Raw genomic sequence first — 57,190 nt, 5'->3', positions numbered from 1 at the left:
GGAAACAAAATTCCGCAGGGGATGCAGGGGGGATGCAGGCCAGCAGCAAGACAGCAAGCAGCTGCCGCCCGCGCCAATACGACGGGCGACAGCTGCAGGGAGAAAGCAGACAGCTGCAGGGCGGCTGCGGACAGCAGCCGCAAAGCAAACTGGGCTAGGCGCGGATGCTGGCTCCGTAGCGTTCGGCGGCCACTGCGGCACCGGCTTCTTTCGCCTCGGTGGCTTCGGCAGCGGTCAGAGTGCGGTCGTTCGCGCGGAACCGCAGCGCGAAGGTCACCGACTTCGTGCCGGGCTCGAGCCCCTCACCGCGGTAGTCAGCGACGAGCCGGATGTCTTCGAGCAGCTCACCGGCGCCCTCAACCACCGCATCCCGCAGCTCACCGGCCGCAACCTCTTCGCGCACCACGAGCGACAGGTCTTGGGTGGCTGCCGGCACGCCCGCGATCACCACCGCTGAAACATGCCGGTCGGTGCCCGCGAGCAGCGCATCCACGTCAATTTCAACGGCGCCCACCACTCGCGGCAGGTCGCGCTCGGCAGCAATTTCGGGATGCAGCTCACCCGCGTAGCCGATCACCCGCTCATCACCAGCGGTGTTGCGCACCGACACTTCGGCGCAGCGTCCGGGGTGGAAGGCAATGTGCCGCCCCTGGCGCACCACGATCTCGGCACCCACTGCCGCACCAACGCGGTGCACCAGTTCAAGCGCATCCTGCCATCCGAATTTCACGGCCCGCACACCCGGCTGCGCCGACGTGCGTTCCCCCACAAGCAGTGCACCAAGATAGTGCGGTTGCGGCGGCAGCCCGTCGTTCAGCTGGGCAAGCACCTCGTCGCTCGGGCGCTCACCCACCGGCGGCAGCGAGTCGACACCGTACCGCTTACCAGCCTCGGGACGGAACACGCGGCCAAGTTCAAACACTGCAATATCGGTGAGTCCGCGCGAAACATTGCGGTGCGCCACCCCGATCAGCCCCGGCAGCGTGCTTGTGCGCAGATAGGGCACAGTCGCATCCATCGCATTCGCAAGCTTCATCGCCGGCTGCGTGTCAGCCTCAGGCGCACCAAACGTCGCCACGTCGTCGGCGCTCACGAACGGGTAGCTCATCACCTCGGTGCAACCGGTGGCGGCAAGCACATCCGCAAGCTGGCGACGAAGACGCTGTTCGCGAGTGAATCCGCGGCCCGCCGGCGCAATGGGCAGCTCAGCGGGGATGCGATCGAAGTCAAGCAGTCGCGCAACTTCTTCAACCAGGTTGACGTCGCTCGTGAGGTCGGGGCGCCAGCTGGCCGGGCGTGCATAAATCGTGTCGCCGTCCACTCGCACCTCGCAGCCAACGGCGCGTAGTGCATCCAGCACTTCATCGGCACCGTAGTCGACACCCATCAGGGTTGCGGGTAGGGATGCGGGCATTGCGATCTCGTCGCGCGACACCACCGAGCCGATGATTTGACCGACCGGTTCGACCTTGCCGCCGGCGAGTTCCACCAGCAGTTCGGCCACGCGCGCCGCCGCCGCGGGTGCGACCGCCGGGTCGACTCCTCGTTCAAAACGACGGGATGCTTCGCTCGGCAGCTTGTGCCGGCGGGCAGTGCGGGCGATCGAGATTGGCGCGAAATTTGCCGCTTCGATGAACACGTTCACCGTGTCGTCGGTGAGTTCGGTTTCTTCACCGCCCATCGTGCCGGCGAGGCCGATCGGGCCGCGGTCGTCGGTGATCAGGATGTCTTCGGGCGACAGTTCGCGGTCTTTGCTGTCGAGGGTGGTGAGCCGCTCGCCAGCTTTGGCGCGACGCACGTGGATGCCGCCGCGCAGCTTGTCGAGATCGTATCCGTGGATCGGCTGGCCGAGTTCGAGCATCACATAGTTGGTGATGTCGATCAGCAGTCCGAGTGAACGGATCCCCGCCAGGCGTAGCCGCTGCGCCATCCAAGCCGGGGTCGGACGGTGTCCGTCGACGCCGGTGACCACCAGCCCGGCAAACACCGGCGCCAGCTGCTGGTCGCGCACCCCGAGTTCGTCGCTGATCGACAGCGGCACTCGCACATCGGCAGCGTCGGCCGCCACGCCGGCGGCAAGAATCTGCTGCAGCTCGTCGCGCTCGGCGGGGTCGGCGAGCGCCGCACCGGTCGAGTTCGCGTATTCACGAGCGAGCCCGCGCATCGACATGGCATAGCCGCGGTCGGGAGTGACGTTCACCTCAACCGCAACATCGTCGAGCCCCAGTAACGGCAGCGCGAGAGCTCCGACCTCGGCCTCAATGCCGAAGTCTGCCAGCACGATGATGCCGTCGTGGTCGTCACCGATGCCGAGTTCGCGCACCGAAGCCATCATCCCGTCAGACACGTGGCCGTAGGTTTTGCGTGCCGAGATGCGGAAGTCGCCGGGCAGCACCGCTCCGGGCAGGGTGACCACCACCTGGTCGCCGACCTTGAAGTTGTGGGCGCCACAGACGATGCCGCGCACGGCCTCGCCGCCGTCGGCCGCACTGGCGCCATCGGGCGCAACCCGCACCTGACACCAGTTAATGGTTTTGCCGTTCTTCTGCGGTTCGGGAACGAATTCGAGCACCTCACCCACGACGATGGGGCCGGATGCTTCGGTGGCGTGAATCGCTTCGTCTTCAAGACCCACGCGCACGAATGCGTCAAGCACCTCACGCGGGGTTGCTTCGGCGGGAATCTCGACGTATTCGCGGATCCAAGAAAGAGGTACACGCATGACTAGATCACCATCCCGAACTGCTGGCTGAAACGGACGTCGCCCTCAACAATGTCGTGCATATCGCTGAGATCGTTACGGAACATGAGCGTGCGCTCGACACCCATCCCAAAGGCAAAACCGCGGTATTCTTCCGGGTCGACGCCTGCGGCACGCAGCACATTCGGATGCACCATGCCGCAACCGCCCCATTCGACCCAGCGCGGGCCGCCCTTGGCGCCGGGGTGCCACACGTCGAGTTCCGCGCTCGGTTCGGTGAATGGGAAATAGTTGTTCCGCAACCGGATGCGGGCATCCTCGCCAAACATGCTGCGGGCAAAGTGTTCAAGGGTGCCGCGCAGGTGCGCCATTGAGAGGTGCTTATCGATCGCGATGCCCTCAAACTGCATGAACACCGGTGTGTGTGTCGCGTCGAGTTCGTCGGTGCGGTAGGTGCGTCCGGGGGCGAGCACATACAGCGGCACACCGCGCTCGAGCATTGAGCGCATCTGCACCGGTGAGGTGTGGGTGCGCATCAACATGTGGCGCTCAACCGGTTCAACAAAGAAGGTGTCTTGCAGCGCGCGTGCGGGGTGGTCGGCATCGAAATTGAGCGAGTCGAAGTTGTACCACTCGCTTTCAAGTTCGGGGCCGTCGGCAATCTCCCAACCCATCCCAACAAAGATGTCGCAGACCCGATCGCGCAGCATGGTGAGCGGGTGCCGGGCACCGACACGTTCACGCAGTGGTGCGGCGGTGACATCGACCCGTTCAGCTTCAAGCTGTGCGGCAGCTTCGGCGGCAGCAATTTCTGCTTCGCGTGCGGCAAACGCCTGGTTGACTCGCCCTCGAGCCCCGCCGATCAGTTTGCCGGCTTCTTTTTTCAGCTCTTTCGGCACCGCGCGCATCTTGCTGTTGAGCTCGGCGAGCGGGGATGCTTCGGCAAGGTGGTCACTTCGCACCTGCTTGAGCTCGACGGTGCTCATAGCCGCGGCGATGGCAGCCAGCGCGGCCTGTTCTGCCGCTTCGACCGCCGCCGGGGTAATCGGGTTCTCTGGCGAATTTAGGTCTGACACAAGGGTTAAGTCTAGTGACATCGTGAGCGGGACGCGCGCTGCATCCCGCCCACGGCCACCGATTAGCGTGACCGACCGCCGCTTTGTTCGGTGCGACCGGTCATACCTTCTGCTTTACCGATCGAGAGCAGCGAGGTATCGGTGCCGATCTGACCGCGCGGCGGCGTCGACGCGTCTCCCCCGCGGCGGGTACGACGTCGGGTCGCGCCCACAGCCCGCGGCCCTGAACGGCGCGCGATCCACCTCGCGAACGCGCTGAGCGAGAGGTTCACGAGGAGGTAGATCGCGAGCGTCACAAAGAAGATCGAGAACGAGTAGTTGCCCGATCCGTAGTAGTCCTTGAGCTGGTTTGATACCCGCAGCAGCTCGGGATACGACACGATGTAAGCCAGTGAAGTGTCTTTCAGCAGCACCACGGTCTGCGCCACAATGATTGGCAGCATCTGCCGGAAAGCCTGTGGCAGCTCAATCAAAAAGCGGGTCTGCATCCGGGTCATTCCCAGCGATAGTGCCGCTTCTTGCTGCCCGCGTGGCAGCGAGGTAATACCAGCGCGCAGTGCTTCACCGATGATGGCGCCGTTGTACAGCGCAAGCGCGCCAACCACGGCCCAGTAGTCACCCACTTTGAGGCCGAGCAGGATGAACAGCATCATCAGTAGCACGGGCATACCGCGGAAGAATTCGAGCACAATAGTGACCGGGATGCGTATCCAGCGGCTGCGTGCCAGTCGCCCGAGCGCAAACAAAACGCCGAGCACAATCGCGAACACGGCCGCGAGCGCCGCCGCACGCAGCGTACCCATCACGAGTCCACGCCACAGCAACCCCTCCCAGACTCGCGAGTCGGTGAAAATATCCCAGCGGTCGGGGTGCCATAGCCCGGTAAGTTCGGCTCCCGTGGCAGCGGTTCGTGGCTGGCCGAGCTCGAAGATGAACCAGCCCAATAGCACCACGATGACGGCGGTGGCCACGGCCGAAATGATGCGTGACTGTCGCCGCGCCTTGGGGCCGGGCGCGTCATAGAGAACTGATGCGCTCATCGAAGCACCGCCACCTTTCGTTCGATGCGTGCCGCGATGAGACCGAGCGGCACGGTGATGATCAGGTAGAAGAGTGCGATGCCGAACAGCATCGGGACGACCTGGTCACCGTTTGCGTTGGCCAAGATTTTTGATTGCGCAACCAGTTCGACGACGTAGAAGCCTGATGCCACCGAAGTGTTTTTGGTGAGTGCGATGAACACGTTGATGAGCGGCGGCACCACCATGCGCATGGCCTGGGGGAAGATCACGTGCCGGATCGTCTGATTGAAATTGAGCCCCAGTGATCGAGCCGCCTCAGCCTGCCCCATGGGCACCCCGTTGACGCCCGAGCGGAGCGCTTCGGCAATGAATGGTGAGGTGTAGATCGACAGCGCGAGAAATGCGCCGGCCATTGAGTCGAGCCCCAGGTTGAGCACTGGCAGCACGACGATCACGAGAAAAAATACGAGCGTCAGTGGCGTGTTCCGCACCAGCTCGGTGTAGACGGTGGCGATCATCCGCAGCGCGGGAATCGGTGAAATTCGTAGCAGTGCCACGAATGTGCCGATGAGGGATGCGCCGACGCCGCCCACGGCGAGCAGGAGCAACGTGTTGAGGAACGCCGCCCACACCTGGTCAATGTTCTCAAAGAGTGCCTGCATCCTGATGTTTCCTGTGGTGGTGAGCTGCGTGACACCGGCGCAGCGGTTGCGAGTCGGTGCCACGCAGCTCGGGATGAATGTCGTCCCCGGGCGCAAGTTCAGCTGGCGCCCGAGCCGAAACGGTCAGTTTGCTTCGAGCCGGCCTAGTAGCGGTCGACGGCGGGCGGGTCGGGAAGCTCGAGGTTGTCGCCAACGGTTGACTTCCAGGCTTCTTCCCAGCGGCCATCCTCGTAGGCGGCCTCGACGGTGTCGTTGATGAAGTTCCGGAACTCGTCATCACCCTTCTTCAAGCCGATACCGTAGGGCTCCTCGGTGAAGGTGCCGCTGACCACTTCGAACTCGCCCTTGTTCTGGTCGGCGAGCCCCGCGAGGATCACGTTGTCGGTGGTGAGCGCGTCGGCCTGCCCCGAACGCATCGGTTCGATGCAGTCGCTGTACTTGTCGACGGTCATGACCTTGTCGGTGTACTCGCGAACGTTCTCTTCCGAGGTTGAACCGACCACGGTGCAGACGGTCTTGTCTTTGAGCGAGTCGGCGATCTTGCCCTCTTCGGTGGTGATGCCGCCGGGGTTGCCGGTGGGCACCAGGAACGACTGGCCAGCGACGTAGTAGGGGCCGCCGAAGTCGATTACTTCTTTGCGCTTGTCGTTGATGGTGTAGGTGGCGATCACAATGTCGACAGTGCCGTTTTGAACGAAGGCCTCGCGGTTTTGCGATACCGTCTCGACCCACTTGATCTTGTCGGGTGCGATGCCGAGGTCGGCCGCAATGAGCTTGCCGATTTCGACGTCGAAGCCCTCGGGCGTGCCGTCGGGGCCCGAAAGACCGAATAGCGGCTGGTCAAACTTGGTGCCGATGGTGATGGTGCCGGCGTCGGCGAGCTTCGCCATGGTGGTACCGTCGGCGAACTCGGGGTTTTCAGCAACCTCAGGTTCGCTGCCCGAGCCCGAGCAGCCGGTGAGTGCGAGACAGGTAGCGGCAACAATAGCCAGGCCGGAAAGTAGGCCGCGTTTTTTGTTCACTGTGACTCCTTTGTCGTTGGGGTTTGGGGAATTCAGAATTAACGTTCGAGGATCTTCGAGAGGAATTCTTTGGCTCGGCTACTGCTCGGGTGAGAAAAGAACTGTTCGGGGTCGGCTTCTTCTACCACTGCCCCGTCGGCCATGAACACAACTCGGTCGGCGGCCTTGCGAGCAAAGCCCATTTCGTGGGTGACTACCACCATGGTCATACCGCCGTGCGCCAGTTCGACCATTACGTCCAGCACCTCATTAATCATTTCGGGGTCGAGTGCCGAGGTGGGTTCATCAAGCAGGATGAGCTTGGGATCCATTGCTAGCGAGCGAGCGATCGCCACGCGCTGCTGCTGCCCACCCGAAAGTTGCGCGGGCATCTTGTGCGCGTGTGCTCCGACGCCGACCCGTTCAAGCAGCTGCATTGCGCGCTTTTCGGCTTCTTGTTTGTTCATCTTGCGCACCTTCACTGGTGCCAGCGTGACGTTTTCCAGAACAGTCTTGTGCTGGAAGAGGTTGAACGATTGAAACACCATGCCCACATCGCTGCGCAGTTTGGCGAGGTCTGCTCCCTCTTCGGGGAGCTTCACGCCATCGATGAGAATCTCGCCCTGATCAATGGTTTCTAGGCGGTTAATCGACCGACAAAGTGTTGATTTGCCAGACCCGGACGGGCCGATGACCACAACCGTTTCGCCTCGGTTAACGGTGAGGTTAATGTCTTTCAGTACATGGTTCTCCCCGTACCACTTATTAACGCCGTTGATTTCTACAAGTGGCCGCGTCGACTCAACATCATTGTTCGAGTTCATAGGTGACATATAACCACACAACGCAACGGTTCATGGAAACAAGAAGTAACGAACCACTCGACCGCCGGGAAAATAGCGTGGTGGCCGGCGGAAAACACCGTGGTGACCGCCGCATCCGCGACGGCCACCACCAGCAAAAACTATGCCGAACGCTGCGCGAACGCCGACTCGTACAGGCACACGCTTGCCGCAGTGGCGAGGTTCATCGATTCGGCACGCCCGTAGTTGGGTACCGCGATCGTGGCATCACACTGCGCGATGATGTCGTCGGGCAGGCCACGAGCCTCGTTTCCGAACACCCAGGCGGCTGGCTGCGCGAGGTCGCCCGCGTTTCGGGCCGCCAGCAGATCGTCGCCGTCAATATCGGCGGCGACCAGTCGCATCCCGGCCGTCTTGGCGCGCACACTCGCGTCAAGGAAATCGCCATCCACTGCAATCGGCACGTGAAAAAGCGAACCGGTTGTGGCACGCACCACCTTCGGGTTGTAAAGGTCGACCGAGCGGCCGGTGAGGATGACCGCATCCGCACCCGCGGCATCGGCCACCCGGATGATGGTGCCGAGATTACCGGGGTCACGTACCTCTTCGAGAATCACCACCAGCTGCGGCGACTCATCAAAGAGACGCTTAATCGCCACCGGAAACTGCCGCGCGACGGCCACCACACCCTGCGGGGTGCGGGTATCGCACATCGCATCGACGACCTCTTCGGTGGCCCAAACGACCTCGATTCCGGCTGCGTCGGCAAGTTCGGCGAGGTCGTGGTGCCGTTCCATTGCGGTGGGGGTGGCAAATAGTTCGGTAATTAGATCAGGGCGGTCGTGCAGGGCCTCGCGGACGGCCTGCGGCCCCTCGAGCACAAACAGACCGCGCTCGGTGCGCTCAGCTTTTTGCGCGAGCTTACGCACATCACGCACTCGGGAATTGCGTACCGACTCAATCATGGGTGGGTCCTTTCATTCGCACTGCTCGGGATGCAAGAAGGCGGCCGGCCGGAAGCTCTCCGGCTGGCCGCCCACTCATACGGGCCGTTACGCGGCGTTCTTCGGTGCCGAGGTGTCCTCGGGAAGAGCAGCCTTCGCGGTCTCAACAATTGCGGCGAATGCGGCCGGCTCGTTCACTGCGAGCTCGGCGAGCATGCGGCGGTCAACCTCAACGCCGGCCAGATTCAGGCCCTGGATGAGGCGGTTGTAGGTGAGGCCGTTTGCGCGCGATGCAGCGTTGATGCGCTGGATCCACAGGCGGCGGAAGTCACCCTTGCGGTCTTTACGGTGTGCATAGTTGTACACATACGAGTGGGTGACCTGTTCTTTCGCCTTACGGTAGAGGCGCGAACGCTGACCGCGGTAGCCCGAGGCTTCATCAAGAATGACGCGGCGCTTCTTCTTCGCGTTAACTGAACGCTTCACACGTGCCATAGCAGTGTTCTCCTAGTAATTTCAGTGCCGGGATGCTCCGGCAAAACTTTTGTTGGCTGCGGACTAGCGACCGAGCAGCTTTTTGATGACCTTGGCGTCCTGAGGAGCAGCGATCTTGTCGTTGTTCAGGCGTGCCTTACGGCCGGGGGCCTTGACCTCGAGGTTGTGGCGCATGCCGGCCTGCTGCTTCTTGATCTTGCCGGTGCCGGTGACCTTGAAGCGCTTCTTCGTACCCGAGTGGGTCTTCTGCTTCGGCATCAGTTCTCCTTGGTAGTTGCCGGGGCATCGGCGTTTTCGGCGCCTGCCTTGCCGGCTTGCTTGGCGGCACGAGCCGCTTCTTTTTGCTGGTTACGTCGGGCGTTCTGCTCGGCCTTCGCCTCGGACTTGTTGCGAATCGGTGCGACGATCATGACCATGTTGCGACCGTCGAGCTTCGGTCGATTTTCGGCCGTGCCGTATTCGGCGACATCCTCAGCAAACTTTTGCAGCAGCTTCAGACCGAGTTCGGGACGCGACTGCTCGCGGCCACGGAACTGGATCATCGCCTTGACCTTGTCACCCAACGAAAGGAACCCAACGGCTCGCTTGAGTTTCGTCTCGTAGTCGTGATCGTCGATCTTCAGGCGGAAACGGACCTCTTTGAGCACCGTGTTGGCCTGGTTGCGACGGGCTTCTTTCGCCTTCTGTGCTGCCTCGTACTTGAACTTGCCGTAGTCCATGATCTTTGCCACGGGAGGACGGCTGTTCGGTGACACCTCGACGAGATCAAGGTCGGCTTCCTGGGCGAGGCGCAGAGCGACCTCGAGTTTTACGACGCCGACCTGCTCTCCACTGGGCCCGACGAGGCGTACCTCGTGGGCGCGGATTCGGTCGTTGGTGCGTGGTTCGCTGATGGTGGCTCCTCTTCTAGCACGTGAATCGCTTCACCGGTTTCGGATCCCCCACCGGCAACGACAGTTCGCAGCACGTGCAGCCACCCACTATCCAAGAGCTGGATCACTCAACACCGTAGATACAGCGTTAAGGGAGCGGTTTACCCGGTAACCTTGAGCGGTAGTCGCGGGTGGGACGAGTCCTCTTGACTAGGCCGCCTGAACTGACCGCTGCCGAAGCAGCAAACAGTGCAGACACCGCCCAATAGACTAACAGAATCTTCTCGTGAAAGGAACCCTGTGGCCGAGAACACTCCAGCCGATGCTGGCACCAACCAGTTTGCCTTCAATAACGAACAGGTGGATGCGCAGCTTCGCGACATCGCCGAGGTGCCCGCCGTCGAATTGATCTCGACCGTTGCGGTTCATCTCATGAGTGCCGCCGCAGTGCACCTGGGTCTGGCCGAAGGCGACACCGAACCCGATCTCGATGAGGCGCGCAAGTGCATCAGCGCGCTTGCCGGCCTGATCCAGGGCGCCACCCCCTACCTCGGCGACCACCACGGCCGTCCGCTGCGCGACGGGCTGCGCTCACTGCAGCTCGCTTTCCGTGAGGCCTCCACTATCCCCGACCCGATCGGTAAGGGACCGGGCGAAGAGTTCACCGGCCCGGTGTTCGGATAGCCCCAGCGCCAGCACCAAGCCAGCACAGCGCCAGCACGAGCATCTCGGCGTCACAGCACCTAGCTAAACCAAAACGCAGCGGGGCGAGTCAAATGGATCGACTCGCCCCGCTGTAGTTTCCCGTCGTTCACCGGCGACGCTGCTTGCCGGCGCGCCGCTCGTGACGTTGGCGGCGCCGCCCCGGTTCGTCACCGTGGCGCTGCCCCGGGATCAACCGAGTCAGTCGCTCACGGCGATCGTGGATGTGCTGCAGCGATTGCTCTACCTCGGCACCCAGCGCGCCGGCCCGCCAGCGGCCGTGCAGCTCAAGCAGCCCGATCGCGGCAAGACAGGTAATCGCCAGCGCGATCCAGAGTTCGTTCGTGGGCCATTCAAGTTGCAAGAACCACCGCCCGAACGGGATCGCGAGAATCAGCAGGAATGCCGCAATACATCCCGCAAAAACGGCAGCCAGTAGTGGCTTGAATGGGCGGCACACGAGGCTCAAAATCCACAGACCCGCAACCGCGAGGAATAGCGACGCGGTTGTCTGCTGTTGCGGAACGCTCGCATCCGTGAATCGTCCCACCGCGGTAATCGCGAACACGCCGAGCAACACCACCGCACCGGCGGGCAGCGCGAATTGCAGCGCGCGCCGGAAGAACCCGCTCACATAGCGGCGCGAGTTGGGAAGCAGCGCGAGCACAAATGCCGGCCAGCCGATCGTCACACCGTCAAGAATCGACAACTGTCGCGGCAAGAACGGATACGGCCAGAGGATCAGGCCGAACACAACCGCAAACATCACCGCGTAGGCCGTCTTCGACAGGTACAGCATTGAAACGCGCTCGACGTTTGCGATTGCCTGTCGACCTTCGAGCACCACATTCGGCAGCGCCTCAAACTGGTTGTTGAGCAGCGTCAATCGTGAAACCGCCCTGGCAGCTGCCGAGCCGTGCCCCATCGCGATACCGAGGTCGGCGTCTTTCAGTGCCAGCACATCGTTCACACCGTCCCCGGTCATGGCAACCACGTGGCCGCGCTTGCGCAGAGCGAGCACCATATCGCGTTTTTGTGTGGGGGTCACCCGGCCAAACACGCGCTGCTGCTCGAGCACCTCGGCCATCTCATCAATATCGTCGGGCAGCTTGCGCGCATCGAATCCGGATGCATCCGGTTCAATCAGTCCCACCTCGCGCGCCACGGCCGCAACCGTGCGCGGGTCGTCACCCGAGATGACGCGCAGGTCGACGCCTTCTTCACGGAAGTAGCGCACCGTATCGGCAGCATCGGGACGGATGCGTTCGCGCAGCGATACGAGCACCACGCCCTGACAATTCTGCGGCGCGGCCTCATCGGCCACCTGCTGCTCGGTGAGTAGCTCTGGCGAATAGCACAGCGCCAGCACGCGGCGACCCATATTGCTGAGCTCGGCCACTTCGGCGAGCAGCTCCTGGTCTCGTTCGGGTGAGAGCACAATATCTGGGGCACCCAGCTGCCAGGTACCGCGGGCTCGCTCATCTTCGATGACCAGCGCCGACCACTTTCGCTGTGACGAAAACTGGATTTCGCGCGCGACCGGCAGAGCGAGGTCGGCGCCATACTGCTCGGCCAGACAGGCCGCCGAGTCGTTTGCGTTTTTATCGGCGCCAATAGTTGCGAGCACCTGCTCCCAGCCCGGCTGCGGCGCCGGGCCCTCGTGCGTGCCCCAATAGGCCATACCGCCCTCGGTGAGCGTTCCGGTTTTGTCGAAGCAGAGCATGTCCACGCGCGCCAGCCCCTCAACGGCGTGCAGCTCTTGCACCAGTACCTTCCGGCGCCCCAGCTTCACCGCACCTGCGGCGAACGCCACCGAGGTCATCAGCAGCAGCCCGAGCGGCACCATCGCAATTGCAGCGGCAACGGCACCAACGGCCGCATCCACCCACTTGCCGGAATCGATCGCGTGCTGCCAACCACCAAAGGCCTGCATCTGACCATTAATGACGATGAGCATCACCGGCGCCAGCAGCCAGGCGACCAGCCGCAGCACCCGGTTGAGCCCGTCACGAATTTCAGAGTTCACCAGTGAAAAACGCTTCGCTTCGGCGGTGAGTTTTGCCGCAAACGATTCAGCACCCACGCCCGTAACCACCGCGGTGCCGTGGCCGGCAACCACGATCGAACCCGACAGCAGCGCCAAATCGGCTTGCTTGTCGACGGCATCTTCTTCACCCGTGAGAAGCGACTCATCCACCTGCAGCCCGGATGCGCTCAGCACCATCGCGTCGGCCGGCACCTGGTCGCCGGAACGAACCTGAATAATGTCGCCGAGCACCAGATCTTCACGGTCAAGTTCAATGACCTCACCATCACGAAGCGCACGCGCGTGCGGGGCGTGCAGCACCCGAAGGTTATCGAGCTGACGCTTCGCGGAATATTCCTGCCAGACACCGATGATCGAGTTGGCGACCGCCGAAAACCCGAAAATCGCATCCTGCCAGCGGCCGAGCACCGCCAGCAGCGTAAAACACGCCAGCACAATCAGGTTGAACAGCGTGAACACATTGGCCCGCAAAATCGCCCACATTGAGCGGCTCGTGGTGCTGGGCAGCTTGTTGTCACCAAACTCTTGACGAGACTGCTCAATCTCGGCCGAGGTCATCCCGATCTCGGAATCCTGCGGCCGAACCCGAACACTAGTTGGATCGATCGCGACGCTGGTTTTTTCCATGGTCGCTGTTTTCGGAGTTGTCTGGTTGGCCATTCCTCGAGCCTATCGTCGCTTACGTCGCCAAAAACCGAATCGTCGGGTGGGTTGTGCTGCTTCTGAAGTCGGATTTTTCCCGATACCTTCGGAGGGGGCCACCTGCGCGGCGGCAATTCGCAGCGAGTCGATCCGCTGCACAAGCTCGGTGTCGGCGCCGATCCGCTGCTGAATTTCGTGCAGCACTGCCTGCCGATGTTCCCGGTCGGTTTCGGTGAGTTCAACGACCAGCTGCACCTCGGGGCCGGCGAACCGCGCCTGTGCATCGCCCGGAAGCACGTTGATACTCGTCACCACCGGGTCGATCTCTAACAGCGGTTGGATGCGCTGCAGCACCTGTGGGTCGACCCAGGGCTCGACATATTCGTGCCCCTGCGCGATCGCCCACACTGCCGGACGCCGCACCACAAACTCAGTGTCGGGGTTGGCGGCATCGATGATGAGCACGTCACTGCCGGCCTCTACCGCAGCCAGCGCTGCCCGCCGCGCATCCACCGGAACGGGCCGGGCATCAGCGTCCCAGGCTTTCATTGCCGCAACCGATGAGAACACCGGGACGACCCCACGGCCATCCGGCGCTGCCACGGTCACGATCGAGAGATCTGCCGACTTATCGACGGTCTGTCCCTGTTCGTTGACACCGGCTTCACCCAGCTCGGCAACCAGTGGAATCAGCAGCCGCGAGTCGCGCAGGGTATCGACGACCGCGCTGCCGGGTGCTTCTCCGGCTCGGAAGGCGCGGAGTGCGGCCAGCAGTTCGGGTGGTGCTTCGCCGCGGTCATCCTGCCAGGGGTTTTCGGTGAAGTTGCGCCCTGCCCAGGGTTGTCCGGCCGAGTCGGTGAGGTGGCCGCGCAGGTGTTCGGGAATTTCGACCATTGTGGCTAGTTGCCCGCGACGTCGAGTGCCTCACGCAGCGTGAATGCGCCGCTGTAAAGCGCCTTACCGATGATCGCGCCTTCAAGACCCAGCGGCACCAGATCGCGCAATTCGGCAACGTCATCGAGGCTCGAAACCCCACCGGATGCAATCACGGGGCGGTCGGTGCGTTCCATTACCGATTTCAGCAGCTCGATGTTCGGGCCCTTGAGGGTGCCGTCCTTGTTGACATCGGTGACCACGTAGCGTGAACAGTTGGCTTCTTCGAGGCGTTCGAGCACCGTCCACAGGTCTCCGCCTTCGCGGGTCCAGCCGCGCGCGGCGAGCGTGGTGCCGCGCACGTCGAGCCCCACCGCAATGAGCTCGCCATAGCGGCTGATCGCCGCGGCAGCCCACTCGGGATTTTCGAGTGCGGCGGTGCCGAGGTTGATACGTTTTACCCCCATCTCAACGGCGCGCTCGAGCGATTCGTCATCGCGAATACCGCCCGATAGCTCTACGCTCAGCCGGCCCCGCATGGCACGAATCACGCGGCGAATCACGGCCCGGTTTTCACCGCGACCGAAGGCGGCGTCGAGGTCGACCAGGTGAATCCACTCTGCTCCCTGCTCGGCCCAGTCGCTGGCAGCGTCAACGGGATCGCCGTATGAGGTTGCGCTGTCGGCTTCCCCCTGAACGAGTCGCACTGCCTTCCCATCGGCAATATCGACCGCGGGGAACAGCGTGAGGGTCGGCGAGGTATTGAATTCGCTCACTTCGTTGACGTCCTTTGAGTCTGGAATGGAGTGGAAATAAACAGGTGTTCTGCGGTGTTATGACAGCGTTTACCGCTGCCGCGCGACCGCTGGGCCGGCTCACAAACGCGCTGCGCAAACGGCCCGCATCGTTCAGCCTAACGAATCGACCCAGTTTCGCAGCAGGGCGATACCTGCCTCACCCGATTTTTCGGGATGGAACTGGGTGGCACTCAGCGGCCCGTTTTCGGCCGCGGCGAGGAAGCGCTCTCCGTAGTTGGCGAAGGTTTTTTTGATGGGCTCGACATACGGCAGCATCTCGTCCACCTCAATATCGGTGGCCGCGTAGCTGTGGACGAAGTAAAAACGTTCGGTTTCAATGCCCGCAAATAGCCGTGAGTCTGCTGCGGCCTCGACCGTGTTCCAGCCCATATGCGGCAGCACGTCTGCTCGCAGACGACGCACCTCGCCATCCCACTGGTCAAGGCCCGCCACCCCGCCACCTGGCGCGCTGGACGCGTGTTCCTGCGACCAGAAGTCGTCGGCGTTTTGCGCGTGTGCGTGCCGCTGCGGATCGGGCGTGATTTCGGGGCGCTCTGCTGACGGCTGCCCCTCCAGCCCGTGCGAAAACATCACCTGCATTCCCACACAGATGCCCAGCACGGGACGTCCGCCCGCCAGTCGCCGGTCGATAATCTGCGGGCCGTCAGCGGCGTTGAGTGCCGACATCACTGCCGAAAAACTTCCGACTCCCGGCACGAGCAGCCCGTCGGCGTTCAGCGCTCGCTCTCGAGAGCCGGTCAGCTCGACTTGTGCGCCAGCTGCTTCAAGGGCTTTTACCGCCGAGTGCACATTGCCCGAGCCGTAGTCGAGGACGACAACGTCGGGACGATTTGCCATTAGAGCGCTCCCTTGGTTGAGGGCACACCGTCGACTTCGGGGTCGAGACGTTTGGCGGCGCGGAATGCGCGCGCGAAGGCTTTGAATTCGGCCTCGGCAATGTGGTGCGGGTCGCGCCCTGCGACCACGTTGAGGTGCACGGTAAGCCCGGCGTGGAAGCTGATCGCTTCAAACACGTGGCGCACCATCGAGCCGGTGAAGTGCCCGCCGATGCGGTGGAATTCGAACCCTTCGGGCTCTCCCCCGTGCACCAGGAACGGGCGGCCGGAAATATCCACCACGCACTGTGCGAGTGCTTCGTCGAGTGGCACGAGCGCATCGCCGTATCGCGCGATGCCGTGCTTGTCACCGAGTGCCACACGGATGGCTTGGCCGAGCACGATGGCGGTGTCTTCGATGGTGTGGTGTTCATCAATGTGCACGTCACCGACAGCTTTTACGGTGAGGTCGCTGAGCGAGTGTTTGGCAAACGCGGTGAGCATGTGATCGTAGAACGGCACCCCGGTGTCGATGTCGCTTTTGCCGGTGCCGTCAAGATTGATGGTCAATTGGATGCGCGACTCGCTGGTTTCGCGGCTCATCGTTGCCTGACGCGTGGTGGTCATGGTTCCTCCGGGGGTGCGGCGCGGCTCACTCTGTTCCGCGCGATGGTGTGTGGTGTGGTCGCCGAAATTGGCAACCCAAAATTGCGGCCTAGGCGCCGGCAGTCTCGGTGCCGGCAGTCTCGGTGCCGGCGCGCAGTTCGGGATGCTCGCGCACAATTTCGGCGAGCGCGTCAAGGAACTGCGTGGTTTCGGCTTCGGTGCCGGCGGTGACTCGCAGGCTACCGGGAAGGCCGTTGTTACGAATCAGGATCGAGCGCCGATAAAATTCTTCAAACATTGCCTGCGGGTCGGTAATCCCGTGGAAGGTGACGAAGTTTGCGGTCGATCGATACACGGGGAAACCGAGCTTGGGAATTTCGGTGAGCAGCCGGTCGCGCTGCACGCGAATCGCGTCGACCTGACCGAGCATGATGTCAGTGCAGTCGAGCGCGCCGATTGCGGCGGCCTGCGTGATTGCCGACAGGTGGTATGGCAGGCGCACCAGTCGCAGTGCGTCGCACAGTGCGGGGTCGGCAGCGAGATAGCCGAGTCGGGCGCCAGCGTAGGCAAATGCTTTTGACATCGTGCGGCTGACCACCAGGCGTTCACGGCCTGGCAGCAGCTCGAGCGCCGACGGGGTGCCATCAGGTTGAAACTCGGCGTAGGCCTCGTCAACGATGACGATTCCATGCGTTTGTTCGTAGGCGGCCCTGATGATCTCGAGATCGACCGGGGTGCCCGTGGGGTTGTTTGGGGCGCAAAAAATCACCACATCGGGCCGATGCGTTTCGATGGCTGCCACTGCTGTTGCGACACTGAGTTCGTAGTCTGCGTCGCGTTCGGCGGCGATCCACTCGCTTCCCACACCCGCGGTGAGTAGCGGATACATCGAGTAGGTGGGCGCAAACCCCAGCACCGAGCGTCCCGGGCCCGCGAAGGTTTGCAGCAGGTGCTGCAGCACCTCGTTCGATCCGTTTGCCGCCCAAATTTGGTCGGCGCTCAGCCCGTGGCCGAGGTACTCGGCGAGTTTCTTGCGCAGGTCCACAAATTCGCGGTCGGGATACCGGTTGAGCCCGGGTAGTGCGGCTCGCACCCGGTTCAGCACCCGCTCGACAACCTCGGCCGGCACGTCATACGGGTTTTCGTTCACATTGATCGAAACACGCACGGGTTCCTGCGGTGCCCCGTATGCGGTGCGGCCACGCAGGTCGTCTCGAATGGGAAGGTCGTCGATAACAGTCACCGCTCCATTCTAGGTCGAGGCTGCAGAACCGGGCGCCGCAGCGTTCCGCTGAGTCGGCGCCCGCCGCTGCTCACCGGGCTAGCTCCACCTGAAGTTGGGCGGCACCAGTTGAGGCTGCCGATGCCAGCTGAAACTGCCCGGCGCTAGCTGAAGTTGGGTAGCGCCAGCTGCTGTCCCGCCTGCACGTTGGCGCTCGTCAGGTTGTTGAGCCGCATGATCTCTTGCACCACATCGCGCACATCACGATCGCCACCGATCTGTTCGGCGATCGTCCACAGCGTCTCGCCGCCCGTCACGGTGTGGGTGTTGAACTGTTCATACGCGGCCACATCCTGCCGTTCATGTCCGGCCATTGCGGTGGGGATCTGCGCAATACCGGCGCCGACACCCAGCGCAGCGGGGATAAGCAGCGCCCCGGCCAATGCTCGACGCCCACGCGCAGTCAAGCGCAGCCGAGCACCCCGGTTTACCCGTTGAGGCAGTGCGTTGATCGTCATGGTGGTTCCTTCTCGATTGAGCGGATCGCGCGCACTCGCACGCTTTCGAACATTTGTTCCAAACATACATTCGAACAGTGCCGATTTCAAGCAGGTGTTCGAATGTTTTTCGACAACACGCTCGAAAATGTGTTTGAGAACAGTGCTGGCCTCGACTAGCGTCAAAACCAACACGAACCACCAGACCATGAGCCTCCGACATTTTCGGCGCGCCGGCCGAGCTCAGCAGGTCGAAGCCCGAGGAGCCACCGTGCCAGCAGCCCGCAAACCCCTCACCGAAGTACAGGAACGCATCCTGTCGTTCATCGCTGAACACCTGCATCGAAACGGCTTCGCACCCTCAATGCGCGAGATCGGTGACGCCATCGGCATGACCTCATCGTCTTCGGTGTCGTATCAGCTCGACCGGCTCGAAAAACTCGGCTACCTGCGCCGCAATACCAACCGGGCTCGCACCATCGAGCTGCTCATCGACATCAACGAGTCAGATTCCGCGAGCGCTCCGGATATTTCAGCAACCGCCGTGGTGCCACTGGTGGGAAGTATTGCCGCGGGCATCCCGATCACAGCCGAGCAACAGGTCGAAGAATATTTGCCACTCCCCCGCAGCCTCGTCGGTGAGGGCGACCTGTTTTTGCTGAACGTTGTGGGTGACTCGATGATTGACGCGGCAATCTGCGATGGCGACTGGGTGGTTGTGCGCCAGCAGCGCACCGCGGTCAATGGCGAAATTGTTGCCGCGATGATCGACGGCGAGGCAACCGTGAAGACTTTTAAACAGCGTGACGGGCACACCTGGCTGCTCCCCCGCAATAGCGCGTTCGAACCAATCCTGGGCGATCACGCCGAGGTGCTCGGCAAAGTTGTTGCAGTGCTGCGGTCGGTCTAGGCCGTCACCGCCGCACCCCTACTGCTAATCGTTGCGCGGTAGGTCGAGCACCCGCTCGGCTGGCGCATCCTCACTGCGGCGCGGACGCTGTTTGAGCGTCGGGCGCTCACGCTCGGGCGCGTGCTTGCCGTCCACCCGATAGGGCTCAACCAACCCCAGCTGATCGGGATGCACGCGCGCCACCAAGTGCGTACCGTCGGCCTCATAACGTTCGGTGAGCACGCCACCGCGCTCGTGCAGCATCGACACGAGATCGCCGCGATCAAAGGGCACCACGAGTTCGACATCAACATCGTGGTTTGGCAGCATCTCGGCGATGCGCTCGAGTAGCTCGTCGACTCCTTCACCGGTGCGTGCCGAAACAAACACGCAATTTGATTCCAGGCCGCGCAATTCGATGCGCTTGGCATCGTCAATCAGATCGCATTTGTTGAACGCGATGATTTCCGGAATATCCCGGCTGTCGATCTCACCAATCACCTCACGCACGGTCTGAATCTGACCGGCGGGGTCGGGATGCGCCGCATCCACCACGTGCACGATGAGATCCGAGTCGGCAACCTCCTCGAGCGTCGACCGGAACGCCTCAACCAGCTGGTGCGGCAGATTTCGCACAAAACCGACCGTGTCAGCCATCGTGTAAGGGCGACCATCGGGGGTGGCACAGCGCCGCACGGTGGCATCAAGCGTGGCGAACAGCTGGTTTTCAACCAGCACCCCGGCCCGGGTAACGCGGTTGAGCAGCGATGATTTGCCGGCGTTCGTGTAACCGGCAATCGATACCGCCGGCAACATATTGCGGGCACGGCGAGCGCGTTTAGTGTCGCGAGCCGTTTTCATGTGGGCGATCTCGCGGCGCAGTTTCGCCATCCGAATGTGGATGCGGCGACGGTCAAGTTCGAGCTTGGTTTCACCCGGACCGCGCGAGCCCATACCGGCACCGCCGGACACCTGGCCACCGGCCTGTCGCGACATCGACTGACCCCAACCGCGCAGTCGAGGCAGCAGGTATTCGAGCTGCGCGAGTTCGACCTGCGCTTTACCCTCACGGCTTTTTGCGTGCTGGCTAAAAATATCGAGGATCACCGCGGTGCGATCGATCACCTTCACCTTCACGGCATCCTCGAGCGCGCGGCGCTGGCTGGGCGCCAATTCGGTATCGGCAACAACGGTGTCGGCGCCGGTGGCGACAACAATCTCGCGCAGCTCCTCGGTTTTGCCGCGACCAAGATAGGTGGCAGGATCGGGATGCGGCCGCCGCTGCAAGACGCCATCGAGCACCACCGCGCCGGCGGTTTCACACAGTGCCGCAAGTTCTTGCATAGAGTTTTCGGCATCGCGCTGGCTTCCGGCCGAATAGACGCCGATGAGCACCACCTTTTCGAGCCGCACCTGGCGGTACTCGACCTCGGTGACATCTTCGAGTTCGGTCGACAGGCCATCGACGCGCTGCAGCGAATGGCGCGCCTCCCGGTCGAGTTGCAGGCCGTCAATATCGTCATTGTGAGCCGTATCGGCGTCGTCCATGAGCGCCTCGGCAGCACGAAATACCGCGGTGTGGTCGCGGTTGGTTTCGCTGCGAGACAGGATGCGGTCGATCACGCTATCGGCGTCGTTGCCGGCGAATCGGTCAGATGGGTCAAGATTCATATTCTGATCAAGTCTACGCGGCTGCGGCAAGCGAGTACTGTCATTGCTATGACCTCGCACTATTTTGATGCCGACCCCGCCACTGATGAGCGTCGCCGCGAAATCGAGGTGGAGTTGCGCGGCGCCCCAGTGCGGGTAAGCACGGCGGCATCGGTATTCAGTGGCGACCGGCTCGACAAGGCCACGAACATCCTGCTGCACGAGGTGCCCGATCCCCCACTGCGCGGCAATGCGCTCGATTTGGGTTGTGGTTGGGGCCCTATCGCACTGTCGCTGGCGCTGGCGTCGCCCGAGCTCGAGGTGTGGGCGCTGGATGTGAACGCACGCGCGCTCGAGCTGACCGCCGAGAACGCTGCGCGCCACAATCTCGAGCGGGTGCGTGCGGTCACTGCCGCTGAAATTCCCGACGGCGTGATGTTTGATGTGATCTGGTCAAACCCGCCGATCCGCATCGGCAAACAGGCGCTGGATGAACTCATGCTCACCTGGAACCGGCGGCTGGCACCTGGAGGTGTCGGTTGGTATGTGGTCGGTAAAAACCTCGGCGCCGATTCGCTGCAACGACGAGTGGCGGATGCGCTGGGTGACGGTTTTGACGTTTCCCGCGCATCCACCAGCGGCGGTTTTCGGGTGCTGCGAGTTGAGCGGCTGGGCTAGCTCGGCCAGCTCAGCCGCACTCGCCGCATCCTTACTATCCGGCCATCGTCTTGACGATATCGGTCGTCGATTCGCCCGATCGACGCAGCACGATCGCGACAATTGCAAGTGCCGCGAGGGTGAGCACGATCATCACTGTCGACATCGCGGCAAGTTCTGGCCGCATCCCCGTTTTGAGGGTCGACAGGATGTACACGGGCCACGGGGTCGATCCCGACACCTGCACGAACGATGAAATCACCGTGTTGTCGAGCGAGAGCGTGAACGCCAGCAGCCCGCCCGAGAGCACCGCGGGCATTGCCAGCGGCAGCGTCACGCGACGGAACACCACCGCCGGTGGCGCAAAGAGGTCGGCGGCGGCCTCTTCGAGCCGTTCATCCAGGCCGGCAAATCGTGCCCGCACGATGAACGTCACCACCGCGGTGGCGAATAGCGAATTACCGATCACCAGACGAACGATGCCGTTATTAAAAATCCCGAGGTGCAGGTCTTGCCCGAGCGTGACCAACCACGGTAGCAGCGAGACCGCATCCACAATTTCTGGGGTGACGGTCACAAGGCCCAGACCGAGCACCAGCCACGGCGCCCACTTGGCGCCGCGTCGCGCGAGTGCCAGCCCTGCGAGCGTGCCGAGCAGCGTGGCCAGCAGCGCCGACCAGGCCGCGCTTTGCAGTGTCACCACCACTGAACTCGTGATCCGTTCGTTCGCGAAGGCCGACTCATAAGCACCGAAACCGGGCTCGGTGAATGACACCAGCAGGCGCCCCTGGTTAAACGAGTAGATGACGATAACGACGATCGGCAGGAACAGGAAGATAAAAATCAGCACCGCCCAGATATTGAGCAGCCGCGTGCTTCCCGATGTGCGGTTCATGAGTTCATCTCCTCAAGCGAAACGCGCCAGCGGCGCTGGAATGGCAGTGCGATGAGTTTGGTGAGCAGCCAGATTCCGGCGGCCAAAAGCAGGACGACAACGACCAGCAGCACCGCCATGGCTGAGCCAAGCGCCCAGTTTTGGGCAGTCTGGAACTGGCTGGCGACCAGCTGACCGATCATCGAGCCCTGCGCACCACCGAGCACTGTCGGGGTGATGTAGTCACCCATGAGCGGAATAAACACCAGCAGGATGGCCACCAGGATGCCCGGCCAGGCAATCGGGAGCGTCACGCGGGTGAAGGTTGCCACGCGGCCGGCACCAAGATCAGCGCTTGCTTCGCGCAGATTACCGGCCACTCGATCGAAGGCCACATACAGCGGCAGGATCATCATGGGCAAATAGTTGTAGACCACACCGATCAACACGGCTTCTCGAGTGTTAAGCAGCCCCAGCGGCTCGGCCCGCAGCCCCGCGCCCATGAGCCACTGCGAAAGCCACCCCTCGGGTGCCAGGATGATTTGCCAGCCGATCGTGCGCACCAGCAGGTTGGTCCAAAACGGCACCAGCACCAGTGCGAGATACAGCCCGCGCCGTTTCGGGTGGGCCTTGGTGGCGAGCCAGTAGGCGAATGGCATGGCCACTGCCAGGCACAGGAAAGTACCTACCAGGCCAATCCAGATGCTGTTGAGCAAGATCCCGAGGTTCGATCCGGTGAGCGCCTCCAAATACCGCTGGAAGGTGAAAACCTCGTTTGAGTGAGTCTCAAAAATATCGGGCTTTTCACCGAAGCTGTAGAACAGCACCAGCGATACCGGGATGAAAAAGAACACGAGCAGCCAACCGGCCGCGGGAAGCGCGAGCAGTCCCCCGCGTTGGCGGCGCTTGGTTACAGTTGCTGTCGAGGTCAATTTGCTGCCCTCCCCTTCACTGCGTTCCAAATATCAACGAAGCGCTGCTGACTCTCGGTGAGCAGCATAACCTTGAAACTCTGCACCTGATCGGCGTCGAAAAAGACCATTTCGGGTAGTTCCATCCCCTCTTGTTCGGCGCGTTCGCGCAGGCCCTGAACGCCCACATCCGACCCGATGTAGTCGACTTCGCGATAGGCAACGTCGGGCTCAAGAACAAAATTGAGGAAGGCGTGGGCGGCCTTGGGGTGCTGGGCACCGGCGGCGATGCACCAGTTATCCATCCACAGTTCACTGTGCGGCGCACCGACCACCCAACGCCAGCGGTCGGGGTCGGGCGATTCGAGAATTCCCAGCCGCGCGTCGCTATTCCAGCTCTGAAAAAGCCACTGCGTTCCCTGCGGAATCGCACCCGAGCCCGGATAGGAATCGAAGGCCGAAATATGCGGGGCGAGCTTATTGACGAGGAAGTCTTCCGCCTCATCAAAATGCGCAGCATTGTCGTCGTTGGTGCTGTATTTGTTCGCCCAAAAATAGGTCCCCACCAGGCTCTGCGGGTCGTCAATCATTGACACCTTGCCCGATGCTTCGTTCATCGCGCAGTCAAAAAAGTCATTCCAATCTTTCAACTCGCGCTTGATCTTGGTGGTGTCGTACACGAACCCGGTGGTGCCCCACGATTTCAAAATCGAATATTTGTTTTCGGGATCCCAGGGCTGGCTCATGAGCTCGGGTAGCACATGTTTCATATTCGGGATGAGCGAATGATCAAGCGGCTCGATGAGCCCGTGTTCGGCCATCGCACCAATGTAGCCGCCCGTGGGCACCACAATGTCGTAGCCGCTGGTACCCCGAGCCCCGACGAGCTTTGAAATGAGCTCTTCGTTCGAACCGAAAGCGTCGATGATGAAGTTGGTGTTGAAGGTCTCGCGAAACTCATCGAGCACCTCCGGGTCGTCATATTCGCCCCACGTGTACATCAAGAGCTTGTCTTCAATGGGCTCACCGTCAACGCCGGCTCGGGTTTCGCGTGCCGGCCCAGCACAGGCCGCCAGGGCACCGGATGCGGCAAAGGCACCGAACGTGGCGAGAAACGATCGGCGGGTGAGATCGGCGCGGATGCGCGGCGCCGAGAGGGCGTTTGCGAGAATGCGAATGGGTTGGCGCTCTGTCATCGTCCCGTTCCCATCGCCGCGATCGTCTGGGTGGAGAGATTGGCGTCGATCTGCCCGCGCACCTTCTCGTGGTCGGGATCGGCCGCAAAAATACGCACGTGTTCGGGTTCCCAGCTCAGCCGCACCCGTTCGCCGAGTTCGAGGTCGCCGCGTGCTGCCACCGGTTGCCGTGCGAGCACGGTGCTGCCGTCGTTTGCCTGGAAGAGGTACTGCATCGTCTCGCCCTGGTGGGCGAAACCGCTGACGCTGGCTTCGAGGGTGTTCACCGCGGCTGGTTCGCCGGTGGAGCGCGCGAACCGCACAAATTCGGGACGCACTGCGCCACGCACTTCGGCACCCGGCTTGAGGTCGCCCGCTGCCGAGGGCTGGCTGGCTGCGAGCCGCACGAGCCCCGAGGTCATTTCGGTGGCCGAGTCGAGCGTGCCGTCAAAGAAGTTCTGTTGCCCCACGAATGCGGCCACATAGGCGCTTGCGGGCCGGTCATAAATGTCTTGGCTGGTGCCGAGCTGCTCGATACTGCCAGCCCTCATAATGGCGATGCGGTCACTCATTGAGAGCGCTTCGGCCTGGTCGTGGGTGACGAACACGAAGGTGGTACCGAGCCGGCGCTGCAGCAGCTTCAGCTCGAGCTGCATTTCTTCGCGCAGCTTGCGGTCGAGAGCACCGAGGGGTTCGTCGAGTAGCAGCACCGCCGGGCGGTTGACGAGCGCTCGCGCCACTGCAACGCGCTGCTGCTGCCCACCCGAGAGCATGGTGGGTTTGCGGTCGGCGAACTTGCGCATCTGCACCATGTCGAGCGCTTCGGCCACCCGCTCGGCAATTTCTGCCCGCGGTGTCTTGCGCTGCTGCAAACCGAACGCGACGTTTTCAGCGACCGACAGGTGCGGGAAAAGCGCGTACTGCTGAAAAACGGTGTTGACCTCACGCTTGTGCGGCGGCACGCCAACCACATTGCGCCCGCCGAGCTCGATGCTTCCCGAATCGGGATGCTCAAATCCGGCAATCATGCGCAGGGTCGTGGTTTTTCCGCATCCCGATGGCCCGAGAAGGGATAAAAACTCGCCCGCTTCAATATCGAGCGAGATATTGTCAACCGCGACGTGGTCGCCGTAGACCTTGGTGATTGACTCGAGCCGAACGGCGATATCACCGTTTGGTTGCTGGTTGTCTCCTGCGGTACGCATCGTCGGTACCCCCTCCTACACCGTCGTAAGAACTGCTGAGTTTCAGCAAGGTGTAGTCACTATACCAACTAGACGGTATATGTCGACGAGATGCGCCCGTTTCGCACCGGTCGGCAAGCTCGGCCAGTTGCCAGTTACGCGCAGCACTCCCCCGTAAACACGCGCCTCGCGCTGCCTGTCACGCTTACTGTTTCACCCTGCTCGGTGAGTTCGATCGACACGCCATTGGCACCAAAATTGCCGCGCACATCCCACTGCCGTGGCGCACCGCTGCCGGCCCAGTAGCGCACCGCGAGCGCCGCCGCACCCGCCGCCACGGCACCTCCTGGCACTTCGCCGAGCATCCGGTCATACACGCGCGCCGCCAGGCAACCTCGACCGCCCTGGATGAGCGGATCACCGGGCACCACAAACACCACGGTCGCATCATCAAAGGGGGCCGGGTCAAGCTCGGGCCGAGCGCGCAAATCCAGCTGCTCGAGTTCTTCGGAGCTCGAGAGCGCCACCACCACATGCGGTGTGCACAGCTCAATGCCGAGCCCGGGGCGCGGCACATCGAGCCGTCTTGCTTCAACGAGCGGCTCACCACCGGCGAGCCGCCAGCGACCGAGCGCAACCCGGGTTTGGTCACCACTGCGGGTGATTTCGAGTTCACCAGCACGGGATGAAATCACTGTCGGAACATCGTTGTTTGCGGCCAAGTATTCGACGGCGGCAATCACCTCGTCCCCGCGGAGTTCAGCCACCGTGCCGTCGGCATTGCGCGCGTCGACGAGCCACTGCGGGGCGTCGCCGTGCAGCGGTTCGGTTTTTGACAGCCGCACAAGGCCCGTCGCCCCAATGCCCCGATGCCGATCACAGATCGCCGCGATCTGCTCGGAGTCAAGTTCCAGTTCGTACCGTTCGTCGAGCAGCACAATATAGTCGTTGCCGTTCGATTCGATTTTGGTGAATGGCCGGGGCAGAATCATGCCCTCAATCATCCCAGAGTCGTGCTTGTCGCCCGCTGGCGATAACGGTCGCGCCAGTTATTCGCGGGTCCCATCGCCGGCCGCAAACCCAGCAAACTCAACCACCCGCTGCGCACCCCACGCATCGCCGGCCGGCAGCCGCAGCGCGCTCTCATAGCGGCGGAACCACGACACCTGCCGGCGAGCGTATTTGCGAGTCAACAGCTGTGATTCGGCAATCGCCTCATCCTCGGTGAGTTCGCCCCGCAGCTGCCGTGCCGCCTGGGCATAGCCGATCGCTTTGCCCGCGGTCGAGTTCGCAACGAGCCCCGCATCCAGCAGCCGCTGAGTTTCATCAAGCAGCCCCGCACGCCACATTTCCACCACGCGTGCATCCAGTGCCGCAACGAGTTCGGCACGGTCGCGTTCCACCAGCACGACGCTCGTTGGCCGCCACCAATTGTCCTGTTCGGGTAGCTGCGCCGAAAATTTTTCGCCGGTGATGCGAATCACCTCGAGCGCGCGGATCACCCGACGGGCATTGCGCGGGTCGATACGCTCGGCAGCCTCGGGATCAAACTCCGCCAACCGCCGGTAGAGCATCCCCGGCCCCCACTGCTCAAGTTCACGCTCAAGATCGGCCCGCACCTGCGGATCGCGCGCCGGGAAGTTCAGCTCAAACACCACCGCGGCAATGTAGAGCCCCGAGCCGCCAACCAAAATCGGCACCGCGCCGCGGCCGATGATCTCGTCAAGACGGGCGCGCGCCTCGCGCTGATACCAGGCCACAGTCGACGGCTCGGTAACGTCAAGCACATCAAACAGGTGATGCGGGATGCCGCGCCGCTGCACAGCTGGCAGCTTCGCGGTGCCAATATCCATGCCGCGATACAGCTGCATCGCATCCGCGTTGACGATCTCGGCGGGCCGACCCAGCGCTTGCAACCGCTCGGCAACATCGAGCGAGAGCGCGGTTTTGCCGGTGCCGGTGGCGCCGCCAATAACAATCAATTCGCTGGTCACGGCCGGCCGGGCGCCCCAATTCGCAGCGTTGGCAGGCCGAGGTTCACCGCGCGCCCACCCGTATCATTACCACCCGAGGTGCCGCACGACTCTGCCTGAGCCGCGTCCCACGCGTCCCCGGCGCGGGTGCGAATCACCGGCACCACCCCACTGCCGTCAGCGACCAGATAGCTCGGAGCGCCGCGGGTGATTTCCACCTCGACAAAATCACCGGGGCGAGGCGTCTCATTACCCTCCGGGAGCGAAAAGTGCACGAGGCGCCCGTCTTCGGCTCGGCCGGTGAGCCGGTGCGTAGCGTCATCTTTTTTGCCCTCGTCCACCGACACCAGCAGCTTTTGCCGAGTACCGACGAGCGCTTCATTTTCTTCGAGCGAGATGCGGTGCTGCAGCTCAATCAGTCGGTCGAAGCGCTCCTGCACCACTTCTTTCGGCACCTGATTCGGCATCGTCGCTGCCGGGGTACCCTCACGGATCGAATACTGGAAGGTGAACGCATTCGCAAACCGAGACTGTTCAACCACCCGCATCGTGTCGGCAAAGTCTTCCTCAGTCTCGCCCGGGAAGCCGACGATGATGTCGGTGGTGATAGCGGCGTGCGGCATTTTTTCGCGCACCCGCTCGAGAATGCCGAGGAACTTTTTCGAGCGATAAGAACGACGCATCTCGCGCAGGATGCGATCGGAACCCGATTGCAGCGGCATATGCAGCTGCGGCATTACGTTCGGGGTTTCGGCCATCGCGTCAATCACATCATCGGTAAAGGCGGCCGGATGCGGGCTTGTGAACCGCACCCTTTCGAGGCCCTCGATTTCGCCGCAGGCGCGCAGCAGCTTGCTGAAGGCCTGCCGGTCGCCGAACTCGACACCGTACGAGTTGACGTTCTGCCCCAGCAGCGTCACCTCGATAGCGCCCTGATCAACCAGCGCCTGCACCTCGGCGAGGATGTCGCCGGGACGGCGGTCTTTTTCTTTGCCGCGCAGCGACGGCACGATGCAAAACGTGCAGGTGTTATTGCAGCCAACCGAAATCGACACCCACCCCGAATAGGTGCTGTCGCGCTTGGTTGGCAGCGTCGAGGGGAAGGTTTCGAGCGACTCCAGCAGCTCAACCGCGGCCTCACCATTGTGGCGGGCGCGCTCGAGCAGCACCGGCAGCGAACCCATATTGTGGGTGCCGAACACCACATCCACCTGCGGGGCGCGGCGCACAATTTCATCCTGATGCATCTGCGCCAGGCAGCCGCCCACCGCGATCTGCATACCGGGATGCTCGCGTTTCACTGCGGCGAGCTGACCGAGGTTACCGTAGAGCCGGTTGGCCGCGTTTTCGCGCACCGCGCAGGTGTTGATCACGATCACATCGGCGGTGTCTGGCTCACCCTGCGCGTAACCGGCGGCGAGCAGCGAGCCGGTCATCCGCTCAGAGTCGTGCACGTTCATCTGGCAGCCGAGGGTGCGGACATAAAACGTGCGCTGGCTGCCATCCTCATTCCGCGATGCGGGCGACGGCGCAATAGTCGTGGGGCTTTCGGTCATAGTGTGGCTAGTCTACGGCTCGAGATGCGGGCACCGCATCCGCCTCGGGGGGAACTATTGCCGCGCCGGGCCGCGCCGGATGTGACTACGGGCGTGCTCGACGGCATCCTCAATACTGTCAAAAACGTGCTCGTCACTACGCAGGGCACCGAGCACACCGTACGCCTCCGCCACTTTTCGATGCTGGGGTTGGAGCCCCTTGAGCAGTACCGTCACGCCACGCTGTTCGAATGTTTCGATCACTTCCACGAGCGTGTTCGCGCCACTCGAATCGAGCCCCGATAGGCGCGAAAGCCGGATGATGACCACTTCGATGCCGCTGAAGCTGTCGAATTCGCGGCGCAGCCGCTCGGCAGCTCCGAAGAACATGGCGCCGTCAATGCGCACCAGCGCAATTCGTTCGTCTCCGGGCTGCTGTTCGCCGGGCAAATCTTCACGACGAACGCCCGCCTGATCTGCCACCTGTTTGAGTGCAATCACGGCAGCAACCACGAGGCCGATTTCGATGGCAATAATGAGGTCGAACGCAACAGTGATCAGCGCGGTGATCACAAACACCAGCAGGTCCGACCGCGGCGCCTGTGCCAGGGCCCGGAAGGTGGTCGGGGCGACCATGCGCGTGGCGGTCGCCATCAGCACACCTGCGAGCGCGGCAAGTGGGATGTGCGCCACGAGTGACGAGCCAAAATAGATCACCACCAGCAGCAGCAGGCCGTGCAAAATTGCACTGACGCGGGTGCGGGCACCGCTGCGCACATTCACCGCGGTGCGCGCGATAGCGCCGGTTGCTGGCATCCCACCAAAGAGCCCCGAAGCTATCGAGGCGAGCCCCTGCCCGCTGAGTTCACGGTCGGGTGCGTAAGGGCCGGTATCGGCCATACGGGAAGCAACTCGCGCTGACAGCAGCGATTCAATCGCCGCCAAAATCGCAATTCCCACTGCGGGACCGGCCAGATCACCGAGCATCGCGAGATCGAATGCGGGGAGCTGCGGCGCCGGAAGCGCGGTGGGTAGTGCCCCGATTGTCGGCACCTGCATCCCCGTAACCACCACCACAACTGTGGCAACAATCACGCCGATAAGGCTGCCGGGGATCATCGGATGGATTTTGGGGAGCAGCAGGATGAGCGCCCACACTCCCGCCACAATGCCGAGGGTTTGCGCTGCTACCGACCAGTCGGCATCCCCGAATGCCACCACTGCTGCAACCGCCGGGTTCAACCCGACCTCGGCTGTGGTGCCGAGCGCCATCGGCACCTGCTGCAAGAAGATGATCATGGCGATACCGAGCGTGAACCCCTCAACCACCGTCCAGGGAATCAGCGAAACCGCACGCCCGAGGCCACTCAATGCCATCACGATGAGCATGATCCCGGCGATGATCGCCAGCAGCGGCACCGAGCCGGCACCGTGCACGGCAACCACCGGCGCCAGAATCACCGCCATCGCTCCGGTTGGTCCAGACACCTGCACATTCGAGCCACCAAAAATAGCGGCCACGATACCCGCCACCACCGCGGTCACGAGACCTGCGGCAGCCGATACCCCCGATGAGATGCCGAACGCCAGCGCCAGTGGTAGCGCCACGATGGCGACGGTCACACCGGCGGTGATATCGACCCGCCAGCTCGAGCGCAATTCTGAATAGTCACTCGCCGATGGCAACAAGCGTGCCAGGCTGTTTGCCCGCGGCACCGATGTGTTCGAGGGGGTCGACAATGTAGAGAGTCCTTCGCTGCTTGTCGCGATGCAGCTGCGGCACCGCGACCCGGTTCGGATGCAACTCATAGTAGCCAGCGCTTGGCGGCACAGCTGCGCCGCGTGCGGCGACATCGGTGCGGTTCGTCGGTAGGATTTCGAGCGGTAGTTTGCTTATTTCCCAACTGCATTTTGAGAGGAAAAACGTGGCCGAGCAGCAGAGCAATAAAAAGATCGTGCGCGCTCCGAAGCGCGAACGCAGCGCTGCGGATGGTGGCGCCAACAAACCAACTTGGCGGGCAACCGACGAGGCCAAGCGCTGGGCACGCAATCTGCGCATCTGGGCGATTGTGTGTTGGGTGATTGCGATAGGCCTCGAAGCCTTCGCGATTTTTGGCCTGTTGAACTCAAACTCTCGCGCCCACATCGGTGTGGCCTTTGGTTGGGATACGGGAGACGAAGGGTTCCCCGGCTGGGCGCTCGTGTTTTTGATTGTGTTGGTGGTGGCGATCGGCGCGCTCGCGGTGACGGGGTCGCTGCTGTGGAAGCGTGCCAACCGACTCGACCCGGCCTCTAAGCGCGACCCGGTGCGGTTCTTTATTCAGAACCAGCTGGGCGCCATCATCACGGTGGTCGCGTTCTTGCCCCTGGTCGTGCTCGTGTTCTTGAACAAAGACATGGACCAAAAGCAAAAGAGCATTGCCGGTGTGGTCGGTGTGGTCGTTATGGCAATTGCGGTGCTGATTGGCATCGACTGGAATCCGCCGTCGATTGAGCAGCGCACTGCCGAGGCACAGTGGGATCAGCAGCGAGTGATCGCGATGACCGGTAAGGATGAGGTGTACTGGGTCGAGGGTGGCGAGGTCTACCACCTGTGCGCTGAGGTGTCGCCGCTGCAGAAGACTTCGACCGCGGAAGAAATCGTGGTCGGCACGGTGCAGGATGCAATCGATGCCGGAAAGTCGCGGCTGACCAAGCAGGTGCAGATGGAGATCAACCAGTGCGGCCTCCCCCAGCCGGATGATGTGTATCTCAATTGGGAGCCGCCGGCGAATGTTGAGGAGCTCATCAACGACGGCGCTACGTCCACCGAACCGGCACCGACGGTGCCGGCAACCTAGGCGCTTCTAGCACGCGGGCTGTAATACCGCACGTGGATGGCGATCGGGGGCACTGTGGCAGCGGTGCCCCCGATCGTTTTTTGGATGCAACCGAAAGCACGCCTTCGTAACATTCGTTACACACTTGACGCGATCAAGTATCTACGTAATGCTTGATTCACCCAATGACGGGCACTCAACCACCAACATCGGAGACGATATGTCAGCAACGACGCCGACAGCATCCACGGCAGAACAACCGAAACGACCACTCAAAACCTGGGAAGTCGCAGCCATCTCAATCGGGTTCATGGGCCCGGTTATGGCAATGTCACTCAACGGAATTGGTGTTGCCGGTCTCGTCGGCAAAGCGGTTCCCTTCACCTTCCTGGTTTCGTTTATCGGAACATTCCTGGTCGCCTACGGGTTCATTAGACTCACCCGATACTTCACGCACGCCGGCTCGGTGTACGCGCTAGCGGGATCAACCCTCGGTCCCCGGGCCGGGTTCTTCGGCGGCTTCGCACTGCTTGGCACCTACCTGCTGTTCGCGGCATGTATCGCCGGCGCGTGCTCGGTCTTCTTCGAAGCGATGATGGCCGAACTCGGGATCGAACTGCCCCCGATGCTCTGGATCGCAATTCCTGCCGTGGTGGCAGTGGTCGCCCTCGCACTCAACCTGCGTGAATCGGCAGTCACCGCGCGCACGCTGCTCGCCATCGGCTTCCTGGGCATCGCCGCCATGGTGGTGCTGTCGTTCGTCATCCTGTTCCGCGTCGGCTCCGGCGATGCCCCGGTATCAACCGGTATCGACTGGTCGGTATTCACACCGGATGGCGCCCCGATTAGCGCCGTTATGACCGCAGCCGTTTTCGCGTTCCTCTCGTGGGCGGGATTCGAATCGGGAACCGCGCTCGGTGAAGAAGCCGAAAACCCCCGCCGCGTCGTGCCGCGAGCGCTCACGCTGGCGGTGTTCATTGGTGGTCTCGTCTACGTCTTCGTCATGTTTGCGCAGACCATCGGGTTCGGCACCGACGAAGCCGGAGTTGCGGCTTTCGCCAACTCGGCCTCCACACTCACGCAGCTGTCATCGACCTACATTGGCAAGTGGTTCTCGGTGCTCATCTCGATCATCGCGTTCCTGGTCGCTTTCGCCTCATTCCTGAGCTCGACGGTTGCCGCATCGCGACTGCTATTCGCCCTGGCACGCGACGGATTCGGACCCAAATCATTTGCCCACCGCAACCCCAAGACCGCGGTGCCAACCGTCGCGGTATTCTTCACGGTCATCCTCACCGCGCTCATGACCATCGTGCTCGGCCTGTTCGGTGCCACCAGCGTCGACGCCTACTACTGGTACGCAACAATCGCGACACTGTGCATGATCATCGCCTACGGCATGACGTCAATTGGGGTGATCGGCTACTCGCTACGGCAGGGCTCCCCCATCCCCAAGTGGGAAATCGTGGTGCCCGTGCTCGGCCTGGCATTCCTCGTCTGGGTCTATGTGGTCCAGGTGGCTGGCCAGGAAGCGCCATACACCTACTTCCCCTGGATCGCCGCTGCCTGGTGTCTCATCGGTCTGATCGCGGTGCTGTCGAAACCAGCGCTGGCGCAGCGCATCGGTGCGCGGCTCACCGAACAAGATCCGCTCATCGACGAACCTTCAGAAGCGTAACCACCACCCCCTCACCAAGGAGTTCTCATGACTCAGCAAGAAGCCAACAACACCGACGAACTGATCTTTATCGCCACCAGCGACATCGCGGCCCGCACCAAGGGACGCTCAATGCGCCTGGCCGACTTCAACGAAAACACTTCGATCGGCTGGGTGCCCGCAAACCTCGGCATCGGCCCGCTCGGCCACATCGTCGACAACATTCCGTTCGGATCCAGTGGCGACCTTCGACTCCTCCCCGACCACGATGCGGTCTACCGAATCGATGGAGTGCCCGACAAACCGGCATTCACCGTTGCTTTTGCCGACCTCGTTGAAACCAACGGCACGCCATGGGAAGCGTGCCCCCGCACCTTCCTGCGCAACGCGCTCCAAGAACTGCGCGACGACTACGGCATCACCAGCAACGCCACCTTCGAACACGAATTCGTCGACCTGAGCGCAACTGAAGATTCGCATCCGTTCTCATTCCAGTCGTTCCGTCGTCTCGAACCGATCGGCACGCAGCTCATGAGCATCCTGCACCACGCTGGTCTGCAACCCGAGAACTGGCTGCCCGAATACGCCAAGCACCAGTACGAGGTGACCGTCAAACCCACCGATCCCGTCACCGCCGGTGACCGCGCCGTGTTGCTGCGCGAAATCGTTTACGAACTCTTCGACGCGCACGGCCGTGAAGCCTCGTTCGCTCCCGTTGTCGCTCCCGGTTCGGGCGGAAATGGCGTGCACGTTCACTTCTCGCTCAACAACCTCGACGGTGAAACCCTCACCTTCGACCCCAACCGCCCGGGTCGGCTTTCAGAGCTCGCTGGCCGATTCGCTGCCGGAATCATCAAATATGCTCCGGCACTCACCGCCCTGTTTGCGCCGCTGGTCACCAGCTACGAACGGCTCGCTCCGAACAACTGGTCGACCGCTCGGTCGTTCCTCGGCCTGCAAAATCGCGAGGCCCTGCTGCGCATCTGCCCGACCAATGAAATTGCCGGCCGTGACCCCGCACCGCAGCTGCACTTTGAATTCCGCGCGAGCGACATCGGCGCAAACCCGTGGCTGCTGCTCGGCGTTATCTACCGTGCGGGCCTGCAGGGGCTGCGCGAAAACCTCGACCCTGAGGAAGTCATCGTTGGTGACCTCGACCTCGAGGGCGAGCACCGCCGCCTCACCCAGCTGCCCCGCTCGCTGAACGAGGCCCTCGACCTGCTCAAGTCGAACGATGTCGTCCGGTCGTGGTTCCCTGCCTCATTCCTCGAAACCTTCATCGCGGTGAAACACGATGAAAACGTGTTCGTGCAGGGCCGCAGCCTTGCCGAACAGTGTGAGGTGTACTCGCGTGTCTACTAACCAGATCGAAAACCTCGGCTCACTGCGGCTATTCGACCACCACTGCCACGGCGTGGTCGAGCACGACCTCGGTCGTGAAGAGTTTGAAGCACTGATTTCAGAATCTTCACGCCCGGCGGCTGCGGGATGCACGCGATTCGACACCCAGGTTGGGTTTGCCATTCGCAGGCACTGCGCACCCGTGCTTGATCTGCCAGCGTTCGCCAGCCCCGAAGATTATCTTCAGCGCAGGCAAGAGCTCGGCGCCCAGACGGTGAACACCCGCCTGCTGCAAGCCGCCGGCATCGACCTGCTTGGTATCGAAACCGGGCACGCACCCGACACGATTTCTTCGGCGGCACAAACCGCCGCGTTCGCATCCGCTGAAAGTGTGGAGATTATTCGCCTTGAGCGCATCGCTGAAGAGGTTGCGCTGGCACACGCCGCAGCCGACGGCAAACCCGAGCAGCTATTCGATGCGATTGTTACCGAGCTCGAATTGCGGCTCGAGTCGGCGGTCGGTGTGAAATCAATCGCGGCCTACCGCTGCGGGCTCGATTTTTGCCCCGACCGACCCACCGCCGTAGAAATCACCGCCGCGGCGAGCGAGTGGATGCGCGGCTTTATCGGATCGCACCCACGCCTGGATGATCCCGTACTGATTCGCGCCCTGCTGTGGTTTGCGATCGACCGTGGGTGCGCAATCCAGCTGCACATCGGCTACGGAGATGACGATGTTGATCTGCACCGCTGCAACCCGCTGCTGCTGACCCGGCTGCTGCGCGCATCCGTTGACTCAGGGGCGCGGTTTATGCTGCTGCACTGCTATCCCTTCCATCGCGAAGCCGGTTATCTGGCGGATGTTTTCCCCCACGTGTACTGCGATGTTGGGCTCGCAATTAATTACACGGGCTCACGCTCTGAGGCCGTCATCGCCGAGTCGCTTGAGCTCACGCCGTTTCACAAGGCACTTTTTTCGAGTGACGCGTTCGGTGCGAGCGAGCTGTACTACCTCGGCACGCTGCTCTTTCGCCGGGGACTCGCTGCGACGCTCAACCGATTCATCGAGCTCGATGAATGGCCGCACGACGAAGCGATGCGTGTTGCCAAGATGATCGGATACGACAACGCCGCGCGCGCATACAACCTCTGACGAATTTCAATTCGAGAGCACGAATAGGAGCATCGACTTGACCGCAACCGGCAATCAACGTGAGCGCGATACCGCCTCGGCCCAGCTTTTGGCGCAGCTTGTTACCGAAATCGAAAACGAGCGCGAATTTGCGTTGCAGCTGCGCCGCGAACTCCACCAGCATCCGCGCCTTTCGGGAGACGAGGCAGACAGCCGTGACCGGATCGCTCGGGCCACCGAACTCGATTTCACCCCGGTAGCTGAAACCGGCGGCTACTGTCGGTTCGGCCCCGCAGACGGGCCAGCTGTCGCCATCCGCGGCGAACTCGACGCGCTGCCCGTGAGCGAGCAGACGGGACTGTCGTGGGCTGCCACAAACGGGGCGATGCACGCCTGCGGGCACGATGTACACATGGCCGCACTCGCCACGTTTGTGCGCGCCGCCAAACGCGTGACACTCCCCTACGCTGTGGTGCCGCTGCTGCAGCCGCGTGAGGAGGCCTATCCTTCGGGAGCCAGCGATATTTGCGATAGCGGCGTGCTCGACACCTTGAATGTCGCCCATGTGATCGGAGCGCACGTGCATCCCCGTGTGCTCGCCGGGCAGGTCGCCACCGGAGCCGGGGCCGTCAATGCGGCCTCCGGCGAAATTCGCATCGAGGTGGAAGGCCGCACCGGTCATGGTGCCTATCCGCACGATGCCGCCGATGTGGCTTCGGCGCTCGCGGCGATCGCGCTCGGGCTACCCGAGGTGCTGCGGCGCACGGTCAACCCGCTTTCCCCGGCGCTGCTGAGCGTTGGGCGGATGGTCGCCGATTCGGGGGCTGCGAACGTGCTGCCAGGTAAGGGCACGTTGCACGCCATGCTGCGCACGACACAGAACGAAGATGCGGCGGTGATCGGTGATGCCGTGGCCGAGTTTGCTCGCCACCAGGCCGAGGCGTACGGGGTCACCGCAACCACCACTGTGGTGCAGGGCGAACCGGTTTTGTTCAATGACGCTGCGCTGTGCGATGCGCTCGAAGGCCTACTCGGGCAAGCCGAGCTCGAGGTGGCGCCAGCTATGCGATCGCTCGGCGCCGATGATTTTTCGTTCTACAGCCAGCAATACCCGTCAACCATGTCGTTTGTGGGGGTTGCCACCCCTGACACGGTCGAGGACGGCCCGTCGCTGCACGATGCCACGTTCCTGCCCGATGATGATGCCGTGCTGCGGGTCGCGAAGACCATGGCCTGCGGCTATGTTGCGGCTGTTCAGCAGATTCAAAAGCGCTAATCGTCGCGAAATTGGCTCGGTTCAATCGCTTCTCGCAGGGGGTCGACGTGTTCAAGCCGCGCGACCCCCTGTTTGCCGAGGCTGCGTTCGACCTGTTCGCACAGCACCTCTGTCACCGCCAGCAGCGGTGTGGCGGTGTCGGTTGGTCCGGCCGATTCGACCTGCGCGGTGAACACGACGGTGGCAAAACCCGCAATTGGCGAAAGCCAGCGGTCGGTAAAAAGCACGATTTTGGCGCCGCGCTCGGCCGCAGCCTGAGCGATTCGGTAGGTGCGTGGCCGGTAGCGCCGAACATCAAAAATGCACCAGACATCACCCTTCGAAATATCCGCAATCTCGGCGGCAATGAGCACAGTCTCGGAGGGCAGCGTGCGCACCCGCGGCCGCACCGGCGCCAGCTGCAGCACCAGCTGTCGCGCCGCGATTTGGGAGTAGTCGCCGCCAACGGCCACCACCTGACGACCGCTGTCGGCAAGCAACCGCACGGCGGTGCGCAGCTCACTGTCGGGAGTGCGAGTGACGCTCTCGTTCACCCCGTCAATGAGCGTTTGCCGTTCGTTCCCCCGGTGGTTTCGCGCCGACTGCGACAGCGCCGAGGCTTCGCGCGGGCCCAGCTCGCTCCGCAACGCCTCTTGGAAGTCTCGAAACGAGTCAAATCCCAGAGATTTCACGAAGCGCATCACGGTGGGACCGCTCACCGAGGATGCTTTTGCCAAGCTCGCCACCGTATTCAAACCGGCTGCAGGGTAATCGCGCAGCAGTGCCCTCGCGACACGTCTTTCGGAAGCGGTCAGCTGCAGATCTTCGGCAACCAGCCGCTCACCCACTGCCGCATTTCTTCCCTGAAGCGTCATATTTCCATCCTATGAGAGCGAAAGTGAGTCAATGATGACCCTCCCCACACCAGATACCGTTCAGGAAATCACCCCGCAAGAGCGCGAAATTGAGATGCGGGAGTACCTGCGCGAACAGCAATCCCTCGCCGCAATCGAACAATTGCGATTTTTCCCGCTGACCGTGAGCGGTGGCCGCGGTGCGACGCTCACCACGGCCTCGAATCGAATGGTGATTGATTTTTCTGCCAGCTGGACCGCATCCGGTGTCGGCCACTCGCACCCCGCTGTTGTTGATGCTGTCGAACGCGCGATCCGCAACCAGGGCGGCACATCCTGCCTTTCGGCGGCAACACTGTGGTCGACCGAGCTGACCGAGCAGCTCTGTGCGCTCATCCCGGTGCGCGGTGAGGCGCGGGCATATCTTGGGCTTTCGGGCAGCGACGCAAATGACGTGGCGATCCGAGCCGTGCAACACCACACCGGCAAATCTCGCGTTATTTCGTTCGACGGCAGCTATCACGGCGGCCTCGGCGTATCGCAGCAGGCATCGGGGATGGCAGACCCCGATGCCACAGAAAACGCTGCCCGGTTGCTGCTGCCCTACCCTGAAACCGCCTCCCAGCTGGATGAGGTCAGCGAACAGCTTGAGCGGGCGCTCGGCACCGGCGAGTTTGCCGCGGTCATCGTTGAGCCGGTGCAGTGTGACGGCGGGGTGCGGGTGCCGGCCGAAGGGTTTTTGACTCGTCTGCGTGCCGCCTGCGATCGCCACGGCGCACTGTTGATCATCGATGAGGTCAAGGTCGGCTTGGGCAGAACCGGCCGGCTGCTCGCACATCAGCGTGAGGATGCGGTGGCCGATATCGTTACGCTCGGCAAGTCACTCGGTGGTGGACTACCGGTGTCGGCTGTGGTCGGCTCGCGCGAGCTGTTGAGCGCACCGGTGGCTTCGGCTCTGCTCACCGCTGCCGGTAGCCCGGTGGCCTGCGCCGCCGCCAGTGCTGCCCTCGGTGTATTGGCGCAAGCCGCGCTATTTGATGAGGTGAACCGGCTCGGGGCCGTGTTCGCCGAGCAGCTTGCGAACTACCGCCAGTCAGACCGGCCGGGAGCTGCATCCATTTCGGATGTTCGCGGGCAGGGCCTGTTGTTTGGAATCGAGCTGGGTAGCCTCGGCGGGATTGACGGCTCGACATTTGCCGCGATGGCCGCCTATCGCGCGTGGGAGCTTGGCCTGGTGGTCTACGTGGTGCGTGACAACGTGCTCGAATGCACGCCCGCGCTCACCATCACCGAGGCTGAGCTAGTTGCGGGCATCCAGCGACTGCTGGTTGCGATTGATGATGTGGCGCAGGGTTGTGTGGACCCCGAGGATGTGGCGCAGTTCGAGGGCTGGTAGACCACGGGCTTGATACTCACCGGATTCGCTGCCGCCGGGCGAGTTTTGCCGCAGGCAGGTTGCGCCGGTGTGCGCGGCCGGTGCGCGTCGTTATTCTTCGTCGTTGAGCGCTGCGCGGATTGCTCGCGAGGCGGTTTCGCCGCCGAAGCCGCGACGTGCGAGGTAGCCGTGGATGCGCCGATAGGCGGTGTCGTAGTCGAGTGAGCGGCTTCGCCGAGCTCGGTCACGGGCGAGCTCAAGCGCCCGCTCATACTCATCGTCACCGTCAATATTTGCGAGCGCCAGCTCGATGGCGCTGTTTTCGATGCCACGAGATCGCAGTTCACGTTCCATGGCGCTCCGGCTCAGCTGTTTGCGGGCAAACCGGCCGTCGCGCAATTGTGCCGCGAGCCGAGCGTCGTCAAGATAGCCGAGCTCGAGCATCCGCTGAATAATCTGCTGCCGGTCGCCCTCGCCGAGCGTTTCGTAGTCGCGCTGCAACAGTTGATGCGCCTCAACGACTGATTTCGGTGAGCGTGCCAGTGCCCGCACCAGCGCGTTTTCTGCGTCTTGCAGCAGCCCGGCGTCGTCGGTCGTTCCCGGAAACGCGGTGATGGTGGCTTCGTCGCTCGCTACGCTCGGCGCTCGCCGTTGTTCAAGCTCACGAATGGCTACGCGAAGGTCGTCGGGTGTGGCTTTCGCGCCCGGGAACTGAATTACCTCGGCAAAATGTTCGTCGCTCAAAACTCTGCTCTCATCTCAGTGCGTTTTCCCTGCCGCCGCGGCAACACGCATCGTCAGCTTCGGGCCGCCCAACAGCGAGGTTGTTGCCCTTTCTCGACCCCTGCCACGCATGGCGGGTGACCAGCATCGAATCTGCTGCCAGCCACCCGCCATTGCAGCGCCAGTCGCTATGCGCCGAGCTGTTCGGCCTCGCGGATTTCACCGGTTTCGGGATCGGCGTCGACCGCGTTCGGGTCTTCACGAATACCGAGCGCCACGAGGATCTTGTCTTCAATTTCAGCGGCAATCTCGGGGTTTTCGCGCAGGAATCGGCGAGCATTTTCTTTACCCTGGCCGAGCTGGTCACCCTCATAGGTGTACCAGGCACCCGATTTGTTGACGATGCCGTGGTCCACACCGAAGTCGATCAGCGACCCCTCGCGTGAAATACCAACACCAAACAAAATGTCGAACTCGGCCTGCTTGAACGGCGGGGCCATCTTGTTTTTGACCACCTTCACGCGGGTGCGGTTTCCAACCGCGTTGCCGCCATCCTTGAGCGTCTCGATACGACGAATGTCAAGCCGCACCGAAGCGTAGAACTTGAGTGCCTTACCACCCGAGGTGGTTTCGGGGCTACCGAAAAACACGCCCACTTTTTCACGCAGCTGGTTGATGAAGATCGCGGTGGTCTTGGTCTGGCTCAATCCACCGGTGAGCTTGCGCAGTGCCTGCGACATCAGTCGAGCCTGCAGACCAACGTGCGAGTCACCCATCTCGCCCTCAATTTCGGCGCGCGGCACCAGTGCTGCCACCGAGTCGACAACCACGAGATCAACGGCACCCGAACGCACCAGCATGTCGGTGATCTCCAGCGCCTGCTCACCGGTGTCGGGCTGCGACACGAGCAGCTGATCAATATCAACACCGAGCTTTTCGGCATACACCGGGTCGAGCGCGTGCTCGGCATCAACGAATGCGGCGATACCGCCGGCGCGCTGCACATTGGCAATGGCGTGCAGCGCAACGGTTGTCTTACCCGATGATTCTGGGCCGTAAATTTCAACGATTCGGCCGCGCGGCAGACCGCCAATGCCGAGTGCCGCATCCAGGGCGATAGAACCGGTGGGGATGATTTCTACTGGCGCGCGCTCATCACTACCGAGGCGCATAACGGTGCCCTTGCCAAAATGGCGGTCGATCTGGCTGAGTGCGGATTCGAGTGCTTTTTCGCGGTCTTTGGGTGCGGGCATCTGCTGCTCCTTTGGGTAGTTGGTGTTGTCGCCTGCAGGCTGTCTCGCGCTGATAGAGAGCGCTTCAACAAGGCGTTGCGTGCCTGCTTCAATCGATACCGTCACGGTAGCCGCCGCCTCCGACATTGTTGCCGGCTCGGTAGGTCTCGGTGGATAGATCAGTTTCCACAGGGCACGCGGGCTACAGTACCCGCTTTCGAACACCCGTTCGAACACCCGCTGGCGGCGTGTCGCACACCACCATTTAGAACACCCCGCCTAATGCCGCTTTTTCGGCTCGAGCAAACCAACGCCGTGCCGGCGGCTCTCTGGCACATCCATCGCGACACAAAGCGCCAACCACACCGTTCGCGGCGCCTCACCATCGCTCAGCGCCTGCTTTGCCGTGCGATCCCCCAGCTCACCAAGCACCACGTCACGCACGATCGACTCGCCGTAAGACTCGCCAAACTCATCACGCACGGCCCGTTGGAACTCGCTCAATCGCATCCCGCCAGCGTAACGCGAAAACGCCACGGAAATCCGTGGCGTTTCGGTCACCCAAGAAGAACTAAGCGATCGACTCGATCGGCCCAACCGAAGCGATGAGGTCTTCCGGCACGGTGTCGGGAATCACACCCACCAGGCGCTGATCGCGCTCGCGCGCGGCGATACGATCACCAACCGCGTGGTAGATCTCCGAAAGCGGGGTGTCGAGCGCCTCGGCGACCGAAGCAAGAATTTCACTCGACGGCTCTTTTTGCCCGCGCTCAATTTCCGAAAGGTAACCCAGCGCAACCGCTGCGCGGCTGGCCACCTGCCTGAGCGTGTCGCCACGGCGCAGCCGTACGTCACGAAGCACCTCGCCCATCTCGTGTCGTGCAAGCACCATGTATTTCCTCCAAAACTATGACGCTGTCAGCCATTGCAGCTGTCAGAACTTGCACTCTACAACGTCGAGTGCCAGCTTTTCATTCCACGGTGCCGGAATCTTCAGCGAACTTCCAGAAAATGACACCCGGAGACCGCGCCGCTAATCGTTCGCCTGCGCAACCAAATACTCGGTGAGCTGATAGATCGCCGCCTCAACCGTGGCAAACCGGATCCGCTGCCGCGAACCAACCGGATCATCGGCGCGAACCAGACTGGTGAAATCGAGCCGGAACGCCCGCTCACCCCACAGCGTTGCCAAACCCACATACACAATGCCTGCCGGCTCGCCGTCCGACGGCTCGGGGCCAGCCACACCGGTGGTGGCCACACCCACATCAGCGGGCACATCCTCAACCCGGCAAGCCTCACGCACACCGCGCGCCATCTGCAGGGCCACCTCATCATTGACCGCGCCGCGAGTGAGCAACAGATCGCGCTCCACTCCCAGCAAATTCGATTTCACGTCGTAGTTGTAAGCAACAACCCCGCCGTTGTAGATCGTTGAAATACCGGGCACCCGAACCAGTTCTGCCGCGAGCGCACCGCCGGTGAGCGACTCGGCGGTAGCCACCGAAATGCCCGAGCGCAGCAGCATATCGGCGAGCTTGCCGGTGGCCGTCATGGGTTCGTTTCGCTGGCTACCGCTGCGGTCGTGAAGCACCGGCACATCTGGCAGCTCCGGCAATGCTTCGCCACCGAATTCGTTCTGTGCCGCTTCGTTAGGCAACGGGTTTTCAGTTGAAGTTTGCTCGGTCATCGCGACTCCTCCGCGCTCGGGCGAATACGTTCGTTCTTCCAGTATGCGCGTACGAGGTAGTCGGCACCCGACCAGACCGTCAAAATTAGTGCCGCGCCCATGAAGACCGTGTTGACCCAGTGCATCCAATCGCCAAACAGGGCTGGTAGCGGTAGTAGCGCAAGCGAAAGGGCAAGCGCCTGCACAACGGTTTTGAGTTTGCCGCCGCGTCCAGCAGGCAGCACGATGCGGCGCGCCTCAATCAGCCGCCAAATCGTGATCCCGAGCTCGCGCACGAGGATGACGATGGTTACCCACCAGGGCAGCTCGCCCAGCACCGAAAGCATCACCATGGTGGTGCCAGTGATCGCCTTATCAGCAATCGGGTCGAGTAGTTTGCCGACATTGCTGATGAGGTTGCGGCTGCGAGCCAAATATCCGTCAACCGCATCGGAGGCAATACCGACAATAAAAATGCCTGCCGCCGCCCAGCGCCACGCACCGTGTTCGCCGGCATCAATAATCAGCGCGGCAACGAGCGCCGGCACAAAGAGGATGCGCAAATAGGTGATCAGGTTCGGTACCGACCACACACTCACCGGCCCCTCCCCTGCTCGCCACACGCGCGGCCGCTGGGATGCTGCCTGGTTTGCTGGTGTTTTGTCAGTCACGTCCGGTCAATCCCCACGCATCTTCGCTGTCATCATCGACCTCAACCTCTTCAAGCCCCGCATACTGCGCGGCGACGGCGTCACCGCCATAAGGGTCTTCGCTCGGTTCGGAGCTAGTGGGCGAGGCTTCGGCGCTCGCGGGCGGGTCTTCGCCGCGCAGCATCGCCAGCACTGCGGGGAGCTCTTCGGGAGTTACCAGCACATCACGCGCTTTTGAACCCTCAGAGGGCCCAACGATCTCTCGCGATTCGAGCAGATCCATGAGCCGGCCAGCTTTTGCGAACCCAACGCGCAGCTTGCGCTGCAGCATCGAAGTCGAACCGAATTGTGAGTTGATGACCAGTTCGGCAGCAGCCAGCAGCGGCTCGAGATCGTCACCAATATCGCTGTCGATCTCGCGTTTGGCGGCCGCTGTTTCCACATCCTTGCGGTACTCGGGCTTTGCCTGCTGCTTGACGTGACGCACCACCGAGTGAATCTCATCGTCATCGACCCAGGCGCCCTGCACGCGGATGGGCTTCTGCCCCGCCGGTGAAAACAGCCCGTCACCCTGCCCGATCAGTGCCTCAGCACCAACCTGGTCGAGAATCACGCGGCTGTCGGTCGAGCTCGTCACCGCGAACGCCAAGCGTGAGGGAACGTTCGCCTTGATCAGACCGGTCACCACATCCACCGATGGCCGCTGGGTTGCCAGCACCAGGTGGATACCGGCAGCGCGCGCCAGCTGGGTGATGCGCACAATCGAATCTTCCACATCGCGCGGTGCCACCATCATCAGCTCGGCAAGCTCGTCGACCACCACAAGCAGATAGGGGTACGGCTTGAGTTTGCGTTTCGAGCCCTCCGGCACCTCCACCTCGCCAGCGCGGATCGCGGCATTGAAGTCGTCGATGTGCCGGAAACCGAAGCTTTCGAGATCGTCGTAACGCATCTCCATCTCTTTCACCACCCACTGCAGGGCCTCGGCAGCCTTTTTCGGGTTGGTGATGATGGGGGTGATCAGATGCGGCACTCCCGCGTACGGGGTGAGCTCCACACGCTTCGGGTCGACCAACACCATGCGCACCTCTGAGGGCTTCGAGCGCATCAGCAGCGACACAATCATCGAGTTCACAAAACTCGACTTACCCGAACCGGTCGAACCGGCCACGAGCAGGTGCGGCATCTTGGCAAGGTTTGCCACCACGAAGCCGCCCTCAACGTCCTTACCCACACCGATCGTCATCGGATGCTTGGCGTTGAGCGCCTTCTGTGAGGTGAGCACGTCACCAAGCCGCACAATTTCGCGGTCGCTATTGGGAATTTCAACACCGATCGCCGACTTGCCGGGAATCGGCGACAGGATGCGCACCTGGTTCGAGCGCACCGCGTAGGCGATGTTCTTCGACAGCTGCGTAACTTTTTCAACTTTGGTGCCCGGCGCCACCTCAACCTCATAGCGGGTCACGGTTGGTCCGCGCGAAAATCCGGTCACCTTGGCGTCAACCTTGAACGAGCGGAAAGTTTCGTTGAGCGCGCGAATGATCTCGTCATTCGCCTCGGTGCGGGTTTTTGGTGCGGCGCCGAGCTCCAGCATCCGCGTTGTGGGTAACTGGTAGTCATCGGATGCATCATCACGGCTATCCCACGTGGCGGTTTCGTCATCGGCAACCGTTGCCAGTGCGTCGGCTTCGGTTGGTTCGCCGGTCGTGCTCGATTTGGATGTGCTCGGTGCAGCCGGTGCCGATTGAATCGGTTCGTCACCCGATGCATCCGGTAGCGGGGGCAGCACCGTCGTCGCCTGCTGGTCAGCCGATGCGCCGGTGCCACGCGGCATCTGCGACAGCACCTGGGTTGGCTGCTGGTCGGGCTGTTCGGCTTCCGGCGGGTTGAATTCGCCCGGTTCTGGTTGCTCAGCAAACAGATCATCAAACTCGTCGAGGCGGTTGCCGTCTTCCGGTGCCTGCACACCACCGAGGCTGTCGTGGCGGCGGCCACGACGACGCTTCGGCTTTTCGGGCTTGAGTTTGGTGGTTTCCGCGCCCTCACGGTCAGCCGGATCAACGATCGGTGTGTCGTAAGCCGGATCAACCTCGCGGCCGGTGTTGTTGCGACGCCACCAGGGCAAATCGTCGCTGGCGGCCACCGCCTCCGACTCTTCTTCTTTCGGGGCAGCGGTCACAGCAGTGCCACCGGTCTGGCCGCTAAACATCCAGTGCCACATCTCGGCGGCGCGCTGCGGAATCTTCTTTGGCGGTGTCTTCGTCAAAATCAGGATGCTCAGCAAAAAAACGAGCGCGTAAAACACGATCGCCGGAATCGGGGTGATGAGAAACCCCAGCGGCGCGCCAAAAATCCAGCCAAAAATCCCGCCAGCCGTGGCGATAGCGGGCATTCCCTGCGCCGGTTGCGGTTGCCCGGCAGCCAGATGCGCGATCGCCGCCGCCGAAAAGAGCGCAATAAATACGCCCGCAAATACGCGACCGTTGCTGTAGATACTCGCCGGTCGGAAATAGAGCCAGATCGCCAGCGAAAAAAGCACAACCGGCATCGCATAGGAGATCACGCCGAACAGCCCACCGAAGGTGAAGGCGTTGAGCGTTTGCGCCACCGGGCTCAGCGGCAGGAACCACACCATAACCGCACCGATGATGGCGGCGAGCAAAAAAACCGTTGGCGCGGTGTCACGACGGTCTTCTTTGGCGAGCTGTTCACGTCCGAGCGAGCGCACCGCACCACCCAAAGCGTGGGCAAACCCGTTCCAGGCACGCGCACCGAAACCGAGTTCATCGTCGGTGAACTGCACCCGCGTGTCGTTGGTTTTCGACGACGAGGTGCCCTGCTTTTTTGTGCGCGTTGAATTGGCCCCGCGCTTGGATTGGGACGTCGACATGGGTTCCAGGCTACCGGCGCCCCTGCCATTCACCGGCCATGCGCGCCGGGTTCGGCATTACTTGCCAAATCCCGGCACGCATCCCTATTGATTATTTGGATGCGTTCATTATTCGGATGCAACCTCATCCGAAAACATCACGATCGGCACAATCATCGGCCGGCGACGCTGTTTGGTGCCCGCCCAGCGCCCCACCACGCGCCGAATCGACTGCGAGAGCCGGTACTGATCACGCACACCGTCCGCGAGCGCATCCTCAATCGCCTTGCGGGTCTGCGGCAGGATCGTTTCGAACACCGAGTCGTCGGGAGCGAAGGCACGCGCGTGAATTTCGGGGCCGGCAACGATTTCGCCCTCGTTAGGGTCGACCGTCACATAGATCGAAATAAAGCCCTCGGTCGCGAGCACGAGCCGGTCTTTGAGGTCGTCTTCGGTGACTTCGCCAACGGTCTTGCCGTCGACGTACACGAAGCCCACCGGCACCTGTCCAACCTTGCGCGGCACACCGTTTTCGAGGTCGATGACCCCGCCGTTTTCGGTGATGACGCAGTTTTCGGCCGGGGTGCCCGAGAGCTGGGCGATCTTGGCGTTTGCCACCAGGTGACGGTATTCACCGTGCACCGGCATGGCGTACTTGGGTTTGACCACGTTGTACGCCTGCAGCAGTTCACCGGCGAAACCGTGCCCCGAAACGTGCACGTGGGCGTTGCCCTTGTGCAGCACCTCGGCACCGGCTTTCATGAGGTTGTTGATCATGTTCGACACCGGCACCTCGTTGCCGGGCACGAGGCTGGATGCGAGCACGACCCGGTCGCCCTCACGCACCGAAATATTGTGGTTGCCCTGCGCGATGCGGTTGAGCACCGCGAGGGTTTCGCCCTGCGAACCGGTGCACACAAATACGACCTGGTGGTCGGGCAGGCTCAGTGCGGTTTTTTCGTCAACCAGCAGGCCCTCCGGCACGTTGAGGTAGCCGAGGTCGGCGGCAATTCCCATATTGCGACGCATCGACCGGCCCACAAGCGCCACCTTGCGGCGGTTTTCGGCGGCGGCGTTGATGACATGCTGCACGCGATGCACGTGGCTGGCGAAGCTGGCGACGAGCACTTTGCCCTTGGCGGTGCGAACCGCTTCGTGGATGGCCGGCGCGACCGAGCTCTCCGATCCCGAATGGCCGGGCACTTCGGCGTTGGTCGAGTCGCACAGGAACAGGTCAACGCCCGCCTCCCCCATCCGGCCCATGGCACGCAGGTCGGTGAGTCGCCCATCCAGCGGGGTTGGGTCCATTTTGAGGTCGGCGGTGTGGATGAAATTACCCGCTGCGGTGGTGACTTGCACGCCGAGCGAGTCGGGAATCGAGTGGTTGATGGCGATGAACTCGCAGCGGAACGGCCCGAATTCCTCAACGTCGCCCTCGTGCACGGTGAGCGTGTAGGGGCGGATGCGGTGCTCGCGCAGTTTTGCTTCGACCAGCGCCAGCGTCAGCGGCGAACCGATCAGCGGAATATCGGGCTTGCGCTTGAGCAGATAGGGCACACCACCGATGTGGTCTTCGTGGCCATGGGTGAGGAAGATGCCCACCACATCATCGAGCCGGTCGTACACCGATTCGATATCGGGCAGGATGAGGTCAACACCCGGCTGGGTCGACTCGGGGAAGAGCACACCGCAGTCGATGATCAGCAGCTTGCCGTTGATCTCGAACGAGGTCATATTGCGGCCGACTTCGCCGAGCCCACCGTGCGGAATGATGCGGAGCACATCCCGCTTGAGTTTGGGGAGTGTGACCGGACGTGCCTCGTTAGCGGCGGCGCCGCGGGCAGATTTTGTGTTTTGTGTCATGAAGTACCTGTCGTTGAGCGAAGTGCGCCGGGCTGGTCAGACGGCACTGCTGATGGAGCGCGACTAGCGCGTGGTGCCCGCGATTTTTGGCAGCGCGCCACCAGCGGCAGCGTTGCGATCGGGCCGGAAGTTTGAAAAGTCGATACCGTCGAGGCCCTGCACCTTGGCAACATCATCTTCGATGAGGGTTGCCTCCCACTCTTCGGGTCCAACGAGCGGGAGCCGCACGCGCGGGGTCGAGATTCGGCCGAGGCCGTGCAGCAGGTATTTGGTCGAAACGGTACCGGGAACGTGGGTCATCGTGGCTCGCGCCAGCGGTTCAAGCAGCCGGTGCTGCTCGGTGGCCGCGGCCAGATCACCGCGATTGACCGCATCCACCATAACCCGGTATGGCTGCGGGGCAATATTTGCGGTGACGCCGATGAGCCCCGACATGCCGATAGACAGCGATGGCAACACCATCGGGTCGTCGCCAGAGAAATAGAGCAGGTTGGTTTCGTTCATCACTCGCGATGCCTGCGCGAGGTCGCCCTTGGCATCTTTTACCGCGAGGATGTTCGGGTGCTTAGCCAGCCGGGTGATCGTCTCGTAAGCGATGGGGATGCCGGCGCGGCCTGGAATGTCATAGAGGATCATCGGCAGGTCGGTCGCATCCGCGATCATGCGGAAGTGCGTGAGGACGCCCGCCTGGGTAGGTTTGTTGTAGTAGGGCGTGACCGCCATGATGGCGTCAGCACCGGCTGCCTCTGATTGTTTGGCGAGCTGGATGGCGTGGGCGGTTTCGTTGGAGGGGCCGCCCTGGATGACCTTGGCACGGTCGCCGGCAACCTGCTTGGCGACCCGCACGAGCTTGAGCTTTTCGGCGTCGGTGAGGGTTGAAGTTTCGCCAGTGGTGCCCGACACGACGATACCGTCGGCGCCGCCGGCGACCACTGCCTCGACGTGGCGTTCGACGTCAGCCCAAGCGACCTCACCCTCATGATCCATGGGGGTGATGAGCGCAACGAGAACCTGGCCGAAAGGATTTTGAGCAGTCACCCCTCCAGGTTAGCGCGCCCGCCGCCCTACCGGCCCCTGCCTGCACTGCTGCTGCCTGCCTGCTGCCGGCTGCTGCTGCGGATTTTTGTTTCCTGCGATCAGAGTTTTGTTTCCTGATTTTTGTTTTTTGGCTGCAAAACGCGGTATCTGGCGGGATTTGTGTGTCTCCGCGGCAACTTTTGCAGCCAGGAAACAAAGTTCAGTTCTCGGATGAGACCAGGAAACAAAAATCAGCACGGGGATGATGTCAGGAAACAAAATTCTGTAGGGCTTGGGGGCCCGGATGCATGGGCAGACTGTGCAGGGAATGCAGGGGATGTTGGGCAGGCTTTGCGACGGATGCGGCGGGTGCCGCGGATGCGACGGATGCGACGGATGCGACAGATGCGACGGGCGCGACGGGCGCGACGGGCGCGACAGATGCGACAGATGCGACGGGTGCGGCGGATGCGGCGGGTGCGGCGGGTGCGGCGGGTGCGGCGGGTGCGGCGGGTGCGACGGGTGCGACGGGTGCGGCGGGTGCGGGGAACTTCGGCGACAATAGGGGGATGCACGAGGACGCATCCCAAAATCAGCCAAAAACCGTCGCCGACAGCAAACGCCGCCAGCGAGTGCGCTCGTTCACGATGCGCGGACAGGTGCGCATGGCCAAAGACTTCGAGGATGTGCTCGCCGAACACGGCGACACCTACATCATCCCGGCACCCAAGGGCGGCGCGACCGCATCCATCGCCGAGGATGCGTTCATCGACCTGCGCGAAGCGTTCGGCCGCGATGCCGGGCTGATTGTCGAGATCGGCCCGGGAAACGGCGAACAGCTCGTGTACGCAGCACAGCAGCATCCCGAACGCAACTTTCTCGCCGTCGAAGGCTGGGGCCCCGGCGTGGCGCGCTGCGTTGCGAACGCAGCCCGCGCGGGTGTCACGAATGTGCGCGTGCTTGAGGCGGATGCAGCCCAGGCGCTACCGGTGGTGTTCGGGCTGGAAATTGTTGACGATCCGGCGTTTGTCGCCGGGGGTTTCGGGGTGACGGCCCTCGGCACCGGCAAAACCACCGGCCGCGTTGACGCGAGCCGGCCGGGGTCAGCGAATCCCCGCGCGCTCGAGGTGTGGACGTTTTTCCCCGACCCCTGGCGCAAGGCCCGGCACCACCGCCGACGCCTGGTGAGCGATCTGTTTGCAAATACGGTCGCCGGCGTGCTGCAGCCCGGTGGCGTGTGGCGGCTCGCGACCGATTGGCGCGACTACGCCTGGCAGATGCGGGATGTGGTCGAAGGCAGCGAACACTTCACCAATCCGCACGTCGGCGAGCGCCCAGACCCCGAAGACCGCGAACCCGAGCGCGGTGGCTTCGCGCCGCGCTTCGAGGGCCGGATGCTCACCCACTTTGAGCAGCGCGGCCATGACGCCGGCCGTCCGCCGCACGACATTGTCGGGATCCGTCGCAGCTAGCGCGTGCAGAGGGAATTATCCAGCCCCACACTGCGCTCGACCACATAGCCCTGATCGGGCAGCTCGATTCGGATGCTCGTGATCCCGTTCGCGTCCACCCGCACGGTTTCGATCACCTCGGGGCCGTTATCGCGACGTTCAATCTCAACACCACTCAGATCACGCCCGTCACGCAACTCGGGATCAAATGGCACCGCAATGGACGCCACCGGGGCGAGATCGCCCGTCGACTCGCCGGCAGCATCCAATGCCGCATATTCGACGTAACGGAACCAGCCAATATTGTGCGCGGCACGATAACGACGCACCGCCACAAACTCACCGTCCGGGCCCGGTTCAGCCCCCGGCAACACCAGCGGGTCGAACGCCACCTCGCGACCCGAGTCACGCTCACGGAACACCCCGATGCCGCACGAGGGCCGATCGCGCAGCCGATATCCCGAATCGGGATCGGCGGCGATCGCCAAACCAATCGCGGTGGATGCAGACGGGTACGGTGAGCGGTGCACCCGGCGGCCGAACTCCTCCCGCAGCACTCGCGGTACGAGCGGCAGCCCACTGGCACCACCCACGAGATAGATTCCGGCGATTTCGGTGTCGTGCAGCGTTGCCCGCTCGTCCTCGCCGATCAGTGGCCGCATCGCGGTGATCGTCCGCTGCACGAGGGGTTTCGTCGCTTCATAAAACTCATCCACCGGCACCGCCACATCGTCATCGTCGAGTTCGAGCACCAGTCGACGCGATTGGGGCGCGAGCCGCTCTTTTGCGGTGCGGGCTTCGTCAAGCAGCCGTCCACGCGCCCGGTCACCGAACACATCCCCGGCCCGTCCCGCATGTTCGAGCGCGAGATCAACCAACACCTCGTCAAAGTCATCGCCGCCGAGCTGCCCCACACCGAGCGAGCGCACGATCTCGTGATCGGTGCCGTTGATGCGCACCAGCGAGGCGTCAAAGGTGCCGCCGCCGAGGTCGTACACCACGAGGCTCTTGCGCTTCGAATTCAATGCGCGCGGGTGCCGGTGCGTGTATTCAAACGCCGCGGCGCTCGGCTCATTAATCAGCGCCAGCACGTTCACGCCGGCGTGACCGAATGCATCCAGTGTGAGCAGCCGTTGCGCGCTATGCGCATTGGCGGGCACCCCCACGATTGCTTCTATCGGTTCGTCGTCGCGCCCGGCCATTACCGAACTGTTGCGGATGCGGTCGGTGACGTAGCGCGCAAAGGCCAGCAGCACCTCGCCAAGCGGCCGCTGCGTGCCGCCGATCGTGACGGGGGTTTCGGAAGTGACTCGCGGCTGTGCCAGCAGACGTTTGAATGAGCGCGCCAGCAGCGGCCGCCCCTGCGCGTGTTTGAGCGCCTCCCAGCCGCAGACGATTCGGTTGCCGTCGAGCGCCACAACGCTCGGGATATGTTCGTGCAGGTCACCGTCGTGGTCGTCGATCCCCACGATCGGATAGTTGCCACGGTCAACCGCGGCAATCAGGGTTCGAGTGGTGCCGAAGTCGATTCCGAAGCGCATGCTGTCACGCTAGCAAGCGCAGGCAACGCGCGGGTGCCGCCGTAATTCGTCTCCGGTTAACCGACCTTTCAAGCACCGTCCAGAGGCCGGGAGTACCGTCGAAATTGGCAGGAGATTGCCACCGCACATCACCAATAGTTGAAAGTGAGTGTCACTATGACGAACATCCGCAAAGTCACCGTACTCGGCACCGGTGTGCTCGGATCGCAGATCGCATTCCAAACCGCCTACTGCGGATTCGAGGTGACCGCCTACGACATCAGCGACGAGGCACTCGCAACAGCTCGCCAGCGATTTGCCGGATGGGCGGCAGCCTACCGCGCCGACAACTATCCCGGCGCCGCCGAAGGCCAGGCTGATGCCACCATCGACAAGATCAAGCTCACCACCGATCTCGCTGAGGCCGCGGCGGATGCCGACCTCGTAATCGAAGCGGTTCCTGAGGTTCCGGAAATCAAGACCAGCACCTACGAGAAGCTCGCGCAGGTCGCGCCGGAGCACACGATTTTCGCAACCAACTCGTCGACGCTGCTGCCGAGCTCGTTCATGGAAGCAACCGGCCGCCCCGACAAGTTCTTGGCCCTGCACTTCGCCAACCACATTTGGCGCCTGAACACCGCCGAGGTGATGGGCACCGATAAGACCGACCCGGCTGTCTATGACACCGTCGTGGAGTTCGCGGAAGAGATCAAGATGGTGCCCATCAAGGTGCTGAAAGAGCAGCCCGGATACGTGCTGAACTCGCTGCTGGTGCCGTTCCTGAACGCTGGTGCGGGCCTGCTCGTCGGCGGCGTCGCCGATGCCGAGACCATCGACAAGACCTGGCGCATCGCAACCGGTGCCCCGCTCGGCCCGTTCCAGATCTTCGACGTGGTCGGGCTCAACACCGCCTACAACATCACATCGGCCAACCCCGCCCCGGCAGCGCAGGCATTCGCCAAGCTCCTCAAAGAGGAGTACATCGACAAGGGCAAACTCGGCCGGGAAACCGGTGAGGGGTTCTACAAGTACAACTAGCGATCTAACGCAGCGAGGGGCGCACCGCTTCGGCGGTGTGCCCCTCTCGTTCTGCTGCATTGACCGCAAGCAGTTCGGCGCCGCATTCCCCCGAAACCGCCCAGCGCCCATCCCCTTCACCCGTACTCCAAGGCAAGTGACCCTGCTATCGGCAAATGTCCCTGCTGTAGCAGGGTCTTCCCGCAGTAACAGGGTCACTTGCCGGAAGAGCGCTGCAGCGACAAGAGAGCGCTGCGGCAAGGGGCACCGCACGGCAGCAAGAGAGCGCTGCGGCAACGAAAGAGCGCTGCGACCAAAGGCGCACGCCCGTACCCTCAGCACAAGTGACCCTGTTATCGCAAAGTGTCCCTGCTATAGCAGGGTCTTTCCGCAGTAAGAGGGTCATTTGCCGGAAGAGCGCTGCGGCAATCAAAGAGCGCCGCGGCAAGGGGCACCGCACGGCAGCAAGGGAGCGCTGCTAGCAAAGCGCACGACCGTACCCACAGAACAAGTGACCCTGTTATCGCAAAGTGTCCCTGCTATAGCAGGGTCTTTCCGCAGTAAGAGGGTCATTTGCCGAGAGGGCGCCGCGGCAATCAAAGAGCGCCGCGGCAAGGGGCACCACACGGCAGCGGGGCCCCACCGAGCAGGCGCCGCGGCAGCAAGCGAAGGCTACTTTTGCTTACTCTCCACGTCGCCAGATAGCGCGGCGATGAAGGCTTCCTGTGGCACCTCAACACGGCCGACCATCTTCATCCGCTTTTTACCTTCTTTTTGCTTTTCAAGCAGCTTGCGCTTACGCGAAATGTCACCGCCGTAGCACTTGGCGAGCACATCCTTACGGATCGCGCGAATATTTTCGCGGGCAATGATGCGCGCACCAATCGCTGCCTGAATCGGCACTTCGAACTGCTGCCGAGGAATCAGCTTCCGCAGCCGCTCGGCCATCATGGTGCCGTAGCTATAGGCCTTGTCGCGGTGCACGATCGCGCTGAATGCATCCACCCGATCGCCCTGCAGCAGGATGTCGACCTTCACCAGGTCGGCAGCCTGATCGCCAACCGGCTCGTAGTCAAACGAGGCATAGCCCTGGGTGCGCGATTTCAGCTGATCAAAAAAGTCGAACACGATCTCGCCCAGCGGCAGCGTGTAGCGCAGCTCAACCCGCTCTTCCGAGAGATAGTCCATCGAAACCAGCGAACCACGGCGCGACTCGCAAAGTTCCATGACCTTACCGACGTAGTCCTTCGGCATCAAAATGGATGCACGCACCACCGGTTCCCGCACCTCAAGAATCTTGCCCTCGGGGAACTCCGACGGGTTGGTGACGTGGTGCTCTTGCTTGTCTTCGGTGATGACGTCGTAGGTCACCGAGGGCGCAGTGGTGATGATGTCGAGATCGAACTCGCGCGAGAGCCGCTCGGTAATGATTTCGAGATGCAGCAGACCCAAAAAGCCCACGCGAAAACCGAAGCCGAGCGCAACCGAAGTTTCCGGTTCGTAATTCAGCGCCGCATCCTCAAGTTTGAGTTTGTCGAGCGCCTCGCGCAGTTCGGGATAGTCGCCGGCGTCAATCGGGTAGAGCCCCGAGAACACCATCGGTTTGGGTTCGACGTATCCGGGCAGTGCCTGGTCAGCAGGCTGTGCGGCCGAAGTGACCGTGTCACCCACCTTCGACTGGCGCACATCCTTCACACCGGTGATGAGGAAGCCCACCTCACCGGTACCGAGTCCCTTCGCCGGGGTCGGCTCGGGAGAAGACACACCAATGTCGAGCAGCTCGTGCGTGCCGCCGGTCGACATCATCCGAATTTTCGCGCGGTCGGTGAGCTGCCCGTCAACCATCCGCACATAGGTCACAACGCCCCGGTACGAGTCGTAAACCGAGTCAAAAATCAGGGCGCGCGGGTCGCCTTCGGGGTCACCGTCGGGTGCCGGGATGCGGTCGACGATACGGTCGAGCAGCACATCCACGCCCATCCCGGTCTTGCCGCTCACCCGCAGCACATCGTCGGGTTCGCCGCCGAGTAGATTGGCGATCTCTTCGGCATAGCGCTCGGGGTCGGCTGCCGGCAGGTCAATTTTGTTGAGCACCGGGATGACTTCAAGATCATTTTCGAGCGCCAGATAGAGGTTCGCGAGTGTCTGCGCCTCGATTCCCTGAGCAGCATCCACCAGCAGCACCGCGCCCTCGCAGGCTGCGAGCGAGCGCGACACCTCGTAGCTGAAGTCAACGTGACCGGGGGTGTCGATCATGTTGAGGATGTAGTCATCTCCCGACACGTGCCACGGCATACGCACGGCCTGCGACTTAATCGTGATGCCGCGTTCGCGCTCGAGTTCCATCTTGTCGAGGTACTGGGCGCGCATCACGCGGTCTTCAACCGATCCGGTCAGCTGCAGCATGCGGTCGGCAAGGGTCGACTTGCCGTGATCGATGTGGGCAATGATGCAAAAATTTCGGATGCGGTCGGGTGGCGTAGCCAGCGGCTGCAAGATCTTAGGAGTGTTCGGCATGGTACCGGCCATTCTCCCATGCTTCTGATCGGAACCTCCACACGCACTATCGCGTCGCACACTGCGGCTTGGCCTGAGCAGCAAAACCAACGGAATTAACTTTGCAAATGCAAGCCTTTCTACAAAAAATTGCGGGCCGGTCGTAATTTTCTAGGCGTTTGACTACCCCAGGCTTGGCGGAGCGCCTAGAATTGGTAGTGGCTGACCGCTTCTCACCAAGTGTTCCAGGAGGTTTGATGTCTGCCGATCTACTTCCATCCACAGCAATCCGATTTGCCGTGCCAGCAGTCGACTGGCGCGCTGCCATTCAGGCCGCAGGTGATGCGCTTGTCGCCGGTGACATCGCCACCGACGCCTACACCGACGCCATGATTAAGGCCGTCGAAGATCTCGGCCCCTACATCGTTATCGCGCCGGGCTTCGCGCTCGCACACGCGCGCCCCTCAGAGCAGGTGCGTCGCACCGGGCTCAGCTGGGTGAGCCTTGCCGAACCGGTTGAGTTCGGCAGCGAAACAAACGACCCGGTCGACCTGGTGGTGGGCCTTGCCGCCCTCGACCACGACGAACACCTGCAGGTGATGGCAAAGCTCGCGGGCGTGCTCGCCAATCCCGACACGCTCGCACGACTGCGCGCATCCAACGACCCCGAACAAATTCGTTCAGCGCTGCTCGGCTAATCAGCGCCACAAGAAAGGACCCCCTATGAAAATCATCGCAGTGTGCGGCATGGGCATCGGCACCTCGGTGCTGCTCAAAATGAACATCGACCAGGCGCTCGAAGCACTCGGCGAAACCGCAGATGTTGAAGCCTCGGATATTTCGTCAGCACGCGGCGCCGCTGCCAGTGCCGATCTGGTGATGACCAGCGCCGAACTCGCACCGCAGCTCGGCGATATCGACACCCCCATCGCCGTCGTCAACAACTTCGTCGACCAAGACGAAGTGCGCGAAAAACTCGCGGCGGCACTCGACCTCTAATTGCCAGTCGGTCGCGCAGCCCGCGACCGACTCCGCCGGTGACGGCAAACCGGCTCAGCTGTACCGAGCCGAACGCTCGGACTACCGGAAAGGAATGCAGCCATGAATTGGCTCGTTGATGTCCTCGACTTCATAGGACAGCAGATTCTCAACGTGCCGGCCTATCTCGTCGGCATTATCGTGGCGGTCGGTCTGATCGCCCTGCGCAAGGGCGCCGGCCAGGTGATTGGCGGCGCGCTCAAAGCAACGCTCGGCTTTTTGATTCTCGGTGCCGGTGCCGATGTTGTGGTCGCCTCGCTTGAACCGCTCGGCGAGCTTGTGCTCGGCGTCACCGGAGCCGAAGGCGTCGTGCCCACTAACGAGGTCGTCACGGCTATGGCCGCAAAAGACTTCGGCGCCAACAGCGCCTACATCCTGGCGCTCGGCTTTTTGCTGATGCTGCTGATCGCCCGCTTCACCCCGCTGAACTATGTGTTCCTCACCGGTCACCACATGGTGTTCATGGCCATGCTGCTGTCGGTGCTCCTGTCGCTGTCGTTCGGCGCGAACGGCGGTTGGATCGCCGTGCTGATCGGTGCCGTGCTGCTGGCAATCATGATGAC

55 protein-coding genes (1 of these 55 running past the window's edge) are annotated in these 57,190 nt (G+C 62.4%); 14 read left to right on the top strand and 41 right to left on the bottom strand.

The window, feature by feature from the left end:
- Positions 1-154: 154 nt before the first annotated feature.
- The 10 genes from pheT to infC all read right to left on the bottom strand — a co-directional run bounded on the left by pheT (position 155) and on the right by infC (position 9,597).
- Positions 155-2,722: a phenylalanine--tRNA ligase subunit beta gene (gene pheT / locus PV375_RS02595; protein ID WP_332106026.1), complete on the bottom strand. Its 2,568-nt coding sequence runs from the start codon at positions 2,720-2,722 to the stop codon at positions 155-157.
- Between the two features lie 2 nt (positions 2,723-2,724).
- Positions 2,725-3,798: a phenylalanine--tRNA ligase subunit alpha gene (gene pheS, locus PV375_RS02590; protein WP_332106025.1), complete on the bottom strand. Its 1,074-nt coding sequence runs from the start codon at positions 3,796-3,798 to the stop codon at positions 2,725-2,727.
- 41 nt (positions 3,799-3,839) lie between these two features.
- Positions 3,840-4,817: an amino acid ABC transporter permease gene (locus tag PV375_RS02585; protein WP_332106024.1), complete on the bottom strand. Its 978-nt coding sequence runs from the start codon at positions 4,815-4,817 to the stop codon at positions 3,840-3,842.
- Positions 4,814-5,461, bottom strand: coding sequence for an amino acid ABC transporter permease (locus tag PV375_RS02580; RefSeq protein WP_332106023.1), 648 nt, complete (start codon positions 5,459-5,461; stop codon positions 4,814-4,816). The genes PV375_RS02585 and PV375_RS02580 overlap by 4 nt, the downstream gene beginning before the upstream one ends.
- 143 nt (positions 5,462-5,604) lie before the next feature.
- Complete coding sequence (locus tag PV375_RS02575; RefSeq protein WP_332106022.1) at positions 5,605-6,483, bottom strand: glutamate ABC transporter substrate-binding protein; 879 nt, start codon at positions 6,481-6,483, stop codon at positions 5,605-5,607.
- A gap of 38 nt (positions 6,484-6,521) precedes the next feature.
- A complete protein-coding gene (locus PV375_RS02570; protein ID WP_201518421.1) occupies positions 6,522-7,286 on the bottom strand; it encodes an amino acid ABC transporter ATP-binding protein in 765 nt (254 codons plus the stop codon).
- A 140-nt stretch (positions 7,287-7,426) separates the two neighbouring features.
- The gene (locus PV375_RS02565) at positions 7,427-8,230 is read right to left on the bottom strand and encodes a TrmH family RNA methyltransferase (RefSeq protein WP_332106021.1); all 804 of its coding nucleotides are present in this window, start codon (positions 8,228-8,230) and stop codon (positions 7,427-7,429) included.
- Positions 8,231-8,317: 87 nt separating this feature from the next.
- Positions 8,318-8,704 carry a 50S ribosomal protein L20 gene (rplT, locus tag PV375_RS02560; protein ID WP_201517667.1) on the bottom strand — a complete coding sequence of 129 codons (387 nt, stop codon included), beginning with the start codon at positions 8,702-8,704 and terminating at the stop codon, positions 8,318-8,320.
- A 63-nt stretch (positions 8,705-8,767) separates the two neighbouring features.
- A complete protein-coding gene (gene rpmI, locus PV375_RS02555; RefSeq protein WP_201517668.1) occupies positions 8,768-8,962 on the bottom strand; it encodes a 50S ribosomal protein L35 in 195 nt (64 codons plus the stop codon).
- Positions 8,962-9,597 carry a translation initiation factor IF-3 gene (gene infC / locus PV375_RS02550; protein WP_332106157.1) on the bottom strand — a complete coding sequence of 212 codons (636 nt, stop codon included), beginning with the start codon at positions 9,595-9,597 and terminating at the stop codon, positions 8,962-8,964. Before infC ends, rpmI begins: the two co-directional genes overlap by 1 nt.
- A gap of 279 nt (positions 9,598-9,876) precedes the next feature.
- Here infC and PV375_RS02545 point away from each other — a divergent pair, with 279 nt between their 5' ends.
- A complete protein-coding gene (locus PV375_RS02545) occupies positions 9,877-10,260 on the top strand; it encodes a DUF1844 domain-containing protein (protein WP_442903919.1) in 384 nt (127 codons plus the stop codon).
- A 127-nt stretch (positions 10,261-10,387) separates the two neighbouring features.
- Here the strand turns inward: PV375_RS02545 and PV375_RS02540 are convergent, their stop codons facing one another.
- The 7 genes from PV375_RS02540 to PV375_RS02510 all read right to left on the bottom strand — a co-directional run bounded on the left by PV375_RS02540 (position 10,388) and on the right by PV375_RS02510 (position 17,819).
- A complete protein-coding gene (locus PV375_RS02540) occupies positions 10,388-12,985 on the bottom strand; it encodes a cation-translocating P-type ATPase (RefSeq protein ID WP_332106020.1) in 2,598 nt (865 codons plus the stop codon).
- A gap of 9 nt (positions 12,986-12,994) precedes the next feature.
- Positions 12,995-13,861: an SseB family protein gene (locus PV375_RS02535; protein WP_332106019.1), complete on the bottom strand. Its 867-nt coding sequence runs from the start codon at positions 13,859-13,861 to the stop codon at positions 12,995-12,997.
- A 5-nt stretch (positions 13,862-13,866) separates the two neighbouring features.
- The gene (gene priA / locus PV375_RS02530; protein WP_332106018.1) at positions 13,867-14,616 is read right to left on the bottom strand and encodes a bifunctional 1-(5-phosphoribosyl)-5-((5-phosphoribosylamino)methylideneamino)imidazole-4-carboxamide isomerase/phosphoribosylanthranilate isomerase PriA; all 750 of its coding nucleotides are present in this window, start codon (positions 14,614-14,616) and stop codon (positions 13,867-13,869) included.
- A 132-nt stretch (positions 14,617-14,748) separates the two neighbouring features.
- Positions 14,749-15,495 (bottom strand): imidazole glycerol phosphate synthase subunit HisH, encoded by a 747-nt coding sequence (locus PV375_RS02525; protein ID WP_332106017.1) that lies wholly within the window; start codon positions 15,493-15,495, stop codon positions 14,749-14,751.
- Entirely contained in the window at positions 15,495-16,100 is a 606-nt protein-coding gene (hisB, locus tag PV375_RS02520) for an imidazoleglycerol-phosphate dehydratase HisB (RefSeq protein WP_201517673.1), read from the bottom strand. Before hisB ends, PV375_RS02525 begins: the two co-directional genes overlap by 1 nt.
- An 88-nt stretch (positions 16,101-16,188) precedes the next feature.
- Entirely contained in the window at positions 16,189-17,322 is a 1,134-nt protein-coding gene (locus PV375_RS02515) for a histidinol-phosphate transaminase (protein ID WP_332106016.1), read from the bottom strand.
- A gap of 143 nt (positions 17,323-17,465) precedes the next feature.
- Complete coding sequence (locus PV375_RS02510) at positions 17,466-17,819, bottom strand: LysM peptidoglycan-binding domain-containing protein (protein ID WP_332106015.1); 354 nt, start codon at positions 17,817-17,819, stop codon at positions 17,466-17,468.
- Between the two features lie 187 nt (positions 17,820-18,006).
- Here PV375_RS02510 and lexA point away from each other — a divergent pair, with 187 nt between their 5' ends.
- Positions 18,007-18,708 (top strand): transcriptional repressor LexA, encoded by a 702-nt coding sequence (lexA, locus tag PV375_RS02505; protein WP_442903918.1) that lies wholly within the window; start codon positions 18,007-18,009, stop codon positions 18,706-18,708.
- Positions 18,709-18,732: 24 nt separating this feature from the next.
- On the opposite strand, the gene hflX is transcribed toward lexA, so the two are convergent.
- Positions 18,733-20,358 carry a GTPase HflX gene (hflX, locus tag PV375_RS02500; RefSeq protein WP_332106013.1) on the bottom strand — a complete coding sequence of 542 codons (1,626 nt, stop codon included), beginning with the start codon at positions 20,356-20,358 and terminating at the stop codon, positions 18,733-18,735.
- A 48-nt stretch (positions 20,359-20,406) separates the two neighbouring features.
- Here hflX and PV375_RS02495 point away from each other — a divergent pair, with 48 nt between their 5' ends.
- A complete protein-coding gene (locus PV375_RS02495; protein ID WP_332106012.1) occupies positions 20,407-21,015 on the top strand; it encodes a class I SAM-dependent methyltransferase in 609 nt (202 codons plus the stop codon).
- 34 nt (positions 21,016-21,049) lie between these two features.
- Here the strand turns inward: PV375_RS02495 and PV375_RS02490 are convergent, their stop codons facing one another.
- From PV375_RS02490 to PV375_RS02450, 9 genes are all read right to left on the bottom strand, one after another.
- Entirely contained in the window at positions 21,050-21,889 is an 840-nt protein-coding gene (locus tag PV375_RS02490) for an ABC transporter permease (protein WP_332106011.1), read from the bottom strand.
- A complete protein-coding gene (locus tag PV375_RS02485) occupies positions 21,886-22,800 on the bottom strand; it encodes an ABC transporter permease (protein WP_332106010.1) in 915 nt (304 codons plus the stop codon). The genes PV375_RS02490 and PV375_RS02485 overlap by 4 nt, the downstream gene beginning before the upstream one ends.
- A complete protein-coding gene (locus tag PV375_RS02480) occupies positions 22,797-23,975 on the bottom strand; it encodes a polyamine ABC transporter substrate-binding protein (RefSeq protein WP_332106009.1) in 1,179 nt (392 codons plus the stop codon). The genes PV375_RS02485 and PV375_RS02480 overlap by 4 nt, the downstream gene beginning before the upstream one ends.
- Complete coding sequence (locus PV375_RS02475) at positions 23,972-25,159, bottom strand: ABC transporter ATP-binding protein (RefSeq protein ID WP_332106008.1); 1,188 nt, start codon at positions 25,157-25,159, stop codon at positions 23,972-23,974. Before PV375_RS02475 ends, PV375_RS02480 begins: the two co-directional genes overlap by 4 nt.
- Before the next feature lie 134 nt (positions 25,160-25,293).
- Positions 25,294-26,130 carry a diaminopimelate epimerase gene (locus tag PV375_RS02470; protein WP_332106007.1) on the bottom strand — a complete coding sequence of 279 codons (837 nt, stop codon included), beginning with the start codon at positions 26,128-26,130 and terminating at the stop codon, positions 25,294-25,296.
- Between the two features lie 57 nt (positions 26,131-26,187).
- The gene (miaA, locus tag PV375_RS02465; RefSeq protein ID WP_332106006.1) at positions 26,188-27,132 is read right to left on the bottom strand and encodes a tRNA (adenosine(37)-N6)-dimethylallyltransferase MiaA; all 945 of its coding nucleotides are present in this window, start codon (positions 27,130-27,132) and stop codon (positions 26,188-26,190) included.
- Positions 27,129-28,667, bottom strand: a complete 1,539-nt coding sequence (gene miaB / locus PV375_RS02460) for a tRNA (N6-isopentenyl adenosine(37)-C2)-methylthiotransferase MiaB (RefSeq protein WP_332106005.1) — start codon at positions 28,665-28,667, stop codon at positions 27,129-27,131. The genes miaA and miaB overlap by 4 nt, the downstream gene beginning before the upstream one ends.
- 54 nt (positions 28,668-28,721) lie before the next feature.
- On the bottom strand, positions 28,722-30,305 hold the full coding sequence (locus PV375_RS02455; protein ID WP_332106003.1) for a SulP family inorganic anion transporter: 1,584 nt from the start codon (positions 30,303-30,305) through the stop codon (positions 28,722-28,724).
- A gap of 10 nt (positions 30,306-30,315) precedes the next feature.
- A complete protein-coding gene (locus PV375_RS02450) occupies positions 30,316-30,477 on the bottom strand; it encodes a hypothetical protein (RefSeq protein WP_332106002.1) in 162 nt (53 codons plus the stop codon).
- 94 nt (positions 30,478-30,571) lie between these two features.
- On the opposite strand from PV375_RS02450, the gene PV375_RS02445 reads away from it, so the two are divergent.
- The 5 genes from PV375_RS02445 (at position 30,572) to PV375_RS02425 (ending at position 36,871) form a co-directional block, all read left to right on the top strand.
- Entirely contained in the window at positions 30,572-31,486 is a 915-nt protein-coding gene (locus tag PV375_RS02445) for a hypothetical protein (RefSeq protein WP_332106001.1), read from the top strand.
- A gap of 148 nt (positions 31,487-31,634) precedes the next feature.
- The gene (locus PV375_RS02440) at positions 31,635-33,143 is read left to right on the top strand and encodes an APC family permease (protein WP_332106000.1); all 1,509 of its coding nucleotides are present in this window, start codon (positions 31,635-31,637) and stop codon (positions 33,141-33,143) included.
- A 27-nt stretch (positions 33,144-33,170) separates the two neighbouring features.
- The gene (locus PV375_RS02435; RefSeq protein ID WP_201612583.1) at positions 33,171-34,484 is read left to right on the top strand and encodes a glutamine synthetase family protein; all 1,314 of its coding nucleotides are present in this window, start codon (positions 33,171-33,173) and stop codon (positions 34,482-34,484) included.
- Positions 34,474-35,616 carry an amidohydrolase family protein gene (locus PV375_RS02430; RefSeq protein ID WP_332105999.1) on the top strand — a complete coding sequence of 381 codons (1,143 nt, stop codon included), beginning with the start codon at positions 34,474-34,476 and terminating at the stop codon, positions 35,614-35,616. Before PV375_RS02435 ends, PV375_RS02430 begins: the two co-directional genes overlap by 11 nt.
- A 37-nt stretch (positions 35,617-35,653) precedes the next feature.
- Entirely contained in the window at positions 35,654-36,871 is a 1,218-nt protein-coding gene (locus PV375_RS02425; protein ID WP_332105998.1) for a M20 metallopeptidase family protein, read from the top strand.
- Here PV375_RS02425 and PV375_RS02420 read toward each other — a convergent pair.
- The gene (locus tag PV375_RS02420) at positions 36,868-37,725 is read right to left on the bottom strand and encodes a MurR/RpiR family transcriptional regulator (protein WP_332105997.1); all 858 of its coding nucleotides are present in this window, start codon (positions 37,723-37,725) and stop codon (positions 36,868-36,870) included. The genes PV375_RS02425 and PV375_RS02420 overlap by 4 nt on opposite strands.
- A gap of 31 nt (positions 37,726-37,756) precedes the next feature.
- Here PV375_RS02420 and PV375_RS02415 point away from each other — a divergent pair, with 31 nt between their 5' ends.
- A complete protein-coding gene (locus PV375_RS02415; RefSeq protein ID WP_332105996.1) occupies positions 37,757-39,100 on the top strand; it encodes a class-III pyridoxal-phosphate-dependent aminotransferase in 1,344 nt (447 codons plus the stop codon).
- Positions 39,101-39,190: 90 nt separating this feature from the next.
- On the opposite strand, the gene PV375_RS02410 is transcribed toward PV375_RS02415, so the two are convergent.
- The 10 genes from PV375_RS02410 to PV375_RS02365 all read right to left on the bottom strand — a co-directional run bounded on the left by PV375_RS02410 (position 39,191) and on the right by PV375_RS02365 (position 49,363).
- A complete protein-coding gene (locus PV375_RS02410; protein WP_332105995.1) occupies positions 39,191-39,823 on the bottom strand; it encodes a regulatory protein RecX in 633 nt (210 codons plus the stop codon).
- Between the two features lie 167 nt (positions 39,824-39,990).
- Entirely contained in the window at positions 39,991-41,055 is a 1,065-nt protein-coding gene (recA, locus tag PV375_RS02405) for a recombinase RecA (RefSeq protein ID WP_201517693.1), read from the bottom strand.
- Between the two features lie 258 nt (positions 41,056-41,313).
- The gene (locus PV375_RS02400; protein ID WP_332105994.1) at positions 41,314-41,544 is read right to left on the bottom strand and encodes a DUF3046 domain-containing protein; all 231 of its coding nucleotides are present in this window, start codon (positions 41,542-41,544) and stop codon (positions 41,314-41,316) included.
- 61 nt (positions 41,545-41,605) lie between these two features.
- Positions 41,606-41,926 (bottom strand): helix-turn-helix domain-containing protein, encoded by a 321-nt coding sequence (locus tag PV375_RS02395; protein WP_332105993.1) that lies wholly within the window; start codon positions 41,924-41,926, stop codon positions 41,606-41,608.
- A gap of 141 nt (positions 41,927-42,067) precedes the next feature.
- Entirely contained in the window at positions 42,068-42,724 is a 657-nt protein-coding gene (locus PV375_RS02390) for a CinA family protein (protein ID WP_332105992.1), read from the bottom strand.
- Positions 42,721-43,374 (bottom strand): CDP-diacylglycerol--glycerol-3-phosphate 3-phosphatidyltransferase, encoded by a 654-nt coding sequence (pgsA, locus tag PV375_RS02385; protein WP_332105991.1) that lies wholly within the window; start codon positions 43,372-43,374, stop codon positions 42,721-42,723. Before pgsA ends, PV375_RS02390 begins: the two co-directional genes overlap by 4 nt.
- Positions 43,367-46,246, bottom strand: a complete 2,880-nt coding sequence (locus PV375_RS02380) for a DNA translocase FtsK (protein ID WP_332105990.1) — start codon at positions 46,244-46,246, stop codon at positions 43,367-43,369. The genes pgsA and PV375_RS02380 overlap by 8 nt, the downstream gene beginning before the upstream one ends.
- A 108-nt stretch (positions 46,247-46,354) precedes the next feature.
- Complete coding sequence (locus PV375_RS02375) at positions 46,355-48,088, bottom strand: ribonuclease J (protein ID WP_332105989.1); 1,734 nt, start codon at positions 48,086-48,088, stop codon at positions 46,355-46,357.
- A gap of 63 nt (positions 48,089-48,151) precedes the next feature.
- Positions 48,152-49,126, bottom strand: coding sequence for a 4-hydroxy-tetrahydrodipicolinate synthase (dapA, locus tag PV375_RS02370; protein ID WP_201521340.1), 975 nt, complete (start codon positions 49,124-49,126; stop codon positions 48,152-48,154).
- A gap of 9 nt (positions 49,127-49,135) precedes the next feature.
- The gene (locus PV375_RS02365; RefSeq protein ID WP_332105988.1) at positions 49,136-49,363 is read right to left on the bottom strand and encodes a hypothetical protein; all 228 of its coding nucleotides are present in this window, start codon (positions 49,361-49,363) and stop codon (positions 49,136-49,138) included.
- A gap of 50 nt (positions 49,364-49,413) precedes the next feature.
- Between PV375_RS02365 and trmB the strand changes: the two genes are divergently transcribed.
- Positions 49,414-50,577, top strand: a complete 1,164-nt coding sequence (trmB, locus tag PV375_RS02360) for a tRNA (guanine(46)-N(7))-methyltransferase TrmB (RefSeq protein WP_332105987.1) — start codon at positions 49,414-49,416, stop codon at positions 50,575-50,577.
- On the opposite strand, the gene PV375_RS02355 is transcribed toward trmB, so the two are convergent.
- Positions 50,574-52,097 carry an Hsp70 family protein gene (locus PV375_RS02355; protein WP_332105986.1) on the bottom strand — a complete coding sequence of 508 codons (1,524 nt, stop codon included), beginning with the start codon at positions 52,095-52,097 and terminating at the stop codon, positions 50,574-50,576. The genes trmB and PV375_RS02355 overlap by 4 nt on opposite strands.
- Before the next feature lie 156 nt (positions 52,098-52,253).
- Here PV375_RS02355 and PV375_RS02350 point away from each other — a divergent pair, with 156 nt between their 5' ends.
- Positions 52,254-53,114 (top strand): 3-hydroxyacyl-CoA dehydrogenase, encoded by an 861-nt coding sequence (locus PV375_RS02350; protein ID WP_332105985.1) that lies wholly within the window; start codon positions 52,254-52,256, stop codon positions 53,112-53,114.
- Between the two features lie 4 nt (positions 53,115-53,118).
- Here PV375_RS02350 and PV375_RS02345 read toward each other — a convergent pair whose 3' ends face one another.
- Both PV375_RS02345 and lepA read right to left on the bottom strand, forming a co-directional pair.
- Positions 53,119-53,250 carry a hypothetical protein gene (locus PV375_RS02345; RefSeq protein WP_332105984.1) on the bottom strand — a complete coding sequence of 44 codons (132 nt, stop codon included), beginning with the start codon at positions 53,248-53,250 and terminating at the stop codon, positions 53,119-53,121.
- A gap of 515 nt (positions 53,251-53,765) precedes the next feature.
- Complete coding sequence (lepA, locus tag PV375_RS02340; protein WP_332105983.1) at positions 53,766-55,610, bottom strand: translation elongation factor 4; 1,845 nt, start codon at positions 55,608-55,610, stop codon at positions 53,766-53,768.
- A 236-nt stretch (positions 55,611-55,846) separates the two neighbouring features.
- Here lepA and PV375_RS02335 point away from each other — a divergent pair, with 236 nt between their 5' ends.
- The 3 genes from PV375_RS02335 to PV375_RS02325 form a co-directional block, all read left to right on the top strand.
- Complete coding sequence (locus tag PV375_RS02335) at positions 55,847-56,287, top strand: PTS sugar transporter subunit IIA (protein WP_311478194.1); 441 nt, start codon at positions 55,847-55,849, stop codon at positions 56,285-56,287.
- Positions 56,288-56,312: 25 nt separating this feature from the next.
- Complete coding sequence (locus PV375_RS02330) at positions 56,313-56,588, top strand: PTS sugar transporter subunit IIB (protein WP_201517707.1); 276 nt, start codon at positions 56,313-56,315, stop codon at positions 56,586-56,588.
- Positions 56,589-56,690: 102 nt separating this feature from the next.
- A protein-coding gene (locus PV375_RS02325) for a PTS ascorbate transporter subunit IIC (protein WP_332105982.1) crosses the window boundary here: on the top strand, positions 56,691-57,190 show its start. Its footprint extends 1,069 nt past the window's final position; only the first 500 of its 1,569 coding nucleotides appear in the window; the start codon lies at positions 56,691-56,693; its stop codon lies off the right edge, out of view.

The sequence above is a fragment of the Gulosibacter sp. GYB002 genome (genome assembly GCF_036577665.1).
GTDB classification, from domain to species: Bacteria; Actinomycetota; Actinomycetes; order Actinomycetales; family Microbacteriaceae; genus Gulosibacter; species Gulosibacter hominis.
The sequence above is the reverse complement of the archived record's forward strand: the minus strand, read 5'-3'. Positions and strand labels throughout refer to the sequence as shown.

Bases quoted from the DNA above. Each gene is read 5' to 3' on its own strand.
- pheT (WP_332106026.1), bottom strand. From the start codon at position 2,722: ATGCGTGTACCTCTTTCTTGGATCCGCGAATACGTCGAGATTCCCGCC.
- pheS (WP_332106025.1), bottom strand. From the start codon at position 3,798: ATGTCACTAGACTTAACCCTTGTGTCAGACCTAAATTCGCCAGAGAAC.
- PV375_RS02585 (WP_332106024.1), bottom strand. From the start codon at position 4,817: ATGAGCGCATCAGTTCTCTATGACGCGCCCGGCCCCAAGGCGCGGCGA.
- PV375_RS02580 (WP_332106023.1), bottom strand. From the start codon at position 5,461: ATGCAGGCACTCTTTGAGAACATTGACCAGGTGTGGGCGGCGTTCCTC.
- PV375_RS02570 (WP_201518421.1), bottom strand. From the start codon at position 7,286: ATGAACTCGAACAATGATGTTGAGTCGACGCGGCCACTTGTAGAAATC.
- PV375_RS02565 (WP_332106021.1), bottom strand. From the start codon at position 8,230: ATGATTGAGTCGGTACGCAATTCCCGAGTGCGTGATGTGCGTAAGCTC.
- rplT (WP_201517667.1), bottom strand. From the start codon at position 8,704: ATGGCACGTGTGAAGCGTTCAGTTAACGCGAAGAAGAAGCGCCGCGTC.
- rpmI (WP_201517668.1), bottom strand. From the start codon at position 8,962: ATGCCGAAGCAGAAGACCCACTCGGGTACGAAGAAGCGCTTCAAGGTC.
- PV375_RS02540 (WP_332106020.1), bottom strand. From the start codon at position 12,985: ATGGCCAACCAGACAACTCCGAAAACAGCGACCATGGAAAAAACCAGC.
- PV375_RS02535 (WP_332106019.1), bottom strand. From the start codon at position 13,861: ATGGTCGAAATTCCCGAACACCTGCGCGGCCACCTCACCGACTCGGCC.
- PV375_RS02525 (WP_332106017.1), bottom strand. From the start codon at position 15,495: ATGGCAAATCGTCCCGACGTTGTCGTCCTCGACTACGGCTCGGGCAAT.
- hisB (WP_201517673.1), bottom strand. From the start codon at position 16,100: ATGACCACCACGCGTCAGGCAACGATGAGCCGCGAAACCAGCGAGTCG.
- PV375_RS02510 (WP_332106015.1), bottom strand. From the start codon at position 17,819: ATGACGATCAACGCACTGCCTCAACGGGTAAACCGGGGTGCTCGGCTG.
- lexA (WP_442903918.1), top strand. From the start codon at position 18,007: ATGAGCCTCCGACATTTTCGGCGCGCCGGCCGAGCTCAGCAGGTCGAA.
- hflX (WP_332106013.1), bottom strand. From the start codon at position 20,358: ATGAATCTTGACCCATCTGACCGATTCGCCGGCAACGACGCCGATAGC.
- PV375_RS02495 (WP_332106012.1), top strand. From the start codon at position 20,407: ATGACCTCGCACTATTTTGATGCCGACCCCGCCACTGATGAGCGTCGC.
- PV375_RS02490 (WP_332106011.1), bottom strand. From the start codon at position 21,889: ATGAACCGCACATCGGGAAGCACGCGGCTGCTCAATATCTGGGCGGTG.
- PV375_RS02480 (WP_332106009.1), bottom strand. From the start codon at position 23,975: ATGACAGAGCGCCAACCCATTCGCATTCTCGCAAACGCCCTCTCGGCG.
- PV375_RS02475 (WP_332106008.1), bottom strand. From the start codon at position 25,159: ATGCGTACCGCAGGAGACAACCAGCAACCAAACGGTGATATCGCCGTT.
- PV375_RS02470 (WP_332106007.1), bottom strand. From the start codon at position 26,130: ATGATTCTGCCCCGGCCATTCACCAAAATCGAATCGAACGGCAACGAC.
- miaB (WP_332106005.1), bottom strand. From the start codon at position 28,667: ATGACCGAAAGCCCCACGACTATTGCGCCGTCGCCCGCATCGCGGAAT.
- PV375_RS02440 (WP_332106000.1), top strand. From the start codon at position 31,635: ATGCTTGATTCACCCAATGACGGGCACTCAACCACCAACATCGGAGAC.
- PV375_RS02435 (WP_201612583.1), top strand. From the start codon at position 33,171: ATGACTCAGCAAGAAGCCAACAACACCGACGAACTGATCTTTATCGCC.
- PV375_RS02420 (WP_332105997.1), bottom strand. From the start codon at position 37,725: ATGACGCTTCAGGGAAGAAATGCGGCAGTGGGTGAGCGGCTGGTTGCC.
- PV375_RS02415 (WP_332105996.1), top strand. From the start codon at position 37,757: ATGATGACCCTCCCCACACCAGATACCGTTCAGGAAATCACCCCGCAA.
- recA (WP_201517693.1), bottom strand. From the start codon at position 41,055: ATGCCCGCACCCAAAGACCGCGAAAAAGCACTCGAATCCGCACTCAGC.
- PV375_RS02400 (WP_332105994.1), bottom strand. From the start codon at position 41,544: ATGCGATTGAGCGAGTTCCAACGGGCCGTGCGTGATGAGTTTGGCGAG.
- PV375_RS02395 (WP_332105993.1), bottom strand. From the start codon at position 41,926: ATGGTGCTTGCACGACACGAGATGGGCGAGGTGCTTCGTGACGTACGG.
- PV375_RS02390 (WP_332105992.1), bottom strand. From the start codon at position 42,724: ATGACCGAGCAAACTTCAACTGAAAACCCGTTGCCTAACGAAGCGGCA.
- PV375_RS02380 (WP_332105990.1), bottom strand. From the start codon at position 46,246: ATGTCGACGTCCCAATCCAAGCGCGGGGCCAATTCAACGCGCACAAAA.
- PV375_RS02375 (WP_332105989.1), bottom strand. From the start codon at position 48,088: ATGACACAAAACACAAAATCTGCCCGCGGCGCCGCCGCTAACGAGGCA.
- trmB (WP_332105987.1), top strand. From the start codon at position 49,414: ATGGGCAGACTGTGCAGGGAATGCAGGGGATGTTGGGCAGGCTTTGCG.
- PV375_RS02355 (WP_332105986.1), bottom strand. From the start codon at position 52,097: ATGCGCTTCGGAATCGACTTCGGCACCACTCGAACCCTGATTGCCGCG.
- PV375_RS02350 (WP_332105985.1), top strand. From the start codon at position 52,254: ATGACGAACATCCGCAAAGTCACCGTACTCGGCACCGGTGTGCTCGGA.
- lepA (WP_332105983.1), bottom strand. From the start codon at position 55,610: ATGCCGAACACTCCTAAGATCTTGCAGCCGCTGGCTACGCCACCCGAC.
- PV375_RS02335 (WP_311478194.1), top strand. From the start codon at position 55,847: ATGTCTGCCGATCTACTTCCATCCACAGCAATCCGATTTGCCGTGCCA.
- PV375_RS02330 (WP_201517707.1), top strand. From the start codon at position 56,313: ATGAAAATCATCGCAGTGTGCGGCATGGGCATCGGCACCTCGGTGCTG.